Origin of the sequence: Janthinobacterium sp. Mn2066, assembly GCF_049319705.1 — a bacterium.
Classification (GTDB): Bacteria; Pseudomonadota; Gammaproteobacteria; order Burkholderiales; family Burkholderiaceae_D; genus Janthinobacterium.
In genome coordinates this window covers 573126-630172 of sequence record NZ_JBMOUF010000002.1, presented here as the reverse complement: position 1 = coordinate 630172, position 57047 = coordinate 573126, and the positions used below count along the sequence as shown (strand labels likewise).

Genomic DNA, 57047 nt, shown 5'->3' with positions numbered 1-57047 from the left:
ACGGGCGACGGTACATTGCTGGAGGCAGAGATCACCCTGCATGGCGTGACGCGCACGGTGCAGGTGCCCACCGAGATCGTCGAGGCGGCCGATGGCGGCAGGCTGCAGGCCAGCGGCAAGCTGCTGTTGAAGCAAAGCGATTTCGGCATTACGCCGTTTGCCATATTGGGCGGCGCGATGGCCGTGCAAGACCAGATGGAACTGGCCTTCCAGATCACGGCCACCGCCGAAGATACGCTCAGCGCGCCAGGATCAGGCGCAAGCCCAGGCCGATGAAGATGGTGCCGGCCACGCGGTCCAGCCACAGGCCGGCGCCTGGATGGCGGTTGACCCATTTCCCGATGGCGCCGGAAAAATAGCCCAGCAGGCCGAACAGCAGGCAAGCCTGGGCCGTAAACACCAGGCCCAGCTGCGCCGTTTGCCAGGCCACGCTGCCGTGACCGGCAATCACGAACTGCGGCAGGAACGACAGGAAAAACAGCACGACTTTCGGATTGATACTGTTGGCGAACAATCCCTTGGCAAACAGGCGCAGCAGCGATTCATCGGGCAAGGCGCTGGCGCCATCGACGCGCGCACCGCCACGGCTGCGCAAGGCGCCGATGCCCAGCCATACCAGGTACAGCCCGCCCACCACTTTCAAGGCAGTAAAGGCAATCGGCGACGCGGCCAGCAGGGCCGACACGCCGATGGTCGCCAGCAGGGTGTGGGTGAGGCAGCCCAGGGCGCAGCCCAGGCCGAACGCCATGCCCTGGCGCCGGCCGCGCGACATGCCCACGCCCAGCACCATCAGGTTATCGGGGCCGGGACTGGCGGTAATCATCAGGGCCACGCCCAGGAAGGCGATCAATTGTTCGGGACTCAGCATGGTGCGTGCTCGCAAATAAAAAGCGCCATGATACTGGATGGACAGCGCGTGATGCGATGCCAGGACAGAATAGATGTGTTTATGACATTAACTTGCGCGCACCCGCCACTTGTCGATTAAAATGGCGTATCTCATGCACAGGGCTTGCCGCTTGCATTCCGAGCGCCACCACCGACCTGACCGATGCCAGCCCTTCCCTCCCCATTCCAGCATGACAGACCTGCCCCTCTGCGGCAGGCGATGTGGCTGATGGCGGTATTGTGCTCGCTTGTATTGCTCTGCCTGGCAAGCGCCGCCCGCGCGCAGGCGCTGCCGCAGCCACCGGTGCTGCCACTGACGGTGCAAGGCATCCATCATCTCGGCGATGGCGGCCAGCTGTTTTATGCCGACGATGTGCCTCCGGCAGGCGAAACCACCACGCCGCCCACGACGGCCGCCTTGCCGGCCTGGCTGGCCAGCCTGCGGCCGGCCAAGGACATCAATCTGTTCGGCGGCGCCTACTGGCTGTATGCGCAGGTGCGCAACGACAGCGGAGAACAGCACTGGGTGATCGATCCGAACGACACCCTGATCGACCAGGTGGCGATCCACGTGTATGAACCCGACGAGCCCGGCATCCCGCTGACCCTGCTGTCGGGCTACCAGCAACAGCACGATTACCTGCTCCATTACGGCAAGAACGTACTGCTGGAACCGGGCGTAACGTACCAGGTGCTGATCCGTTTTTCCAGTCCCTATTATGCGCGTGCGCCGCTGTTTGCCGTGACCCCGCAACAGACTTACCGCCAGCTGGTCGGCCGCGAAAACTTCCTGATGGTGGCCTCGCTTGGCGCCCTGCTGGCGCTGGGCCTGTTCAACTTCTTCATCTTTTCCATCACCCTGGAAAAAGCGTCGTTCTACTATGCGCTGTACGTGCTGACCTATGGCGTGGCCTGGGCCATGACCTTCCACGTCTTCGCCGACCTGTTCGACTGGCACATGCTGGAACTGCATTATGTGCCGTTCTTCCTGCTGCCCGTCCTGAGCACCCTGTTCTATACGCACTTCCTGCGCCTGCGTGAATATTCGCCGCGCCTGGCCCGCATCAGCAAAATCAACCTGATACTGCCGCTGCTGCTGCTGCCCAGCTGTTTTTTCGCGCTGCACTATGCACACGCGCTGGCCACCATCGCCATTACCATCTGGATGGTGCTGGCGCTGACCTGCGGCATCGTCGTCTGGCGGCGCGGCTACCAGCCGGCGCGTTTTTTCGTGTTTGCCTTCATCTCCCTGATACTGCCCGGCTTCATCATCCTGCCGGCCAACCTGGGCCTGATCCCGGCCGTGGTCAGCAATGCCCAGTTGTGGACCCTGCTGGGCGGCACCCTCGACGGCCTGCTGCTGGCGTTTGCGCTGGCCGACCAGATCCGCGTGCTGCGCAACAACCTGGAGCAGCGGGTGCAGGAACGCACCCAGGCCCTCACCCTCAGCAATGAGGCGCTGCTGGTGGCCAAGGAGCACGCGGAAGTGGTCAGCCGCCACCGCATCGATTTTCTGTCGGCCATGAGCCATGACATCCGCACCCCGCTGGCCGGCGTGATCGGCATGCTCAAGTTCGCCCTGCGCGACCAGTCGGTACGCGGCCGCACGCAGGAATACCTGCGCATCGGCCTGCACAACGGCGTGTCGCTGCTGACCATCCTCAACGACATCCTCGACTTTTCCAAGATCGACGCGGGCAAGCTGACACTGGAAACGGTCGATTTCGACCTGCTGGCCCTGATCGGCGACGCGGCCGGCATCGTGCAGGGCCAGGCCGACGCCAAGAGCCTGCTGCTGCGCCGCGAACTGGCGCTGGACCTGCCCCGCTATGTGCGCGCCGACCCCACGCGATTGCGCCAGATCCTGATCAACCTGCTGGGCAATGCGATCAAGTTCACGGCCAATGGCGAAGTGCTGCTGGAAGTGCGGCGCTGCCGCGGCGGCCAGCGCGGGCAGACCCACGACATCGAATTCGTCATCAGCGACACGGGCGCGGGCATCGACGCCGACACCCTGCCCCGCCTGTTCCAGAAGTTCGAGCAGGCCGACCACTCCACCACGCGCCGCTATGGCGGCACGGGACTGGGCCTGGCCATCTGCAAGGAGCTGGTCGAACTGATGCAAGGCACGATAGGCGTGGAAAGCCGGGTCGGCATCGGCTCGCGCTTCCATTTCAGCCTGCCGCTGGCCGAAGGCAGCGCGCCGCCGCCGGACGCCCGCCAGGCGCCGCGCCATGCGCACCATGCCTGCCGCCTGCGCATCCTGTGCGCGGAAGACGTGCGCACCAACCAGATCATCATCGGCACGCTGCTGGAGGGCATGGGCCACGATGTGACCATCGTGGAAAATGGCGTCGAAGCGCTGGGCGCACTGGCCGGCGCAAGCTACGACTGCGTGTTGATGGATGGCCGCATGCCCCTGATGGACGGCGAACAGGCCACGCATCTGATACGGGCCGGCGGCAGCGCAGAACTGCCCATTGCCGATGCACGGATCCCCATCATCGCGCTGACGGCCAACGCCAGCGAACATGACCGCCAGCGCTACCTCGAGGCGGGCATGGACGACTTCCTCAGCAAACCGGTCGATGAAGCGCTGCTGTTCCAGAAAATCGACGCCGTGATCGACCTGCTGCTGGCGCGCGGCCATGCGCTGCCGCCAGCCAGGCCAGCGCCGCCATCCGAGCCGGCGCTGGAAGATGATGCGCTGGCGCGCCAGTTTGGCTTGTCCGGGACGGAAGACGGCGCAGCCGCCAGCGACGGGCTGGCGCTTGATCCCTTGACGCTGCCGGTGCACATCCTGCCGCTGGCCGGCCTGTCGCCGCAGCATTTGCAGCGCATCGCGCAAGCGTTTTTAGATGAAGCGCCGCGCCGCTTCGACCTGGCCCGCCATGCCGTCCGTGACGGCAACGCCAGCGCGGCAGCGGCCGCCTTCCATGCCCTGAAAGGCAGCGCCGGCTACCTGAGCCACCCGACCCTGCATAGCCTGTGCCATCAACTGGAAACCCTGGCCTCGGAAGGGCAGCTCGATGAGGCGGAAGAACGGCTGCCGCAAGTGCAGGCGGCGCTGGACGCGGCGCGCCGCGATTTGAGCCGGCCAGATGCCTAGGCCTTGCACATTGAACGTTCAGTCAAGGTAAAAAACCTTCGCCGCGCACCCAGCTCAGGAACAATTGCGGCCAGGCGGCCGGCTCGCTGCCAGGCTTGCCCAAGCCCCAGCCATGGCCACCCTGCCGGAACATCTGCAGCTTGACGGGCACGCCCGCCTTGCGCAGGGCCTGGTCCATCAGCCGGCTATTTTCAGGCGGCGAAATCGGGTCATCCTCGGCCTGCGCCAGAAAAACCGGCGGCATCTGCGGCGTCACCTGCAGCTCCACCGACATGGCGTCGCGCTCGGCCTTCGTGGGGTGCGCGCCCAGCAACGATTTCTTCGCGTGCGTGGTGTCATACGGCTGCTGCATGGTCAGCACGGGATACAGCAGCACGGCGAAATCGGGCCGCGCCGAGACCGTATCGGCAGCATCGACCGGCGCATACCAGGGCGCCGCCGGCCGGGCCGCCGTCATGCCGGCCAGGTGGCCGCCGGCGGAAAAGCCCAGGATGCCGATGCGGGCAGGATCGATCTTCCATTCGCTGGCGTGCGCGCGGATCAGCCGCATGGCGCGCTGGCCATCCTGGAACGGCGCCGCCACGCCGCCCCCCTCTTGCGGCAAGCGGTACACCAGCTCGAATGCACTGATGCCCTGCGATTGCAGCCAGGCCGCCGTCGGCCCGCTTTCCTTGCCCGCTTCGATATGCGCATAACCGCCGCCGCTGATCAGGAGCACGGCCGTCCCGTTGGGTTGCTCGGCGCGGTGCACGATCAGATAAGGCTGGGCCACCTGCGTGATCGAGCCTTTGCCGGTTTCACGCTGCGGCCCGGGCGCGGCGCCACCCGGCGGCGAACCTGGCCACAGAGGAATGGTGGCCGCCTGCTGCGCGGCGGCGCTGCCGGCAAGCGCAGCCAAAAGAACAGATAAAGACAGGCATTTCATAGACGCTCCAAAAGAGACCGGGGACCACGCCATCATAGCAAGCCCGAACCCTGAAATACGCCAGCAAACTGTAACGGGCCGGCACTTTTTTCAAGGCCGCCTAAAAATCCTTCTCGCCCTGGATCACGGCCGGATAGCCTGTCATGGCGCGCGCAGTCTGCATGCCCGCCATCACGGCCGCTTCCACGCAGCCTGCATTCAAGCCCGTTTTGATCCAGTCGCCCGTCAGGAACAGGTTAGCAAAGCCTGACTGCTCCGTCGCCAGCCGGTACTGCGTGCTGCCCACCACCGACATCACGTAGCGCTCGGATGGATCGACGTTGGCGCGCCAGTACTGGCTGTCGAAACGCGCCGGGCCGCTGCCTTCCTTGGCGTCGATCAGCCATTGCCACGGGAAGACGGCGCCCGCCCCCGCTTCCGGCCACAAGGCGCCGATCTGCGTACTTAACTGATGCACGGCGCCCTGCTTCGCCCTTTGCGCGCAGCGGGCCGGGAAATCCGTGTCCGTCACGGGCGGATAGCGGTCGACCGGGAACGCGCTGCAGAAATAGGACACGTTCTTCGGCTCCAGGCCGGCCGGCCAGTCCTCGTGCGCCAGCAGCTGGTCCATCGGCGCCCAGGTATCGTACGGTTCCGTAAAGGCCGACAGAACCGGCTGCTGGCCTTGCGGCTGATAAGTCCAGCCCATCTGCCTCAAATCCTTGTTCAGCCAGACCTGGTAGGCTTGCGTGGCCACCGTTTTGACCTTGTCGACGGCCAGTTGCAGGGCCGGGCTCGACGCCAGCAATTGCGGGCACAGGGCAGGCAGCGAGCCGATGGAAATGCCGAACACCACCTTGTCGAAGTCGACGCCCTTCTGCAGCACCGTGACGGGCAGCGGCTGGCCGAACGCCTGCTGGTATTGCTGCGGCCAGTCGCTCCAGTACGACTCCAGGTTGATGTCTTTTGCCTGCAGCAGGGCCGCCTGCGCAGGGTCGATCTGTGCGTAATCGGGTCCGCTGGGCCAGCAGGCCAGGCCCTTGACATCGACCAGCGGCGCATAGCCGGCAGCCGAATCCGCCAGCTGCACCTGCTCGGTGATGCGGATGCTGCCGATCTCGCCGTGCAGCGGCACCAGTTCTTCCACGCGCTGGAAGAACTTGAACTGGACGCCGCGCCGTTGCAGCACTTCGTACAACGGCGTGAATATGGTGTCGCCCATGCCGGCCTGCATCTTGAACATGATGCCGCCCTTGTAGGCCAGGCCGATGCGCGCCATCGCCCGCAGCAGGGTGCCCGCCTCGATATTGGGCTTGCCGAAATCGCCGCCCTCGTAGGCAAACACCAGGTCGTAAAAGCCGCGCACGGGCGCCGAATTGACGCTGAACTGTTCATCGCCGCCATGCTTGCGCAGCCAGGCGCGGAAATCGATATCGTTGATGACATCGAAACCATGCTTGAACACGCCGTCTTCAAACATGCCCTTCATGACCGTGATGCCCAGGTCCAGGCAGGTAAACAAACGGCGCAAGCGATCGTCGCCATCGATCTTGCTGCGGTAGCGCAAACGCAGCCAGGCGCGGATGCCGCTCAGGCTACTGGCCAGCAGCTGGTGGCGGGCCGCGTCGTGCTTGCGCGAATCGGGCGCCAGGTCGGCCACCAGCGCCACCAGCGCGCCCACCGACAAGCCCACGTCCAGCCCCAGTTCATCGGCCTTGCCCACGGCTTCATCGGCCAGGCGCCGCAGCCAGCCTGGCCACGCGCCACTCCCCTCGGCGGCCGTGACGATGCGCGCATCGGCCGCAGCCACCTTGCGGATATCGCCGATCCACTGTTCGATCCAGCCCACCATCGCCACCGCCATCTGCCACAGGGTGATGTCTTCGCCGCCCTCGCCCGGCTCGCCTGGCAAGGTAGGGAACACGATGGACCAGTTGCGCCAGCCGCCCTTGACGTCTTCCGACAAGGCCACGTAATCGTGCTGCTTGAAGGCGTCGCGCCAGGTAGCCAGCGGTGAGCCGGCCGGCCTGTCCAGGCTGGCGTAGGCTTCCTTGATCATCTTGAAGGCGTTGGCATAAAAGCCGAACCAGATATGCAGGCCGTGTTCCTCGATGCGCTGGCCCATGGCCGCATTGCGTCCGCTGGCGCCCTTGCCGCCCAGCCGCCAGCCCAACTGGTACACCGTGATCTCGCGCTCGTTTTGCCAGCCAGGCTGGTTGCTCAGGTAATACGCCGCCGTCATCGACGCCACGCCGCCGCCCAGGATGGCGATCTTTTCCGGCGCGACCCGCGAGTTGTCGACCAGCTCTTCGCCCGGCATGGCCGTGAAGTCGAAATTCACATTGAAGGGCAGGATGGCTTGCTGCGGCCCCAGCTTCAGGCCCAGCGTGTCATTGAGCGGAAAACTGTCGAAGGCGTGCAAGGTGCATTCGTATTCATGGCCGAGCAGGCGCGCGCTGTGCAGGCGGTTGATGGTGGCCGGCGCCGCGACCAGCGCCTGGTACACGGCTTTCACGCCTGCGCTGTCGGGGAACTGCTTGAGGAAGATCTGGTCGATGCGGGGATTGCGCAGCAGCGACAGGATATCCTGCCAGCCGGCCGCATCCATATCGAAGAAGTCCGGGATGGACAAGAAGATCTTGAACGCCTGCTCGATCAGTTCCAGGAAACTGTTGACGGGCTGGTGCGGCCCCTTTTGCACGGTGGCGTTGACTTCCAGCAACGGGTGCAGCGCCAGCTTCGTTTCCGGTGAAAAATGCTGGAAACCCTTGGCCGCCACGGAACAGCGCAGCGGCTCGCTGCCGGCGGCGGGAATCTCGTATTCGCACAGGTATTTGGGATAGCCGAACAGCTCGCGCCCGTTGATCAGGGCCATCGCATCGTCGACAAAAATATGGCAGGGGTACCAATAGATATGCGCCAGCTTGCCCTGGGCATCCATCTGGCCCACCATGATCCAGGTGACGATATCGACTTCCGTGATCCAGCCCTTGGCCTGGTCGACCGGGTTGGCCGAATCGGCGTGGTTGACCCGCGTAAAGGTCAGCATCACATACGGCGACAAGGCCTTCAAGGTCATGCGCTTGCCCGCCACCTGGTTCAAGGTGGTGTTGACAGTCGCCTGCAGTTTCGCCAGGTCGCCCTTGACGAAATAACCGTACATTTCAGACTGTTTCAATTGCAGCGGCGAGTGCATCATCACCGAACCGCCCTGGTAAATATAAGAAGGTCTTGCCGTCATCTTGTCACCCCAGATTTGATTTCAATCAAACAATATTCTCTTAGTGTGCCAGAGAATGAAAGATTAATGATATGAAATAAATTAAACAATTTGCCAATATGCATAGGCTGGACAGCAGGAAGGGGAACGGCAAGCGCAGGGCCTAGGGTGTAGCATGGACACCTGGCCACTTTCACTACGCAATCATGATGAAGACCACGGAGATGATCACCACCGACTATGTCTCCACGTATTCGGGCAACCGTTTTTATCCGCTGCGGCCGCACATCGACAAGGTGGCCATCGAAGATATCGCGCACGGGCTGGCGTACCAGTGCCGCTTCAATGGGCAGACGCAAGTGTTTTACTCGGTCGCCCAGCACAGCCTGATCGTGGCGCAGCTGGTGCCGCCACGACTCAAGCTGGCGGCCTTGCTGCACGACGCAGCCGAAGCCTATCTGGGCGACATGGTGAAACCGTTGAAGGTACTGCTGCCGGAGTTTGCCGCACTGGAAGACAAGGTCAGCGCCATCATCGCCGCCACCTACGAGCTCGATTTTTCAGATTACGGCCCCATCAAGCACGCCGACCTGATTGCGCTGGCGACCGAAAAACGCGACCTGATGCCGCATTCCGTCGAGCGCTGGGCTTACCTTGACGGCATCACGCCCTTGCCCGGTATAATCGTGGCCATGGATCCCAGTGTCGCAAAGCAACGTTTTTTGCAATGCTTTGCGCAATTGCAGGACCGTGGCGCCGATAGCCGGCTAGCCTGAAGACCCATGTCACTCATCAGCACGCCGAGCTAAGTCCGCGTTTTTACAGGACTTTTCCAGATATCCACAGCAACTGTGGATAAAGTTGTTGATAAGCCCCTATTGACAAGCCGCAAAGCCAGTATTGATGCGGGTTTCAACAATTTGCCGTTTTCACAGGCAATATTTTTACTGAATAAAATCAATGACTTGTACGGCGGAGTTTGCACGAAAACAAAGTTACTTGGTTTCATGAAAAATATATTTTGCTGTGCATAAGCAATCGATCTGCAGACCAGTCGCGCGGCGTCCCCGTACGCTTGCATGCAGCCTTTTGACAAAGCGTGCACACTGACATGGTGTGGCTCTCTCGCCGCATGATTACCGCAGGGGAAAGCATGAACTCCAAGACAGCAAGCGACAGCGCCGCCACGGCGGCTGACGATCCCGACTGGCTAGTGGACGACCCGCACACTGCCAGCGAGGCCGCCGACCTTGCCCAGGCAGCGGCGCCATGGCGCGTCCTGATCGTCGACGATGATGTCGACGTGCACGTAGTCACCAAGTTCGCTCTCAGCCAGGCCAGTTTCCAGGGCAGGCGCCTGAGCTTCCTGCATGCCTACTCGGGCCTCGAAGCGCTTGCCGTGCTGCGCAGCACGCCCGACGTGGCAGTGGTGCTGCTGGACGTCATCATGGAGAGCCAGGATGCAGGCTTGCAAGTGGCGCGCCAGATCCGGGAAGAATTGCACAACAGCGCCGTGCGCATCATCTTGCGCACCGGCCAGCCGGGGCAGGCGCTGGAACACCGCATCATCGTCGACTATGACATCAACGATTTCTGGTGCAAGACAGACTTAACGACGCGCAAACTATTTACGACCGTCATCTCGTCGCTGCGCACTTACGCCAGCTTGCGCGAAGCACAGCAGCAAGTGGCCGAGCTGGCGGCGGCACTGGAACACCAGGGCGGCAGGCACTGAGTGCAAGCGGGCACAACTGCGTGCAACCGAGCGACTTCTGGTTAAAAAACACGCACACTGGATGGGCATACAGTTCCACTTCGCATGCCATCTGCGCGCAGCGCATAAGCGGCCTGGCGCGCCGTTTTGATCCAAATCATCTAAGTAGCGGATTGTTAAGCCATTTTTCAGATATCCACACGGACTGTGGATATCTTTGTGGATAAGGACCTATTGACAGTCTTCAAAGCCACAGCCCGTGCGGGTTTCAATAAAATGCTCAATCAAACAGCAAAAATAAATCCATTAAAAATCAATCACTTACAAAATCACACATACTCACGGGAAAATTATTTCACGAATTTCGCTAACCCATCATTTGTGCATAACTGAACCACAGTGAACAATTCGACAACGGCTGATTATGATCTACAGCAACATCTGTTGTCAGTGCAGCCAAGGGCGGCGACGCTCCGGCTGCAACAGCACGCGTTCGATCAATTCAGGGTCGATATTGTATGACTTCAGGTATTCCAGGGCGCACAAGGTACTGAACGCCGCCTGCACGGCAATGCCCGTATTGATGATGTCGCACATCTTTTGATTGGTGCGTGCATGGGGCATCAACTTGCTAACCGGCATATGCAGTGTTTGAGAAGAACTAGGCATGATGGGCTTGCTCCTGCAGAAGGGAAGGCGGAAGGGATACGCTATCGCCATGGCATGCATGGACCAGCGCGTGGGAAGACAGCCAAAGTATGGCCGATAAATTCTCGATGTCAATGACAGGCAAACATGAAGCCCGACTTTTTCCACCCGGACTCTTCAGGAAGCCGCGCGCTGGAAAAACCGTGGACAAGCGAGCGCTGGCGCAGCGATAATCGGACATGTCCCCTCCCCTGCCATCGCCCCCACCCAGCGCGGCCGCCAGCGACACTGCGCCGCCCTTGCGTCCCCGGCCCGCCTCGCTTGCCGACCTGTTTTTCTCCTTTACCCTACTAGCCTTGCAGGGGTTTGGCGGCGTGCTGGCCGTGGTGCAGCGCGAACTGGTCGAACGCAAGCGCTGGCTGACCCAGGAAGAATTCCTGGAAGACTGGGCAGTTGCGCAAATCATGCCCGGCCCCAACGTTGCCAACCTGTCACTGATGGTGGGCGGCCGCTATTTCGGCTTGAAAGGCGCGCTGACGGCGCTGGCCGGCATGCTGGCCGCGCCCCTCGTCGTCGTGCTGATCCTGGGCGTACTGTACACGCGGTTTGGCGAGCACCCGCAAGTGATCGGCGCGTTGCGCGGCATGGCCGCCGTCTCGGCCGGCATGATAGGCGCCACCGGCCTGAAACTGGCCGCCGCGCTGGGCAAGCATCCGCTGCCGTTGTGGCTGACCGTGCCGATCAGCGTGCTGGGAGTGCTGATGGTGGCCATTTTGCACTGGCCCCTGCTCTACATCCTGCTGGGCCTGGGCGGCCTGGGTTGCGTCATGACTTATAGAAAGCTGGGACCATGAACCCGCCGATCCACCTGGTGCTGAGCGCGGCAGACTGGCTGAACCTGTTCGGCCACTATCTGATGCTGTCCCTGATGTCGATCGGCGGCGCCATTTCCACCACCTCTGAAATGCACCGCTTCCTGGTGGAACAGCAAGGCTGGCTGACGCAGGCCCAATTCAATGAATCGGTCGCCATCGCCCAGGCCGCGCCCGGCCCCAACGTATTGTTCGTCGCCCTGATGGGCTGGAACGTGGGGCTGAACGCGGGCAGCTACACGGCTGCTTACCTGGGCGTGTTCGTCACCATGCTGGGCATCATGTTGCCCAGTACTACCCTGACCTATGTGGCGGCTCAATGGGGCTACCGCAACCGCGACCTGCGCGCCGTGCGTGCGTTCAAGCAAGGCATGGTGCCGATTGTCATTTCCCTCCTGATTTCCACCGGCATGATCCTGGGCGGCGCCAACCACAACCTGCGCACCGACTGGCCGTTGTGGACCTTATCGATAGCTGCCGGCCTGATCCTCTGGCGCACGCGCATCCATTTGCTGTGGCTGCTGGCCGCGGGCGCCGTGCTGGGGTGCTTGCAACTGGTGTAAGGATTGACACCACGCACGCACGATGCGCTTATCGGTTTGCATTTTTTGCTGAAAATGTTTACCAAAAGAATAATTGAACATTATCAACAACTACATTAAGATTGAATGACAACATGCTATTTTTTAGATGGCATGCAAAAAGACGCAGCCTCCTCTTTTCAATAAGGTTAGATCTCGTTCATGAAAAAAATGCTCCTGAGTTTGTCCGCGCTTACCCTGCTGAGTGCTTGCGCATCCTCCCCCATGCCAGCGGGAAGTTCAGGCAATCGCTACGCCCAAGAAAATGACGAAGTAGTTACCGGCAGTAATATCAAAAAACGCGGGAAACAAGCTAGCAATGTATCGTCCATCTCTGAAAAAGATGAAATCAGTGATTATCGCCAGCAAATGCCGGAACAACCTGCTCCAAGAGGCATTTAAAGAGCAGCGTTTTCAAGGATCAAGTTATTAAGAACGGGCCATGAACGGCCCGTTCAAACACAGCCTGCCGACGTTTCAGTACGCGGCAGGCTTTTTTGCTTACACTGCCAGGTGGCGCCTGACGTCTTCGCCATCCATCTGCGCCGCCGTGCCGCTGGCCACCACGCTGCCGCGCGACAGGACAAGGAAATTGTCCGCCAGTTCGCGGGCAAAATCGAAATACTGTTCGCACAGCACGATGGCCATGTCGCCGCGCTGCTTCAACAGGTTGATGACGCGTCCGATATCCTTGATCACGGAGGGCTGGATGCCTTCCGTCGGCTCATCGAAAATAATCAGTTGCGGTTCGGCCAGCAAGGCGCGCGCAATCGCCAGTTGCTGCTGCTGGCCGCCCGACAGGTCGCCGCCGCGCCGCTGCAGCATTTCCTTTAGCACCGGAAACAATTCATACACCTGGGTATCGATACGCGAGGCTGCCCGTCCCCGCTTGACGGCCATCCCCATCAACAGGTTTTCCTCGACCGTCAGGCGGGCAAAGATGTCGCGCCCCTGCGGCACATAAGCCATCCCCAGCCTGGCGCGGGCGTGCGGCGTGAGTTTTGTCACCGGCTGGCCATTCAGGACCACCGCGCCCTTGGCTACCGGCAGCACACCCATCAGGCATTTGAGCAAGGTGGTCTTGCCGACGCCATTGCGCCCCAGCAAAGCCAGGCACTCGCCTTTCCTGGCCGACAGGGAAATACCGCGCAAGGTGTGCGAGGAACCATAGTATTGATGCAACTGTTCGACTTCCAGCATGGCAGCTTCCCTACCTTCCCAAATAGACTTCGATCACGCGTTCGTCGGCCTGCACCTCGCTCATGCGGCCCTGCGCCAGCACGGAACCTTCGTGCAGCACGGTCACGATGCCCTGCCCGGCAATCTCCGTGACAAAACCCATGTCATGTTCGACCACCATGATGGAATGCTTGCCGCGCAATTCGTTCAGCAGTTCCGCCGTACGCGCCGTTTCCGCGTCCGACATGCCGGCCACGGGTTCGTCGAGCAGGATCAGCTGCGGTTCCTGCATCAGCAGCATGCCGATCTCCAGCCACTGTTTTTGCCCGTGCGACAGCAGCCCCGCCAGGCGCGCTTCCTGGCCATTGAGGCGTATCAGCTGCAAGATGGCCTCGATCTTGCCTGCCTGCCCGGAATTCAGGCGGGCAAACAGGGTGGACGCCACGCGCTTGTCCATCTTCATCGCCAGTTCCAGGTTCTCGAACACCGTATGCTGCTCGAATACGGTAGGACGCTGGAACTTGCGGCCGATGCCGGCGTGGGCAATCTGGGCTTCCGTCATGCTGGCCAGGTTCATGGTTTGCCCGAACCAGGCCGTGCCGGAACTGGGGCGGGTCTTGCCGGTGATCACGTCCATCATGGTGGTCTTGCCCGCCCCATTCGGACCGATGATGCAGCGTAGTTCTCCCACGGAAATATCGAGGCTCAGTTGATTGAGCGCCTTGAAACCGTCGAACGAGACGCTGATGTCTTCCAGATACAGGATCGCGCCATGCGTGGTATCGAGGCCCTCGCCCTTGACCCTGGCGTACGATGGCCCCGCTTCAGCGCTGGCCATGCCGGGCACCATGCGGATACTCATGCCGCCTCCTTGTCGACGCCAGCGCTTTTGCCGCGTTTCCACTGTTTCAATAGACCCAGCATGCCTTGCTGCATGAACAGCGTGACCACGATAAACAGCAGGCCCAGCGCAAACAACCACAGTTCAGGCAAGGCGGCCGTAAACCAGCTTTTCAAGCCATTCACCGTGAATGCGCCCAGGATGGGGCCGATCAGGGTGCCGCGCCCGCCCACCGCCACCCAGACCACCATTTCGATCGAGTTGGCGGGCGACATTTCAGACGGGTTGATGATGCCTACCTGCGGCACGTACAGGGCGCCGGCGATGCCGCACAGCACCGCAGACAGGGTCCAGACGAATAGCTTGAACCATAGCGGGTTGTAACCAAGGAACATCAGGCGTGCCTCGCTGCCGCGCACGCCCTGCAAGACGCGGCCCAGTTTGGAGCGCACGATGGCACGCGCCCCCACCAGGGCGGCCAGCAGGAGAGCCAGGGTCAGCAGGAACAGCACGGCCCTGGTGGCAGGCGCCGTGACGCTGTAGCCAAGGATGGTCTTGAAGTCCGTAAAGCCGTTATTGCCGCCAAAGCCGGTGTCATTGCGGAAGAACAAGAGCATGAAGGCATACGTCATCGCCTGCGTGATGATGGAAAAATACACGCCCTTGATGCGTGAACGAAATGCAAAATAGCCGAATACAAAGGCCAGTACCCCGGGCACCAGCACCACCAGCGCCATGCAGTACCAGAAATGCTCGGTGAACGCCCAGTACCAGGGATAGGTTTTCCAATCGAGAAACACCATGAAGTCGGGCAGGCTGCTGTGATACTGGCCCTGGTCGCCGATGGCGCGCATCAGGTACATGCCATGCGCATACGCGCCCAGCGCAAAGAACACGCCATGGCCCAGCGACAAGATGCCCGTATAACCCCAGACCAGGTCCAGCGCCAGCGCGGCCAGCGCATAACACATGAACTTGCCCACCAGCGCCACCGTATAGGCGGACACATGCAAGATATGCCCGTCAGGAAACACCAGATTGCAGATGGGCAGCAGCGCCGCCAGCACGGCGAAGGCGGCAATCGCCAGCCACGTGGGCCGCGAAAACAGGCCAGTATTGAGAGTGTATGAGTTCATCATTCGACGCTGCGTCCCTTCATGGCAAACAGGCCCTGCGGCCGGCGCTGGATGAAAATAATGATGAACACCAAAATGGCGATCTTGGCCAGCACGGCGCCCGCCACCGGTTCCAGGAATTTATTGACTTCGCCCAGACCCAGCGCGGCAATCACCGTGCCCGCCAGTTGCCCCACGCCGCCCAGCACCACCACCATGAAGGAGTCGACGATATAGCTTTGCCCCAGGTCCGGTCCCACATTGCCCAGCTGCGACAAGGCCACGCCGCCCAGGCCGGCGATGCCGGAACCCAGGCCAAAGGTCAGCATGTCGATCTTGCCGGTGGCCACGCCCACGCAATCGGCCATGCGGCGGTTTTGCGTGACGGCGCGCAGGAACAGGCCCAGCCGCGTTTTATTGAGGATCAGCCAGACGGCGACCACCACCACGGCCGCAAAGCCGATGATGGCCAGCCGGTTGTAGGGCAGTACCAGGCCACCCAGCACGGTGACGCCACCCGACATCCAGGCCGGGTTGGCCACTTCCACGTTTTGCGCGCCGAAGATCGTGCGCACGGCCTGCATCAAAATCAGGCTGATGCCCCAGGTAGCCAGCAGGGTTTCCAGCGGCCGGCCATACAGCCAGCGGATCACTGTGCGTTCCAGTACCACGCCCACCAGGCCGGCAACAAAAAAGGCCGCCGGCAAGGCGGCAAACAGATAGGCGTCCTGCATGCCTGGCAAAAACTTGCGGAAAAACAGCTGGCACAGATAGGTGGTGTAAGCGCCTATCATCAGCAGTTCGCCATGCGCCATATTGATGATGCCCATCAAGCCAAAGGTAATCGCCAGGCCCAGCGCTGCCAGCAGCAGCACGCTGCCCAGCGAAATGCCGTAAAACACATTGCCGGCAAACTCCATGCGCCACACTCTTCCCTTGATCTGGCGCATGGTTTCAATTGCGGCCAGCTGCACGCTTTCATCCGGTTCATTGGCCTTGCCATCGGCCCCCTTCTCCAGCATGGCTTGCAAGACTGGCAGCAGACGTGCATCGCTGCTGCCGGCCAGCGCCTGCACGGCCAGCTTGCGCGTGGCCGCATCGGGCGCGTGCAGGTTGGCGCTGGCGATCAGCACCTGCAATATCTGTTTGATGCCGGCATCGCTCTCCTGCGCCAGCGCCTTGCGGATCAAGGGGATTTGCGATGGATCGACTGCCTGCTGCAACTCTTGCGCGGCCGCCAGGCGCTGGGCGCGGTCCGGCGCCAGCAGTTTCAGGCCCGACAAAGCCCCCTCCACTGCTGAGCGCAAGCGGTTATTGACCATCACCCCGTCGATGCCATCGGGCATGGCCACCTTTTGTCCCGTGAGCGCATCTGTGGCTTGCTCGCCGTCAACGATAAACAGCTTGCCATCGGGTGTGGCCGACAGGGTCTCGGCCTGCAAGGCTTGCAGCACGCGCATGGCGTCCGGTGTGGCCAGCGCGGCGATAGAGGAGACGGCGGCGATGCGGGCGTCGGGATCGTCGCCCGTCAACGGTTTGAGCAAGCCGGGGTCCATCGCTGCCTGGGCCAGCGATGACAGGCACAGGCCAGCCAACACCAGCCATTGTGAAATAAGCCGCATGTCAATTCCAAAGAAAGATTGCGCGCAGGAGTACGCTTAAGATGTAAACTTAAAAGCACAGCTCAAAAGCTCAACTTACAGCCCCTGCTTGCCTTCATTGCCCTTGATATACGGGCTCCACGGCTGAGCGCGTATCGGTTCCCTGGTTTTCCACACCACGTTGAACTGGCCATCGGCCTTGATCTCGCCGATCATCACGGGCTTGTGCAGATGGTGGTTGCTGGCGTCCATGCTCAGGGTAAAGCCGGACGGCGCCTTGAAGCTCTGGCCCGCCATGGCGGCGATCACCTTGTCGGTATCGGTCGACTTGGCTTTCTCGACGGCTTGCGCCCACAGGTGGATGCCGACATAGGTCGCTTCCATCGGATCGTTGGTCACGACCGAGCCTGCATTGGGCAGCTTTTGCGCGACCGCATACGCCTTCCACTGCTTGATGAAGGCCGCGTTGACGGGGTTCTTGAGAGACTCGAAATAATTCCAGGCCGCCAGATGGCCCAGCAAGGGCTTGGTATCGATGCCGCGCAATTCTTCCTCGCCCACCGAAAACGCCACCACGGGCACATCGGTCGCCTTCAAGCCTGCATTGCCCAGCTCCTTGTAGAACGGCACGTTGGAATCGCCATTGATGGTGGAAATCACGGCCGTCTTGCCGCCGGCGGCAAACTTCTTGATATTGGCGACGATGGTTTGATAATCGGCGTGGCCGAATGGGGTGTAGACCTCGCTGATATCGCTATCCTTGACACCCTTGCTTTTCAAATAAGCGCGCAGGATCTTGTTGGTGGTGCGCGGATACACATAATCCGTGCCCAGCAACACAAAACGCTTGGCGCCGCCGCCATCCTTGCTCATCAGGTATTCGACGGCCGGGATCGCCTGCTGGTTCGGCGCGGCGCCCGTATAAAACACGTTTTTCTCCAGCTCTTCGCCCTCGTATTGCACCGGATAAAACAGCAGGCTGTTGAGTTCCTTAAAAACGGGCAAGACCGATTTGCGCGACACCGAAGTCCAGCAGCCAAACACCACGGCTACCTTATCTTGCGCCACCAGCTGGCGCGCCTTTTCCGCAAACAGCGGCCAGTTAGACGCAGGATCGACCACCACCGGTTCCAGCTTCCGGCCCAACACGCCACCCTTGGCATTGATCTCGGCGATCGTCATCAGGGCCACGTCTTTCAGCGACGTTTCGGAAATCGCCATGGTGCCCGACAAGGAGTGCAAGATGCCCACCTTGATCGTCTCGGCAGCCCAGGCCGACTGCATGAATGTGGACGTGGACAAGGCCAGTGCGCCTGCTGCTACCGCTTTCAGGATGATGCGTCGTGACATGTGAACCCCTTTTTATTGGAACCGCGAGTGTCGAGTAAGGCATACATCCTTGCTAAAGCAGAATGCATGCCAGCACCGCCATCCCTGGGACAAGGTGAACAACGCCACTGTTTGGTGCGATGGCAAGCCGCGCGCACGAAAAAAAACCTGGCTGCACAAGGACTGTGCAGACAGGTTTTTATGCAGCCATGGCAGGCTGATTACTTGCGCGGACTCCCCCGCAACCTGCGCCAGCCCTTGCGTCCCAGCGGAAACAGCAGCACGAACGCGATCAGCCACGGCAGCATATAGGCCAGCGCCGTGATGGCGTTGGCCATGCCTTCCGACAGGTTATCGGTGAAATTGCCCAGCGCGCGCCTGACGGGCGTCCAGAACGATTGCTTGCCTTCTGCGCTGATGGCCACGTTCAGCAAGTCCGTATCGATGCGCTGCATCAACAGCGCATCGGCCGCCGTGGCCTGCTCCAGTTCCGCCTGCACGGTGGCCAGCTCTTTCGTCACCTTGATCAGGGCGTCCACATCCTTGCCCGATCGCTGTTCCAGCTCCTGCAGCTGGGCCTGGTACTGGCGCAGCATCTCCAGGCGCTTGCGGCTGTCGAGCACGGGACGGCCCAGGTCTTCCACCTTGGTGCCCTGGCTGGTGACTTCGCCCTCCTTGCCGAGCAGCGCCATCATCTTTTTGACGCCGGCCGGCCTGGCCCGCATGCTGAGGCGTGCATGCACATAGCGCCCGCTGGCGATGCTGGAATCGAGCAGCAGACAGCCGTTTTCCGTATCGGCCTTGCAGGCAGCGATGACTTTTTGATACAAAGGCGATATCTGCGCTTCACTCGTCGCCACCTCGATACTGTGCTCATAGGCAAGGAATGCATTGTCCTTGCGCTCATCGATCACCCGCGTTTCCACCGCCTGATACGGGCCGGACTTGCTGCTGCAAGCCGACAATAACAAGGTGACGGCGACCGCTAAAACAATTTTCCGCATTTCCACTCTCTTTGATTTTTATAAAGGCAATATGTGCATGGCAAACATATGGAAATGCCAAGCACCGATTTTAGTCGAAACAATAGAAAACCCATCGTTTCCTTGCGAAAAAACAAAAAGAATGAACGCCAGGCCAGGGTTACCCGAGGGGCGGCGACTTTGGCGCCAGCGCTGTAGCTGGTATCATGCGGGCAACGCCAGCCGGCCAACACGGTCCGGCCCATGCAAGACCTTGCGAAGCGGCCCCGCCCCAGGCGCGCCGCCGACGCCTCCCTACAGATCAGAGAAACGAGTATCCCATGAACGCATCATCGTCCCATCCGTCATTCTGGCGCCGAGTCCCGCTGGCCTTCGGCGCCTTCTTCAGCACCCTGTCCGACGCCGCCTATGCGGCCCGCGTGGAAAAACTGGCACTGCCTGAAGTTGCCCCAGTTGCGCCAGTTGCTCCGGTAACGCCGGCACCTGCCCCAGTCGCAGCGCCCGTCATATTAAAAGAAGCCACGCCGGACGCCGCCCTGCAATTGCTGGCCCTGCTGCAACGCGAAGCGCGCCTGATCGACTTTACGCAAGAAAACCTGGGCAGCCATGCCGACGCCGACATCGGCGCGGCGGCCCGCGTGGTGCACGAAGGCTGCGCCAAGGTCATGCGCGAATACTTCACCATCGAAGCCGTGCGCCAGGAAGCCGAGGGCAGCCGCATCGTCCTGAACGAAGGTTTTGACTCGGCCAGCGTGCGCCTGACGGGCAACGTAGTCGGTTCGGCCCCGTTCAAGGGGACATTGAGCCATCGCGGCTGGCGCGCGTCCAGCGTGCGCCTGCCAAAACTGAGCGAGCAGCACGATGCAGCCATTTTGGCGCCAGCCGAGGTGGAACTGTGAGCGAGTCCGTGAACACCAACAACGCCCGTTATGCCATCGGCATCGACCTGGGCACCACCCACAGCGCCCTGTCGTATGTGAATTTACAAGAGAGCGATGGCGAAAAGTCCAGTCACGGCGTGCTGAAAGTGCCACAACTGTCGGCGCCAGGCACGGTAGAAGAACTGCCGCTGCTGCCATCGTTCGTCTACCTGCCGCACGCCGATGAAGTGGCCGCTGGCGACCTGGCCCTGCCGTGGGTTACGCAAGAAGCGGACGCGCCTTTCGTGGTCGGTGAAATGGCCCGCAGCCGTGGCGCTACCACGCCGATCCGCCTGGTATCGAGCGCCAAGAGCTGGCTGTGCCACCCTGGCGTGGACCGCCGCGCAGCCATTTTGCCCAGCGATGCGCCGGCAGAAGTGGCCCGCATTTCGCCGATCACGGCCGCCACGCGCTACCTGACGCACTTGCGCCAGGCCTGGGACAACGCCCACCCGCAAGCGCCGTTTGCCGAGCAGGAAATCACCGTCACGATACCCGCCTCGTTCGACCCTGCCGCGCGCGAACTGACCATGGAGGCGGCGCAAGCGGCTGGCTACACCGGCTTGACCCTGCTGGAAGAGCCGCAAGCGGCCCTGTACAGCTGGATCCAGACCAGCGAAGGCCGCTGGCGCAAGGACGTCAAGCCGGGCGACATCATTCTGGTGGTCGACGTGGGCGGCGGCACCAGCGACTTTTCGCTGATCGCCGTGCTCGAGCGCGACGGCGTGCTGGAACCGCATCGCGTGGCCGTGGGCGAACATATCCTGCTGGGCGGCGACAATATGGACCTGGCGCTGGCCCACCTGGTGGCCCGCAAGCTGGCGGCCAATGGCACCCAGCTCGACGCCTGGCAAATGCGCGCGCTCACTTATGGCTGCCGCAGCGCCAAGGAAAGCCTGCTGGCCGACAGCGGCCTGGAAACGGCGCCCATCGTCGTGCCGAGCCGTGGTTCTAAACTGATCGGCGGCTCGATCCGCACCGAACTGACGCGGACCGAAGTATCGACCTTTATCCTCGACGGCTTCTTCCCGCAGGTGGAAGCATCGAGCCGCCCTGCCGTGCGCACGCGCGCCGGCCTGACGCAACTGGGCTTGCCGTACGCGCAGGACGCGGCCATCACGCGCCACCTGGCCGCCTTTTTGGGCCGGCAAGTGGCGGCAACCAGTGAGCTGGAAGGCTTCGCAGGACGCCAGGCGCAAGACGCCACCTTCTTGCATCCGACGGCCGTGCTGTTCAACGGCGGCGTCTTCAAGTCCGACCTGCTGGTGCAGCGCATCATGTCCACCGTCAATGACTGGCTGTACATGGAAGGCGCAGAACCGGCCCGCATGCTGGCTGGCGCCGACCTGGACCTGGCGGTGGCGCGCGGCGCAGCCTATTACAGCTACGTGCGTCGTGGCCATGGCGTGCGCATCCGCGGCGGCACGGCCAGCTCCTTCTATGTGGCGATCGAATCGGCCATGCCGGCCATCCCCGGCATGGAACCGCCGATCCAGGCCCTGTGCGTGGCGCCGTTCGGCATGGAAGAAGGCAGCGAACTGGAACTGCCGGGCCAGCAATTCGGCCTGGTGGTCGGTGAACCCGTGCACTTCCGCTTCTTCGCCTCGTCCACCCGCCGCAACGACCAGATCGGTGACTTGCTGGACTTCTGGGGCCCGGACGAACTGCAGGAATTGAGCGAAATCCAGGCGACGTTATCAGCCGAAGGCCGCCAGGCCGGCGACGTGGTGCAAGTCAAGCTGCATGCGCGCGTGACCGAAGCGGGCACGCTGGAACTGCTGGCCGTGTCCATCGATGGCGCCGAGCGCTGGAAAGTGGAATTCGACGTGCGCGGCACGCCGCAGCAATAAGCATGGGTGGCGCAAAGGGACAGCCGGCCTGGCTGGTCGGCATCGACCTGGGCACTACCAATACGGTGGTGGCCTATGCCGACGCCAGCGATCCCGCTGCCGGCATCCGCCTGTTCGAGATCGAGCAGCTGGTGGCGCCCGGCGAAGTGGCGCCACGCACCCTGCTGCCCTCCTTGCGCTACCACCCAGCCGCCGGCGAGCTGGCGGCTGGCGACGTCCCCCTGCCATGGCCGCAGCAAGAGCAGGCAGTATTGGGGGCTTTGGCGCGGCAACTGGGCGCGCAAGTACCCGGCCGCCTGGTGGCCAGCGCCAAGAGCTGGCTGTCGCATGCGAATGTCGACCGCCAGGCGCCTATCCTGCCGTGGGGCGCCGAAACCGATGTGCAAAAAGTGTCGCCGGTGGCGGCCAGCGCCAGCTACCTGGCCCATGTGCGCGCCGCCTGGAATCACCGCTTTCCGCAAGCGCCGCTGGAAGCGCAGGAACTGGTGCTGACCATCCCCGCTTCTTTTGACGAAGGCGCCCGCGCGCTGACATTGGCGGCGGCGCGCATGGCCGGCTTGCCCAGCTTGCGGCTGGTGGAAGAACCGCAGGCCGCATTTTATGATTTCCTGCACCGCCGGCGCGCTACCTTGCGCGCAGACCTGGCCTACACGCGCCGTATTTTAGTGTGCGACGTGGGCGGCGGCACCACCGATTTCAGCCTGATCGATGTCGCATTCGACGGTGAAGAACCGCAGCTGGCCCGCACCGGCGTGGGCAACCATTTGATACTCGGCGGCGACAATATGGACCTGGCGCTGGCCCATCTGGTGGAAACACGCATGGCAGCAGGTGTCGAAGGCGGCATGCGCCTGTCCGCCGCGCGCCTGTCGCAGCTGATGGAGCGCTGCCGCGCCGCCAAGGAGCTGCTGCTGTCCAGCGACGCGCCTGAAAAAACCACCGTCACCCTGCTGGGCGGCGGATCGCGCCTGATCGGCGGCAGCCGCTCCGCCGACCTCACGCGCGACGAAGTGGCGGCGATGGTGGTCGATGGCTTTTTCCCGCTGGTGGAACAAGACGACATCGCAAAAAAGGGACGCGCCGGCATCGTCGAATTCGGCCTGCCCTACGCGCAGGATGCGGCCATCACGCGCCACCTGGCCAGCTTCTTGCAACAACACGGAGGCGAAGTGCCGGACACCGTGCTGCTCAATGGCGGCGTGTTCCGCGCCGATGCGCTGGCCCGCCGCCTGGCCGATACCCTGGCCCGCTGGCGCGGCGCACCGCTCACTATTCTGCACAACGACAATCCCGACGTGGCCGTGGCGCGCGGCGCTGTCGCCTACGCGCTGGCCCGCCGTGGCCAGGCGCCCCGTATCGCCGGCGGCTCGGCGCGCAGCTATTTCCTGGTGCTGGGCGAGGCGGGCAAGGACAACCGCGCCGTCTGCATCCTGCCACGCGGCAGCGCCAGCGGCGAAGAAATCCGTTTGACGGAACGCGTCTTTGCGCTGCGCCTGGGCCGGCCCGTGCGCTTCCACCTGGCGTCCTCAAACTCCGCAGCGCATAAACTGGGTGACATCGTCGACCTGAGCGCGGGCGACTACGTGCGCCTGCCGCCGATGGCCAGCGTGCTGCATGGCCAAAGTGGGGACAAAGACAAACAGCGCGACATCGCCGTGCAGCTGGCTACCGTGATGACGGAAGTGGGCACCCTGGAAATGCATTGCGTGGCGCAGGACGATAACAGCCAGCGCTGGCTGCTGGAATTTCAATTACGCGCAGAGCAGCAAGAGGCGGCCGGCGAGACGGAAGCACCGTCGCCGCGCCTGGCGCAAGCGCTGGAAAAGATAGACCGCATCTTTGGCGGCAAGGCGCAAAAAGTCGAGACCAGGGAAGTGCGCCAGCTGCGCCAGCATCTGGAACAGGGCCTGGGCGCGCGCGAACAGTGGCCGGCGCCGCTGCTGCGCCAGCTGTTCGACGCCCTGATGTCACGGGCCAAGGGCCGGCGCCGTACACTGGAACATGAGAAAGTGTGGCTGAACCTGGCCGGCTACTGCCTGCGCCCCGGTTATGGCGAACCGCTCGACGACTGGCGCATGGAACAATTATGGGCACTGTTCGACACGGGCGTGCAGCAGCACAAGGATCACCAGGTCTGCAGCGAATGGTGGACCCTGTGGCGCCGCGTGGCCGGTGGCCTGAACGCGGAACAGCAACTGCGCCTGCTCGATGATTTCGCCTTCAACCTGCAGGCCGATGCGGCGCAGCGCAGCAGCCGCCCCGTCACCCTCGTCAATGGCAGCGACGACGACATGCTGCGCCTGGGCGCTTCGCTCGAACGCATCCCCGGCGCCTACAAGGCCGAAGTGGGCGCCTGGTTATTAACACGGCTGGAAAAGTCGGCCAGCAAGACGGAACCGGCCGATGCGCACAGCCTGTGGGCGCTGGCCCGGGTCGGCACGCGCCAGCCCTTCCACGGCAGCGCGCACGAAGTGGTTGATGTGGAGACTGTCGCGCAATGGCTGGACATGCTGCTGGCGCTGGACTGGAAAAAAGTGGAGCCGGCCGCCTTCGCCGCCGCCCACCTGGCCCGCATGACGGGCGACCGCTCGCGCGACATCGGCGACGCACTGCGCAGCACCGTCATCACGCGCTTGAAAGCCGTGGGCGCACCCGCCGCCTGGGTCACCATGGTGCAGGAAGTAGCGCAACTGGACGAAGCGGCGACCAAACGCATATTGGGCGAGGCGCTGCCGCCAGGCTTGAAGCTGATCAGCTAATCAACCCGCTTCGAACTCCCCCACATACCGCGCACGCGGCCGTATCAAACTGCCCGATGCCGCCTGCTCCATCGCGTGCGCGATCCAGCCCGCGCTGCGGCCCAATACGAATAGCGACTGCGCCGCGCCACGCGGTAAATCCAGGGCATATTCGATGGCGGCCAGACCGAAATCCACGTTTGCGGACTGGCCCGTCAAGGCGCTGCCGGTGGCGGCAATCGCCAGCAGCGGCTGCAGCTTTTCCAGCGCTGGTGCGTGCTGCCGCAGCAGATCGAGCATCAGCCGGCCACGCGGATCGCCGGCCGGTTCCGGGTACAGTGGATGGCCAAAGCCGGGCAGGATAGCGGCAAAACCCAGGTGATCGGCTTGCGCGATGCGTTCATTCAGGCAGCCAGCGATATCGCCGCTGTCCATCACAAACTCGATCAGCTCGCGCACGCGCAAGGTGTCGCCACTGTGGCGCGGACCGCTCACGGCGGCCAGTCCGGCGGTCAGGGCGCCGGACAAACCCACGCCTGCCGATGTCACGCAGCGCACAGTAAAGGCCGACACATTCAACTCATGGTCGGCGCAGGCCACCAGCGCGGCGCGCAGCACAGTATCAAAGCGCGCATCCAGGCCCCACGCCGCGCGGCACTGTTCGTGCAACGGCTGGCGGCCGATATCGGTATCGAGCAGCGCGGCGGCCAGGATGCGCATCCACTGCGCCCCTGTTTGACCGGGTGCTGCCGGCCATGCAGCCAGCAGCGCCATCGCCCGCTCCAGCGGCAGGCGAGCGCGCATGGTCTCCCGCAAGACAGGCCAATGCGCCGGCGCGGCGATATCGGCGGCATGAAAGAAGGGATCGGTATCTGCCGTTTCCCACAGCACGCACGCCGTCTCTTCCAGCGTGGCATGGCGCGCCAGCGCCATCGCATCGCGTCCCCGGTAGCGCATCACGCCATCTTCGATCTGGGTGATGCGCGATTCGAGCACCGGCGTGCCCCAGTCTATCGCCTGCTCGGCCACATGGCCGGCGCGGCGGCCATCCTTGCGGCGCGCGGCCAGGCGCATGACTTCATCGCGTGCGTAATGCTTGCTGCGCTCGCCATCCCTGGCGCGCGACGTCAGCAAACCCCGGCTGACATAGGAATACAGGGTGGCTGGCGTCACGCCCAGCAATTGGCAAGCCTCGCTTGCGCTCAAAGTCTGCTCGCTCATGGATTTTTCTTTATATCGATTTCGGCAATCAAGATTGACGCTCCGCTTGCGCAATTTTAGACTGAATCATCACTTGAGGAGCCCATCATGACTTTGAATACCATGCTGCATACGCTGTGGACAATCGCCGGGAACGACACCGCGCCGTTAAACCGCCTGCGCTTTTCCAGCACCGGCCTGTCCCTGCCTTCCACCTTCCATGTCGGCCCGATCGCTTCCGCCACGATCGGTGCGCAGGCGCTGATGGCCGCTGAAATCTGGCGTTGGCGCACAGGCCGCGAGCAGGAGGTACGGGTCGACCAGCGCCATGCGCTGGCCCAGTTCCGCAGCGAGCGCTACCTGCAAGTCGACGGCAAGCCGGCGCCCGATCCATGGAGCCCGATCGCCGGCTACTACCAGGCAGGCGACGGACGCTGGATACAGCTGCACACCAATTTCCCCCATCACCACAACGGCGTGCTGAACGTCTTGCAATGCGCCGACAGCCGAGAAGCCGTGGCAGCCGCCATCAAGGGCTGGAAGGCCGAGGAACTCGACGCGCGGCTGGCGCAGGAAGGCTTGTGCGCGGCGATGATACGCAGCCCGCAGGAATGGCAGGCCCACCCGCAGGCGGCAGCGATTGCCGCCCTGCCCCTGTTTGAGATTGAACGGATCAGCGACACGGCGCCATTGCCCTTGCCGGCCGATCACCAGGGCCGCCCGCTGGGTGGCGTGCGCGTGCTCGACCTGTCGCGCGTGATCGCCGCCCCCGTCGGCGCACGCACCCTGGCGCAGCACGGCGCCGATGTGCTGGCCATCAGCGCCGCCCATTTGCCGAACATTCCCGCACTGGTGATCGATACGGGACGCGGCAAGCGTCCGGCCCAGATGGACCTGCGCCAGGAAACGGAGCGCGAGCGCCTGCGCGAACTGATACGGGGCGCCGATATCTTTATCCACGCCTACCGGCCCGGTTCACTGGCAGCACGCGGCTTTTCCAGCGCCGAATTGCAGGCCTTGAAACCTGGCCTGGTCGAAGTCTGCCTGTCCGCCTACAGCCATGCAGGACCGTGGGCGCAGCGGCGCGGTTTCGACAGCCTGGTGCAATCGGCCAGCGGCATCGCCTGGGCCGAAGGGCAAGCCCAGGGGCTGGCGCAACCGGGCAAACTGCCTTGCCAGGCGCTCGATCACGCCAGCGGCTATATCGCTGCGCTGGGTGCAATGGCCGCCTTGAAACGGCGCGCCGTGGCAGGCGGCGGCTGGAGAGTGCGGCTGTCGCTGGCGCAGACAGGCGCCTGGCTGCAAGCGATGGGCACGGTGGAAGGCGGCCTGGCGCAGCCCGAGCTGAGCGCCGGGGAAATAGCCGCCTGGAGCACCGGGAGCGACTCGCCATTCGGCCGCATCAGCGCGATTACCCCGGCAGAGCAAATGACGGATACGCCGCCCTACTTTGCCCTGCCGCCCTCGCCGCTGGATGCTTACCAGGCCAGCTGGCTCTAGCCCTGACTTTACTTCGGCTGGGCCAGCAGCAAGCGGCCCAGCGCCTCGAACGCAGGGATGGTGACCGGGTCGTTGGCCGCATTGGCGGCCGTCGGCGTGGAAGCGTAGCGCACGATGACCATTTCCGCTTTCGGATCGATGTAGATACGCTGGCCATACACGCCACGCGCCATATAGGCGCCGTGGTCGTTGTGCGTGACCCACCACATGTCGCGGTAGCTCCAGCCTTGCAGCAAATCGTAACCAGCTTTTGCGAACAACTGCCTGTCGCCGCCACGACGGATATCGTCGACGGCCGCTTTCGGTACGATCTGCCGGCCCCGGTAGCGGCCGTCGTTGCGCAGCATCTCGCCAAAACGCGCCAGGTCGCGCAAGCCCGTATTCAAGCCGCCGCCGGAAAACGGCGTGCCCGTCGAATCGACGGTCATATAGGCATCCTGCTCGGCTCCCAGGCGGCTCCAGATACGCTCGGACAGGTAATCGTTGACGCTCTTGCCCGTCGCCCTGGCGATGATCCAGCCCAGCACATCGGAATTGACGGTCTTGTAGCCAAAGGCCCCGCCATGCCTGCCCTGGTGAGCCACCGTTTGCAGGTACTCGAAATAACTGCGCGGGCCCGTGTAATCGGCAGGTTTCGGCAACGGACTGCCAGCCGCCGCATGCTGCCACACTTCGGCCTTGGGGTCGGCGTAGTCTTCACTGAATTTCAAGCCGGTGGTCATGTCCAGCACCTGGCGCACGGTGGCGTCACCGAAGGCCGATTGCGCCAGTTCAGGCACATAGTCGGCCACCTTGCGGTTCGCATCGAGCTTGCCCTCGGCCACCAGGGTCGCCCCCAACACCCCGATCACGGATTTCGTCACCGACATGGCGCCATGCTGGCCACTCTCATTCAATACACCGAAATAGCGCTCATAGACGATGCGGCCACGGTGCAGCACCAGGATGCCGTCCGTGTAGTTGGCGCCCAGCGACTGCTCCCAGCTCATCGTGTCTTGCGCGCCCAGCGGCGTAAAGCGCAGGCTGTCGATATCGCTGCGCAGTGCGCGCGCCAGCGGCACGGGCGCATCCAGCCCGCGCGGCACGTTCACCGTCGGCATCAGCTGGCGAAAATGCGACACGCTCCAGCGCAGTTGCGGGAAATGAAAATAACTGCCATCGTCGAAGCGGATGATTTTATCGGCTGGCGGCGGCGCGCCCAGCATCCAGCGCAAGCTGGCCGGATCGCTGGCGGCGGCCGATAAGGGCGGTGCTGACGTTTCAGCCGCCTGCGCGGTACAAAACGCGAGCAGCAGTGTAGCGGCCACGCCTTGCAGGCCAGGAAAATGCGTCATGCCATACCCTCCCTTTAATACATCTACGTCGATTTACACTAGCCATCGCCGTGCTACAGCAAAGCCACGATCAGCAGGATCAGCGCCAGCGGCGCCTGCACCAGCACGATGCCTGGATGCGTGCGGCGCAGCTGCTGCCACACGTTCAGGCCCGGCGCTTCTTCGTGCGGGTGGTGTGCTTCGTCGCGCAGCGACATCGCGTGCAGGAACATGCCCGCGATCAGGGGGCCGGGATTGACCCACCAGCCCTGTTCCAGCAAACCGCGCGAGGCGTAAATCGCCAGCGCGGCGATGAGCAAGGGCGAAGCCCAGACGAATACCAGCATCACGCGGATGCCATAAAATTCAGCCAGGGTGCCCATGCGCTGCAAACGGCCGGCATCGTGGCTCGCCATGCGCTGGTCAATGGCCAGTTCCGCCCTGCCGTACAGGGTCCACAAGCCGCCGAACAGGCAGCCGAGCAGCACGCCGATGACGATATCTGCCACGAACACCACATATTTGTTCACGTCCGCCGTGCCGATGCCCAGCGACGTATAGGCAGCAGCGTGCAGGTGCAGGCCCGCCTGTTCGCCCTCGGCGGTCGTATAGCGGTCGCGCAGGTCATGCGTGGCGCCGATGAAAACCACCTGCTTGCGCGGCGCATCTGCCGCCACGCCGGCGCGGCCATCAATCAAATGCACCCTGGTCCGCGCAGGCTCCAGGAAGGCAGGCGCCATGGCCGATGGATGAAACGGTGCCGTGACGGCATTCTGTTCGGCAGCGTCCTTGGCGTCGCCATGGATGACAGGCTCGAAGGCCCAGCGCGCCAGCTCCTTTTCACTGTCCGTGCGCCCGGCCAGCTGGCAGACGCGGTTGGCCAGGCCAGCCACTTCCTTTTGTTCGGACAGCGCGGCCGGCATCGGCTGCTTCTGCTCCTGGCCTTGCGCACCATGCGCCAGCTCGAAAGCTACGGCCGCCAGCACCGGGCTTTTTACTTCGATGCGCGTGACTGCGCCCATGCGCTCGCGGATCTGCGGGCTGGCAAAGTGGATGCCGGCCGCGCAGCGCGTCCGTATCCAGCGCAGGTTCACGTTCCGGTCCGACTGTTCGGGCAAAATCAGCACCAGTTGATGGCCGCCCCTGGCCAGCGAGTCCAGCACACGGTCCAGCGGACGCCCGCCAGGCAGTTGCTGCTCATACACCGCAGGCGCAAGATCCAGATCGATCGCCAGCACCTGGCTGCCGCGCTGGGCCACGCTTGCCAGCAATTGTTCCAGGCGCGTGCGCTCCAGCGGTTCGCGTTCCTCGAACACCTGTTCAAATGCGGGCGGATCGATTTCGACGATGCCGGGCCGGTACGCACGGCCCGGGTCGGCCCCCTTGCGCAGCAGTTGCCCCTGTTCGGCACTGGTGCGCAGCATGGCTGCGTCCAGCCATTCGAGTACATGAAAACCTTCCAGCGCCAGCATCAGCGCGGCGATCAGGCTCGCACCGATCACGTGGTGCAGCAAATGCGTGCCCGTCAGCTTGAATGCCGCCCCCAGCTGAGTGACAGGCCATAGCAAACGCCGCGCCAGGGAAAGCTGCGCTTGGCCGTGCCGGTCAGGATAGTCTGGACTCACTGTGCCCCCCCCTTGCGCCTTGATGGGGCCGATGTTATCAGAGAAGCCAGATGTGGCCGGGCACGCTTGGCAAGTCTCCTGCCTGAGACGATCGTCTCAGCGTGGGCACATGCTGCAACGCAGAATGCAGTGTCCCGTACTTCATGCTACAAACAGGAACACCATAACAACACCAGAGACACGAGACCAAGGAGAGCGCCATGCCCTACGTCCGCCCAACCAGCCATATCGACCGGGTGCGCGACCTGATCGCCGGCCGCATCGTTAACCCCGGCGCCGATGCGGCCAGGCTGGCCTCGTCCTACCGCCGTTCGCTGAACGATTACCGGCTCGACCCCGCCTGCACCACCGGGCCACGCATCCTCAGCGGCGCCGAACTGCGGGCCATCCAGCAAGCGGAAGAAGGCTTTTTACGGTCGACGGGAGACTGCCTGCCGCGCCTGCACGCCATGGTGCGCGAAGCCGGTTATTGCGTCATCCTGGCCAATGCGCATGGCGTGACCATCGATTACGCGGTCGACCAGGACCAGCGCAAGCAGTTCAGGAAAGCGGGCCTGTACCTGGGTTCCTGCTGGTCCGAAGACGAAGAAGGCACGTGCGGCGTCGCCTCGGTGCTGCTCGACCATGAAGCGATCACCGTGCATAAAACCGACCATTTCCGCGCCGCCTTCACGGGCCTGACCTGCAGCGCAGCACCCATCTTTTCACCGCACGGCGACCTGATCGGCGTGCTCGACGCCTCCGCGCTGGCGTCGCCCGATGCACGCGACAGCCAGCGCCTGGTCAAGCAGCTGGTGCGGCAGAGCGCCACCTTGATCGAAGACGGCTATTTTCTCCAGTCCTACAGCCATTGCTGCATTTTGCTGGCGCACCGCAACCGCCATTTCGCCGAGGTGCAGCCGGAAATGCTGGTCGCCGTCGATGAACATGGCTGCATCGTGGCCGCCAACCGCTGCGCGCGGCTGGCTATCGAAGGCCTGGCCAGCCTGCCCCGCCCTGTCGCCGAGGTGTTCGACCTGCGGCCAGAGCGCCTGTTCGATGCGCGCGCCAGCCACCACCTGCTGTCCCTGCGCCTGCTCGCCAGCGGCGCCTGGCTGCATGCGCGCGTGCGCGCACCGATCCGCCACGCGCAAGAGAGAAGCAGTGCGCGCCCCATGCCCGCCGCCGGTGTGAAATATGACTACAGCGAACAGGAACTGGCCGAACGCACGCGCATCATCAACGCCATGAGCGCCGCCAAGTGGCGCCCTTTGCCGGCAGCGGCCATGCTGGGCATCTCGCGGGCGACCTTGTACCGTCGCATGAAACAGCTGCACATCGTGCCGCCGCACAGGCAATAGGCATCAAAACTGGCTGAGACTTCCGTCTCATCGCCAGCCATGCTGCAACGCAGGATGCGACGCCAGAACGGCAGTGATACAACATCGTCAGCGGTAATAAAACCGCATCCCGACAGACATGGAGGAGACACGATGACAAACGATAATCACACAGTGGCCAGCGTGCTGGAGCAGCTCGAAGGCGCGCTGCGCGCCAGCGACGCCACCGGCGCGGCGCAGCTTTTTGAAGAAAGCGGTTTCTGGCGCGACCTGGTGCTATTTACCTGGAATTTGAAAACCCTGGAAGGCCGCGTACAGATCGCCGACATGCTGAGCGCGCAACTGGGCGCCGTGCAGCCGGTCACCGTGCGCATCGCCGAGGGCGAACAGGCCGTTGAAGCCGGTGGCGTGACGCAATGCTGGATCACGGTGGAAACCAGGGTCGGACGCGGCACCGGTTTTATCCGCATCCGCGATGGCCAGATCTGGACCTTGCTGACCACCATGGCCGAATTGAAGGGCCATGAAGAACCCAAAGGCCCACGGCGGCCGATGGGCGCCGAACACGGGGCGCGCACCAACCGCAGCAGCTGGCTGGAACACCGCGAACAGGAAGCGCGCGAACTCGGTTATACGCGCCAGCCGTATTGCGTGATCATCGGCGGCGGCCAGGGCGGCATCGCGCTCGGCGCGCGGCTGCGCCAGTTGAACGTCCCCACCATCATCGTCGAGAAAAACGCCCGCCCAGGCGACAGCTGGCGCAAGCGCTATAAATCGCTATGCCTGCACGACCCGGTCTGGTACGACCACATGCCCTACATCCCCTTCCCAGACAACTGGCCCGTCTTCACGCCCAAGGACAAGGTGGGCGACTGGCTGGAAATGTACACCAAGGTGATGGAACTGAATTACTGGGGCTCGACCACGTGCGAATCGGCCAGCTATGACGAAGTTTCCGGCGAATGGACGGTCAACGTGGTGCGCGACGGCCAGCCCGTCACCCTGAAGCCACAACAGCTGGTACTGGCCACCGGCATGTCGGGCAAGGCCAACCTGCCCAGGTTCAAGGGCATGGAAGTGTTCCAGGGCGAGCAGCAGCACTCGTCCCGGCATCCAGGGCCGGACGGCTATGTGGGCAAGAAGGTAGTGGTGGTCGGGGCCAACAATTCGGCGCACGATATCTGCGCCGCGCTGTGGGAAGCGGGCGTGGACGTGACCATGGTGCAGCGCTCGTCGACGCATATCGTCAAGTCCGATTCGCTGATGGACCTGGCCCTGGGCGACCTGTATTCGGAACGCGCACTGGCGGCCGGCATGACCACTGCCAAGGCCGACCTGACCTTTGCCTCGATCCCGTACAAGATACTGGCGGACTTCCAGAAACCCATCTTCAAGGCCATCCGCGAGCGCGACGCCGACTTTTATGCGCGCCTCGAAGAACGGGGCTTCATGCTGGACTTTGGCGATGACGACTCGGGCCTGTTCATGAAATACCTGCGGCGCGGCTCCGGCTATTACATCGACGTGGGCGCCTCCGAGCTGGTCGCCGAGGGCAAGATCAAGCTGAAAAGCGGCGTCGGCGTGCAGGAATTGAAAGCCCATTCCATCGTGCTCTCGGACGGCACGGAACTGCCGGCCGACCTGGTGGTGTATGCCACCGGCTACGGCTCCATGAATGGCTGGGCCGCCGACCTGATCTCGCCGGAAGTGGCGAACAAGGTGGGCAAGGTGTGGGGACTGGGTTCAAGCACGACAAAAGATCCGGGACCATGGGAAGGCGAGCAGCGCAATATGTGGAAACCCACGCAGCAGCCAGCGCTGTGGTTCCATGGCGGTAACCTGCACCAGTCGCGCCATTACTCGCAATACCTGTCGCTGCAACTGAAAGCGCGCATGGAAGGCATCGCCACGCCCGTGTATGGACAGCAGGAAGTGCATCATTTGTCGTGATGCCTGAAAACCGGCCCGCAAAGCAGAAGCCGGGGTCGGACCCGCCAGGTCCGACCCCAGTCCTTGCCGTTGGGATATAAAAAAACGGCAGACCGAAGTCTGCCGCCATTTTTATCCTGATCTGCAGTAAATATTAACCGCCACCAGATAATAAACGTCTGACAAAATCGTAGCGAGCGGCGATGATTTGTGGCTAAGAAGCGCAACCGTGCTTAAGCACGGTGAGCATCGCAGGCCGCAAAGCGCGACGCGCAGTAGATTTTGTCACACGTTTTACTGCTTGATCGCTTCGATCGCAAAGGTCAGCGTGACGTCATCGCTCACTGCAGGTGCATATTTACCAGCGTTGAATTCCGAACGCTTGATGTGGGCCGTGGCATTGGCGCCGCAAGCATCTGACTTCACCATCGGATGTGGCGCGCAGGTGAACGACGTGACGGTCAGGGTCACTGGCTTGGTCACGCCTTTCAGGGTCAGGGTGCCATCGACGCTTGCCAGCTTGTCGCCATCGAAATTGAACTTGGTCGACTTGTAGGTCGCGACCGGGAATTTGGCCGTGTCCAGGAAGTCTTCGCCCTGGATGTGGGTGTTGAACACGGTCGAACCGGTGTCTACCGATTTGGTATCGATCAGTACTTCAACGGAGCCGGTCTTGGCAGCGCGGTCCAGGGTGATTTTACCGGTGGTGTTATTGAAACGGCTTTGCTGCGTCGAGAAACCCAAGTGAGTGTATTCAAAACGTGGGAAGGTGTGGCTACCATCGATGACATAGACTTCAGGAGCGGCAACGGCGGACAGCGAGATACCAGCAGCGACGGCAAAGGCGAGCAGTTTTTTCATTGTAAATTCCCTGATTCAAATGTGAAGGTTTAAAAACCGCGACCAATCCGCCCTTGAGCAGATGGTTATGGCTTGGTTGCAACGATTATGCATGCCATGAAGATCGATGTAAAATGGAAAATATACCTAGTTAGCATCGAAAAATTCGATAATAGGTACATCCCTGTCCACCACAGCGTCTCCTGTTGTCGATTATTCACCGCACGCTTGAAAATATCCAGCAATTTAAATGAGAATGATTCTTGTTATTCATCTCATGGATTGTTATCATGCCTGCCTTCCGCGCGACCGTGATTAACACTGTGTTTTAAAACCCGGCCGCGCCAACCATACGCCAGCCCGCCGGCCACCGCGCCTACGCCAGCCATCAGGCCATATCGCCACGCCGATCCAGCCCAGCCATCACTGCGCGCCCTGCTCTTCACGCCCTACCCGGCCAGCAGGCGCACTTGATCGTTACTTGATAGAGTAGGAAAATACATGAACGCAAATACCCTGAACCACGCCTCAAACAGCTCCACCGACACTGCCCTGCCCCGTAGCCAGCGCCTGAAAGCCGACACCATGGAAACGCACGACGTGCTGGACCAGCGCATCATGGCCAGCAAGCCTTTCGACAATACGCAAAACTACACGCGCTTCCTGCAGGCGCAATACGCTTTTTTGCGCGACGTCGATGCGCTGTATGAGCATGCGGGCCTGGCTGCCCTGCTGCCCGACCTGGCGCAGCGCCGCCGCTACGACAGCATCGCCGCCGACCTGCGCGACCTGGGCTCGCCCGTGCCAGCCGATGCGGCCGTAGCACCGTTCGGCCCCCAGCTGGACCTGGCCACCGCGCTGGGCTGGCTGTACGTCAGCGAAGGCTCGAAACTGGGCGCCGCCATCCTGTACAAGCTGGCGGGCAAGATCGGCCTCGATGAACAGCATGGCGCGCGTCACCTGGCCGGCCACCCCGATGGCCGCGCGCGCCACTGGCGCGATTTCACGGCCGTACTCGATGCCGCGCCGCTGGACCTTGACGGAGAAGCGCGCGTGATCGACGGCGCACGCGCCGCCTTCATGCGCATGCACGGCCACGTCGAGGCTTACGCATAATGAAGGAAAGGCGGAAGGAAAGGCGGAAGGAAGCGCAGACTGACATGCAGCCGGCCAGCGTGCCATTGCCGGAGACCCATGGCGCACGCCTGCGCCGCTGGGCCTGGACGGCCACCGGCGCGCTGATGGTTTTACTGGGCATCATCGGCGCCATGCTGCCCGTGATGCCGACCACGATTTTCCTGATCCTGGCGCTGGCCTGCTTCAGCCGCGCTTCGCCGCGCCTGGAACACTGGCTGCTGCAGCATCCGCGGTTCGGCCCATCGCTGCGCCAGTGGCGTCAACACCGCGCCGTCTCGCGGCGCGGCAAGGCCATGGCCTGCCTGGGCATGGCGATCGGCTTCGTCGCCATGTGCCTCGGCCATCCACCGACGTGGGTCATTATCCTGGTCGGCGTGATGGAAGTCGCCGTCATCATCTATCTGCTGCGCCGCCCAAATGGCCCGCCGCCAGCGGCGGCTATCAACATTGAGGCAGAATCTGCTCAGGATAGTGCAAATAGCGGTCGATAATCGCTCCCCCTTCTGCCACAAAAAACACCAGAACCGCTGCATCCCGCAAAAGATCGCCTTTTGCGGATGCCCTGTCCATCGAATTTTCCACCGCCCCGCCTCTCTTCTGCGCTGTACGGCACGATTTAATTCGGCAATATGAACTATTTTCAGTTTTTTTCACTTGAAAACAGCTGCATAGACATTATTCGCATATTCAAAGCAAGATTCTATCGTAGGGGGTATATGGCGATCGGAGGTATACTACGCAACCGACGTCCCAGGCCGGCCTGTCCGGCCGCCGCTGCAAGTGATCCATGCTGACGATGATGAGCAACATGGCAGTACGGGACGCGAATAATAAAAGGAATAGTGCATGACCATAAACCGTACACCGGTGATACGCATAGCTGACGCGAACAAGACCTTCGCGCTGCCCAAGGGCGAACAATTTCACGCGGTCAAATCGGTCTCGCTGGATGTTTATCCCGGCGATATTTTCGGCCTGATCGGCAAGAGCGGCGCCGGCAAATCGACCTTGCTGCGCCTGATTAACCTGCTCGAGCGCCCCGATAGCGGCAGCATCACCGTTGCTGGCCGCGAATTGACCAGCCTGGGCAAGAGCGCGCTGCGCGATGCGCGCCAGAATATCGGCATGATTTTCCAGCAGTTCAACCTGCTGCAAAACGCCAGCGTCTACGACAACGTGGCCTTCCCCCTGAAAATCCATGGCACCACCAAGGGCGAGCAGATCGCCGCCCGCGTCGAGGAATGCCTGGCGCTGGTGGGCCTGTCGGACAAGCTGCACAGCTATCCGGCGCAGCTGTCGGGCGGCCAGAAACAGCGCGTGGCGATTGCCCGCGCACTGGCCAGCCACCCTGACGTGCTGCTGTGCGACGAACCGACTTCCGCGCTGGATGCGGAAACCACGCGCGCCCTGCTCGATACCCTGCGCGACATCAATGCGCGCCTCGGCGTGACCATCGTCATCGTCAGCCATGAGCTGTCGGTGCTGGGCGCCATCTGCAACCGCGTCGCCGTGGTGGAAGCGGGCGCGATCGCCGAGCAATTCGACTTGAGCGACACCACCACCCCGCGCAAGACCGCGCTGGGACGCGAACTGGCTTATTACGGCACCGAAGCATTCGAAGCCACCGCATGGAAGGATGCCACACATGTTTGAAGAATCATTCAATAACGTCGTCGCGCTGCTGCCGGAAATCTGGGTCGCGCTGGGCCAGACCATGACCATGCTCGGCATCGGCCTGACGGCCGCCATCTTGATCGGCGGACCGCTGGGCATTTTGCTGTTCCTCGTCTCGGAAGGCCAGTCGCTGCAAAACCGCCCCCTGTCGATGATACTGGGCTGGCTGGTCAATACCGTGCGCAGCTTCCCCTTCATCATTTTGCTGGTGGCGCTGACGCCGTTTACCCGCATCATCGCCGGTACCTCGATCGGCCCGCTGGCCGCCGCGGTGCCGCTGTCGTTCGCCGCGATTCCCTACCTGGCGCGCCTGGTGGAGCAAAACCTGCGCGAAGTGCCGCGCGGCGTGATCGAGGCAGCGCACGCCATGGGCGCCTCAGAAATGCAGATCATTTTCCGCGTGCTGCTGGTCGAGGCGCGCTCCGGCCTGGTGCTGGCGCTGACCGTGCTGTCGATCAGCTTCCTGTCCTATTCGGCCGTGGCCGGCGTGGTGGGCGGCGGCGGCATCGGCGACCTGGCCATCCGCTACGGCTACTACCGCTTCGAGACCGACATCATGGTCGTCACCGTCGCCATCCTGATCGTGCTGGTGCAAACCATCCAGTTCGCAGGCACGCGCATCGCCAAGCGTCTCGACAAACGTTAATCTTTTCGAATCAAGGAAAAAACATGAATACATTCCGCCGCAAGCTGCTGCTGGCCGCCGTCAGCCTGACCCTGTCCGTTTCGGCCTACGCCAAGGACCCGAAGGAACTGGTGATCGGCACCAGCGCCGGCCCTTACGCCGACCAGCTGAAACTGGGCATCAAGCCGATCCTGGAAAAACAGGGCTACAAGGTCAAGATCGTCGAATTCAACGACTACGTGCAGCCGAACTACGCACTGGCCGAAGGCTCGCTGGACGCCAACGTGTTCCAGCACATCGTCTACCTGAACAAGTTCGCCACCGATAACAAGCTGGCGCTGAGCCCCCTAATCACCGTGCCGACCACGCCGATCGCCCTGTACAGCACCAAGCACAAGTCGCTGGCCGAGATCAAGCCCGGCGCCACCGTCGCCATGCCGAACGATCCGACCAACCAGGCGCGCGCGCTGGTGGTGCTCGACAAAATGGGCTGGATCAAGCTCAAACCGCATGTCGATCCGCTGCGCGCTTCCGAGCGTGACGTGGCCGACAATCCGAAGAAACTGAAACTGGTGCCGCTGGAAGCGGCGCAGTTGCCACGCTCGCTGGCCGACACCGACTACGCTTTCATTAACGGCAACTACGCGCAAGCGGCCGGCATCAAGCTGACCAGCGCCCTGATCGCCGAAAAAATCTCGGACAGCTATGTCAACCTGGTGGCCATCCGCACGGCCGACAAGGGCAAGCCATGGGTGAAAGACATCGAAGCGGCCTACCGCTCGCGCGCCTTCCTCGACATCACCAATAAATACTTCGCCGGCTACGAAAAAACGGATTACCAGCTGGCGATGGAAAAGGCTGACAAGAAATAAACTAGCCTGGGCAGGCGCGTCCATGAAGAATCGTGGACCTGCCTGCGCTACTGCCTGAAATAAAACTGCTCTGCCGTTACAATGGCTTCCAGCCCATCTTTTGCAAGGAAGCCATGTCCGCCCCGCTCTCGTCCTCGCCGTCACCCTACCTCGCATCCGCTTCCGCCACGATAGAACATGGCCGCTACCGCGCTTTTTTGTTCGACATGGATGGCACCATCATCAATTCCATCGCTGCGGCCGAACGTATCTGGGGCTCCTGGGCGCAACGCCAGGGCCTGGACGTCGCCAGCTTCCTGCCCACCATCCACGGCGCGCGCGCGCTCGACACCATCGCCAGGCTGGATTTACCGGGCGTGGACCCGCACCATGAATCGCGCGGCATCACGGCAGCGGAAATCATCGATGTGGATGGCATCGTCGAAATCGCCGGCGCGCGGCACTTTTTGCAAACACTGCCAGCAGCGCAATGGGCCATCGTGACGTCCGCCCCGCGTGCGCTGGCGCTGGCGCGCCTGGAGGCGGCCGGCATGCCGCTGCCGGAGGTGATGGTGACGGCCGAAGACGTGAAAGCGGGCAAACCCCGGCCTGAATGCTATCTGCTGGCGGCGCAAAAGCTGGGCGTGTCAGCCACCGATTGCCTGGTGTTTGAAGACGCGGCGGTCGGCATCGAGGCGGGAGAAGCGGCGGGCGCCCAGGTGATGGTGATCACGGCCACGCATCATCACGCCATGGCCACGCGCCACGCCAGCATCGCCAGCTATGTTGCGATGACGGCCACGCTGGACGATGATGGTTTTATCAGCTTGAGCGAGGCTGCAGCACGCGCGCCAGGATAGTCTGCTCCAGCGCCGCAAAGGCTGCGCTGCCGCGCTGGCGGGGACGCGGCAAATCGATCTGTTCGTCGAGCGTGATCTGGCCATCTTCGATCAGCAGCACGCGGTCGGCCAGCGCTACCGCCTCGGCCACGTCATGCGTCACCAGCACGGCCGTAAAGCCACGCGCCAGCCACAACGATTCAATCAGCTGCTGCATTTCGATGCGGGTCAGGGCGTCGAGTGCGCCCAGCGGTTCATCGAGCAGCAGCAGTTGCGGCTCATGCACCAGCGCCCGCGCCAGCGCCACCCTCTGCTTCTGCCCACCCGAGAGCGCAGCCGGCCACTCGTCGGCGCGGTCGGCCAGGCCCACCGTCCACAGGGAAGCGGCGGCCGCCCCCACCGAACGGGGCAAACCCAGGGCGACGTTTTCCAGCACGGTTTTCCAGGGCAGCAGCCGCGCTTCCTGGAACATGATGCGGATGTCCGGGGCGTCGAATTGCTTGCCTGAGCCAACAGTCACCTGGCCTTGATCCACGCTTTCCAGGCCCGCGATCGAACGCAGCAAGGTACTCTTGCCGCAGCCGCTGCGTCCCACGATGGCGACGAATTCACCGGCACGCAATGCCAGATCGATGTTGTTGAGCACCCGGCGCCCGCCATAGGCCTTGCTCAGCTTATCCAATGCCAGCGGCACGCCGCACCGCTCGAACCTGCCGCGCGGGCCAGTCCTGGCCTTCGCTTGTTCGGCGACGGGATCGTACTGCACGAAGTGGGACAAAAAGTCCGATTCGATCTGGATGGGCGCGAGCAGCATGGTGTGTTCTTTCGTGATTAGCGGTAAGCGGGATTCCAGCGCAAACAATGGCGTTCCAGCCGGCGCGAGAACAGGTCGGCCAGCTTGCCCAGCAAGGCGTACAGCAAAATACCGACCAGCACCACGTCCGTTTGCAGGAATTCGCGTGCATTCATGGTCATGTAGCCGATGCCGGCCTGCGCCGAGATGGTTTCGGCCACGATCAGCAGCACCCATACCAGGCCCAGCGAAAAACGCACGCCCACCAGGATGGACGGCATGGCGGCCGGCAGGATCACGTCGCGGTACAGGGGCCAGCCGGACAAGCCGTAGCTTTTCGCCATCTCGATCAGGCCCTGGTCGGCCGAACGGATGCCGTGGAAGGTGTTCAGGTAGACGGGAAAGAAGACGCCCACGGCCAGCAAAAACAGCTTGGCCGTCTCGTCGATGCCGAACCACAGGATCACCAGCGGGATCAGCGCCAGCGCCGGGATGTTGCGCACCATTTGCAGGGTCGTATCCAACAGGGTTTCCGCATGGCGGAAGCTGCCCGTCAGCAGGCCCAGCAGCAATCCCAGTCCCCCGCCGATGGCAAAACCCAGGGTGGCCCGCCACAAACTCGTTTTCAGGTGCAGCCACAATTCACCGGACGCCGTCAGGCTCCAGAAGGCTTTTGCCACGGCCCACGGCTCGGGCAGGATGCGGCTCGATAGCCAGCCCCATTGCGACGCCAGCTGCCAGGCCAGCAGCAGCGCAAAGGGCAAGGCCCATGGCGCCAGCGTCTTGGGCGCTACGCCCCATGCCCGACTACGGCCGGCCGCCATCTCAGGCCGCTTTCTTCTGTGACGCCGCCGGCACGATATTGCTGGCCATGACTTCGCCAAAAGGTCCGCTCAGCGACTGCTCGCCCACGGCCTTGCCCTTGCCCAGCAAGGGGAATACCAGTTCGGCGAAGCGGTACGATTCTTCCAGGTGCGGGTAGCCAGAGAAGATAAAGGTATCGATGCCCAGCTCCGCGTATTCCTGGATGCGCGCCACCACCGTGGGAGCGTCGCCGACCAGCGCCGTGCCCGCGCCGCCGCGCACCAGGCCCACGCCGGCCCACAGATTGGGCGACACTTCCAGTTTGTCGCGCTTGCCGCCATGCAGGGCCGCCATGCGCTGCTGGCCGACCGAATCCATCTTGCCGAACGCTTCCTGCGCCTTGGCGATGATGTCGTCGTCCAGGTGGCTGATCAATTCATCGGCTGCGCGCCAGGCCGCTTCATTCGTTTCGCGCACGATCACGTGCAAACGGATGCCAAACCGGACTGTGCGCCCCCTTTTGGCCGCGCGCGCGCGGATATCGGCGATCTTTTCCGCCACGGCGGCCGGCGGCTCGCCCCAGGTCAGGTAGACGTCCATCTGTTCAGCCGCCAGTTCATGCGCAGGCTCGGACGAACCGCCAAAGTACAGCGGCGGATACGGCTTTTGCACGGGTGGATACAGGGTCTTGGACCCCTTCACCTGGATATGCTTGCCCTCGAAATCATAGCCCGCCGCACCACCCTCGCCGGCCAGGGTGGCGCGCCAGACGCGGATGAATTCATCGGAAATTTCATAGCGCCTGGCATGGTCGGCAAACAGGCCGTCCGCTTCCAGTTCGGCCTGGTCGCCACCGGTCACCACGTTGATCAGCAGCCGGCCATTCGACAGGCGGTCAAAGGTGGACGCCATGCGCACGGCCAGGCCAGGCGTGGACAAGCCCGGCCGCACGGCGACCAGGAACTTGAGCTTTTGCGTCACGCTGATCAGCGACGACGCCACTACCCACGCGTCTTCGCACGAGCGGCCGGTCGGCAATAGCACGCCATCGTAGCCCAGGGTGTCGGCGGCGACGGCCACCTGGCGCAGGTAATCGGCATCGACCGGGCGCGCGCCCTGCGAGGTGCCCAGGTAGCGGCTGTCGCCATGGGTGGGAATAAACCAGAAGATATTCAATGACATGGAACTCTTTCGCTTGATTATGGATCGATTACTTGCCACTGGTGGCCAGCTGTCTGGCCGGCAGCAGCGCATCCTTGACGACGATCGGTTTCGGGATCAGCTTCAGGCCGGAAAAGGCGTCGGCCACCTTTTGCTGCGAGGCGATCACATCGACCGACACGGGCTTGACGCCATACGCATAACGCGAGGCCGCCAGCGCCACCACGTCGCGGCCCAAGCCCGTCTGGGCCGACAGCACGGCCGCCACTTCATCGGGGTTGTTGCGGCCCCAGTCGTCGACCTTGGCGATTTCATCGAGCACGATGCGCAGGATCTCGGGATTTTTTTCCGCGTAATGGCGCGAAGCGAGGTAGAACTGGTAGTTCGCCACCAGGCCCTTGCCATCGGCCAGCACCCTCGCACCCAGCTGCTTTTCGGCGGCGGCCAGGAAGGGGTCCCAGATCGCCCAGGCATCCACGCTGCCCCGCTCGAAAGCGGCGCGCGCATCGGCCGGCGGCAGATACACGGGCTGGATGTCGCTGTAGGCGATGCCGGCTTTTTCCAGCGCCTTCAACAGCAGGTAATGCACGTTCGAGCCCTTGTTCAGGGCGATCTTCTTGCCCTTCAATTCAGACAAGCTACGTAGAGGTGAACCTTTGGGCACGACGATCGCTTCGCTGCCCGGCGAGGCCGGCTCATTGCCCACGTAGACCAGGTTGGCGCCGGCGGCCTGGGCAAAGATGGGCGGCGCTTCGCCCACGGTGCCGAAATCGATGCTGCCCACGTTCAAACCCTCGAGCAGCACGGGGCCGGCCGGAAACTCCGTCCACTTCACCGCCACGCCCTGCTCGGACAAGCGTTTTTCCAGCGTGCCGCGGCCCTTGAGCAAGGTCAGCGTGCCGTATTTCTGGTAGCCGATGCGCACTTCAGGCTGGGCCTGGGCCTCTGCCGTCATCGGCATGCTGGAGGCCAGCACGCCCGCAACGGCGGCGAACAGCAGGCCCACTGTGGTGCGGCGGGAAAGGCGGTTTTCGTGGCGGTTGCTCATGGCGGCTCCTTGTGGTTACGAACTCAGGCTGGTTGAAGGTCGGCGTGCGATGCCCGGACAGACGGCGCTACGGCACTCTGGCGGGCGCCCGCCAGCACGGACAAGCCGGCAGACAGCTCATCGATGCCGGCCTGCACACGTTTGGCAATTGGTTCGTCCAGATTCAGGCCACGCTCTTCATGCCAGCCCAGTTGCTGGGCATTCGCGTAAATGCTGGTGTAGACCTGTTTGGCGCCCAGCGCCTGCAGCACGGGGCGCAAGGCGTAGTCCAGCGCCAGCGTGTGCGCATGGCCGCCGCCCGTGGCCAGCGGCAGCACCAGCTTGCCGGCCAGGCCGTCTTGCGGCAGCAAGTCGAGGAAGGTTTTCAGCAGCCCCGTATAGGCGGCCTTGTAAATCGGCGTGGCGATCACGATGGCGTCGGCCGCAGCCACGGCTTGCACCGCCTGGGCGATCGCCGGATCGCTGTAATCGGCCAGCAGCAGCGCCTGCGCGGGCAGCTCGCGCACATCGAGCTTGCCCACGCCATGGCCCTGCAGGACCAGGCGTTCGCCGATAAACGCCAGCAAACGGCCCGAACTCGATGGCTGCTGGGGGCTGCCGCCCAATAAAAGTATGCTCATAGGATGTCTGTTGCGATGTCAACGATGGAGTGATTTGCTGCAGCCTATCGCCATCAGGGCTGCAGCAAAACGAATGCTTTCGCGCTTCGATATGTATTTTCCGGATATGGCCGGGCAACGCCCCGCAGCCTGCCACGCGCCGCCGTGATTGCATTTTTCCGCATATGCATGTGCGCTTTTCTTCGTGTACGGGCGTTGACAGCCGGTGCAATACTGGCCGCATCGTCCCACTGGAATCGCCGTCATGTCATCTGTTCTTCCCTTATCCCCCCACCATGCCGGGCAGGCAGCGCCAGACCCCATCGGCATCGCCACGGCGCTGGCGGCACGCCTGGCTGAAACGGCCAATGCCCGCGACCAGGCGGGCGGCCATGCGGCACAGGAGCGCGAATGGCTGCGCGAGTCCGGCTTGCTGACCTTGTCGATTCCGGTGCAATTTGGCGGCCAGGGTGCGCCCTGGACGCTGGTCTGCCAGGTGATACGCATCCTGGCCCGCGCCGACAGCGCGCTGGCGCACGTATTCGGTTTTCACCATTTGCAGCTGGCCGGCCTGCAGCTGTATGGCAATGCGCAGCAGCAGCGCCACTTGCTGACCCTGACCGTAGCCGAGCGCCTGTTCTGGGGCAATGCCCTCAATCCGCTCGACCGGCGCGTCACGGCGCAGGACACCAACGATGGCTATCTGCTCGACGGCATCAAGAGTTTTTCTTCCGGCTCCGTGGGGTCGGACTGGCTGACCGTCTCGGCCTGGCACGCACCGACCAAAACGGCGCTGATCGCCGCCCTGCCCACGCGCCAGGCCGGCGTACAGGTCAGGCCCGACTGGGATGCATTCGGCCAGCGCCAGACGGACAGCGGCAATGTACATTTCGAGCAGGTGTTCCTGCCATCCGACCTGGTGCTGCAGGCCCCCGCGCAGGTCGCCACGCCACAGGCGACCGTGCGTTCGCAGATCGCGCAGCTGATCATGACGAACCTCTACCTGGGCATCGCCGAAGGCGCTTTCGAAGCGGCCCGCCGCTATACGGAGGAGCAGGCAAAAGCCTGGTTTGCCTCCGGCGTGGACAAGGCCAGCGACGACCCGCTGGTGCAGCACCGCTACGGCCAGCTATGGCTGCTGCTGCGCCCCGCGCAAGTACTGGCCGACGCGGCGGCGCAGGAACTCGATACGGTCTACCGCAAGGGTTCCTTGATCACGGCGCAGGACCGGGGCCAGCTGGCCGTCGCCGTGGCTGAAGCGAAAGCCCTGGCGCACAAGGCAGGCCTGGAAGTCAGCAGCCAGATGTTCGAGCTGACGGGCGCCCGCTCCACCTCGGCCCAATATGGTTTTGACCGCTACTGGCGCAACGTGCGCGTGCATACCCTGCACGATCCCATCGACTACAAGCTGCGCGACCTGGGGCGCTATGCCCTGAGCGGCACCTTGCCGGAACCGACCGCGTACTCGTGATTGTCAGCTTCCACCCGGGGTCGGTCGCTTCGCGATCGGAATGCCCCCCATTGGGAGCATTCCCCCGGCGGGTCCGACCCCGGCATTGCTGTTGGGTTTTATTGAATCACCACTCAATCAAAAGGAACTGTCATGAACATCGCCCGCCGCCCCTTCATATTCAGCGCCCTTGCAATGACCCTGGCGCTCGCCACCAGCTTCGCCCACGCCAGGGATCCGAAGGAGATCGTGATCGGCACCAGCGCCGGCCCGTATGCGGACCAGATCAAGCTGGGCATCAAGCCCATCCTGGAAAAGCAGGGCTACAAGGTCAGGCTGGTGGAGTTCAATGACTATATCCAGCCGAACTTCGCGCTGGCCGAGGGGTCGCTGGACGCCAACGTCTTCCAGCACATCGTTTACCTGAAAAAATTCGCGACCGAGCACAAGCTGGCGCTGACGGACCTGGTCACCGTGCCCACCGCGCCCATCGCCATCTACAGCAGGAAGCACACCACGCTGAACGATGTGAAGGAAGACACGACGGTGGGCTTGCCGAACGATCCGACCAACCAGGCACGCGCACTGGTGCTGCTCGACCAGCTGGGCTGGATCAAGCTGCGCGCAGGCTTTGATGCCGTGCGCGCATCGGAAAAGGATATCGCCGTCAACCTCAAGAAAATCAAGCTGCTGCCACTGGAAGCGGCGCAGCTGCCACGTTCGCTGGGCGACACCGATTACTCTTTCATCAACGGTAACTATGCGCTGGCCTCGGGCCTGAAGCTGACGGATGCCTTGATCGCCGAAAAGATCTCGCCCAACTACATCAACCTGGTGGCCGTGCGCACGGCCGACAAGGACAAGCAGTTCGCCAGGGATATCGCGGCAGCCTACCGCTCGCGTGAATTCCTCGACGTGACCAACAAATACTTTGCCGGCTATTCGAAGACCGAATACCAGCAAGCCTTGCAAACGGCAGCAAAATAAACCATGGCCAAGACGATACGCTTCAACGCTTTCCAGATGAATACCGTGGGCCACCAGTCACCCGGACTGTGGACCCATCCGCGCGACCAGAGCCACCGCTATACCGATCCTGCGCACTGGACCGAACTGGCGCGGCTGCTGGAAGCGGGCCTGTTCGACGCCATCTTCCTGGCCGATGTGCTGGGCGTGTATGACGTGTACCAGGGCGGCGTAGCAGCGGCCTTGAAGCATGGCGTGCAAGTGCCGCTGAACGACCCGCTGGCGCTGGTGCCCATCATGGCGCAGGCAACCACACACCTGGGTTTCGGCGTCACCTGCGCCCTCACCTATGAACATCCATACACGTTTGCGCGGCGCATTTCCACGCTCGATCATTTGACGGGCGGACGCATCGGCTGGAATATCGTCACCGGCTACCTCGACAGCGCGGCGCGCAACCTGGGCCTGAACCAGCAGCTGGGCCACGATGAACGCTACGACCTGGCCGATGAATACCTGGACGTGGTCTACAAGCTATGGGAAAAAAGCTGGGAGGACGACGCCGTGGTCAACGACAAGGCACGCGGCGTGTACACCGATCCAGCCAGGGTTCACCCGATTAATCATCACGGCCGCCATTACCAGGTGCCCGGCATCCACCTGTGCGAACCGTCGCCGCAGCGCACGCCGCTGCTGTACCAGGCCGGTACTTCGCCGCGCGGCACGCGCTTTGCAGCACGCCATGCGGAAGCGACGTTTGTCAGTGGGCCCAGCAAGACGGTGGTGAAACGCCATGCGGACGACTTGCGCGCGGCCGTAGCCCAGGCCGGCCGCAATGGCGACGCCCTGGTCATCTACGCGCAGGCGCTGATCATCACGGGCGAAACGCAAGCCGAGGCGCGCGCCAAGTACGAAGATTACCGCAGCCATATCGATATCGAGGCGGCGCTGGCGCTGCTGTCCGGCTGGACGGGCGTGGACTTCAGCCGCTATCCGCTCGACGCCACCATCGATTACATCGACCTGGACGCAGGCCGCTCGGCGCTGGCCTCCTTCAGCCAGGCTGACCCCGACCGCAAATGGACGGTGCGCGAAGCGGCCGAATATATCGGCCTGGGCGGACGCGGCCCCGTGATCGTCGGCGATGCCAGCCAGGTGGCCGACCAGCTGGAAAGCTGGATAGACGACACCGGCATCGACGGTTTTAACCTGGCTTTCGCCGTGGCCCACGACAGCATGGCCGATGTGGTGAGCCACATCGTGCCGGAACTGCAGCGGCGCGGCCGCTACCGCCACAGCTACGCAGAGGGCAGCTTGCGCCATAAGGTATTCGGCCAGGGCCCGCGCCTGCCGGACAGCCATGCCGGACGCCAGGTCAGCATCGCTCCCGCAGCATCGGCCACCCTCGCCGCCGCGTAAACCCGCCATCAAGGACACCATGAAACGCAGAACCCTGTTACAGCTGGCCGCCAGTGGCGCAGCAATCGCCGCCCTGCCCTCGCTGGCTCGCGCCGCAGCTCCAGCCACTAATCCTGATACTAAGCCCTTAAAAGAACTGCGGCTGGACTACGCCTATTATTCGCCGGTCAGCCTGGTCTTGCGCCGTTTCGGCTGGCTGGAAGAAGCCTTCAAGCCGGAAGGCACCAATATAAAATGGATCTTCAGCGCGGGCAGCAACCGGGCGCTCGAATACCTGAACGCGAACAGCATCGATATCGGTTCGAGCGCCGGCCTGGCTGCCCTGCTGGCCCGCGCCAATGGCAACCCTGTCCGCGCACCGTATATTTTTTCGCGGCCCGAATGGACGGCGCTGGTGGTGCGCAAGGATAGCCCTATCCGCACTATCGCCGACTTGAAGGGCAAGAAGGTGGCCGCCACCAAGGGCACCGATCCGTATCTGTTCCTGCTGCGCGCGCTGAAAACGGCGGGCCTGAAACGCAGCGACATCGAACACGTGAGCCTGCAGCACGCCGATGGCCGCGCCGCGCTGGAACAGGGCAAGGTCGATGCCTGGGCCGGCCTCGACCCGCATATGGCGGCCAGCGAACTGGAAGCGGGTTCGCGCCTGATCTACCGCAACGTGGCCTTCAATACCTATGGTTTCTTGAACGTGCGCGAGGACTTCCTGGCCAGCCGGCCCGCCGAAACGGCCAAGGTGATACAGGCGTATGAACGGGCGCGCGCCTGGGTGATTGCCAACCCGGCCGAAGCGTCGAAAATCCTCGCGGAAGAAGCCAGGGTCAGCCTGCCGGTGGCGCTGCTGCAAGTCAAGCTGCGCAGCGATTTCAGCAATCCGCAACCATCGACCGAACACGTCAAGGCGCTGCAGCTGGCCGCGCCCATCCTGGTCGAAGAAGCCCTGGTCAAACCGGGCACGGACGTTAACCGCGCCATTGCGGAACTGGTCGATACGCGCTTCGCCCGCCCCTATATCAAGGCATAAAGCACGTCATGAACAAGCAGACACTGGCCGTTGACAAGGCAACCGCTTCCCATTCATTCAAACTGCGCCTGCCGCGCGCCGCCTGGGGCTTGCTCCTGCCGGTCCTGGCGTTGCTGGCCGCCGAAGTGGGCGTGCGCAGCGGCGCCATTCCCGACAACCTGCTGCCCGCGCCCAGCGAGATTGCGGCCACCATCGCCGAGCTGGCGCGCCATGGCCTGACCGGCCACGTGCTGGCCAGCACCGTGCGGGTGGCCATCGGTTTTGCGGGCGGCGCCTTGCTGGCCATCGTGCTCGGTGCGGCAGTCGGCTTGAACCGCACGGCGGAAGCCTTGCTCGACCCGACCTTCCAGGCGCTGCGCGCGATACCGTCGCTGGCCTGGGTGCCCTTGCTGCTGCTATGGCTAGGCATCGATGAAGCGCCCAAGCTAGTGTTGATCGGCATCGGCGCGTTTTTCCCCGTCTACATGGGCGTGGCCTCGGGCATCCGCGACGTGGACCGCAAGCTGATCGACGCGGCCCGGCTGTACCGTTTGAGCCGTTTCGCACTGGCGCGCCGCGTGCTGCTGCCGGCTGCCTTGCCGGCGATTTTTACGGGGCTGCGCAATGGCCTGAGCCTGGCCTGGATGTTCATGGTGGCGGCCGAACTGATCGCCGCCAGCCAGGGCCTGGGCTATCTGCTCAGCGATGGCCGCGAAACCAGCCGCGCCGACATCGTGCTGGCCGCCATCGTGCTGCTGGCCTTACTGGGCAAGGCCAGCGACAGCCTGATGCGCCGCCTGGAAAACCGTTTGCTGGCATGGCGCGACAGCTATGCCCCAGCCTGAAAAACCATGACGACATTATTAGACATCAGCGTCCATGAAAAAAGCTACGGCACCCGCCGCGTGCTGCACAACCTGCAGCTGCAGCTGCGCCAGGGTGAAATCGTCAGCCTGATCGGCGCCAGCGGCTGCGGCAAGAGCAGCCTGCTATCGATCGTGGCGGGGCTGGACGGCGACTTTCGCGGCAAAATCCAACTTGATGGCCTGCCGCTGGAAGGCGTACATGCCGGGGTTCAAGCTGAAATCGGCCTGATCTTCCAGGAACCGCGCCTGTTTCCCTGGCTGACGGTGGCGCAAAATATCGCCTTTGGCCTGGGCGCCGGCGGCGAGCACGATCCCCGCGTGGCCGTGCTGCTGGACGAAGTGGGTTTGCAAGGCCATGCCGCCAGCCTGCCCAAGCAATTATCTGGCGGCCAGGCGCAGCGGGCGGCAATCGCCCGTGGCTTGTTTGGCCAGCCCCGCATCTTGCTGCTGGACGAACCGTTTTCCGCCGTCGACGCGTTTACCCGCATGAAGCTGCAAGACCTGCTGGCAAGCGTCGCTGACCGCCACGGCTTGACGGTGCTGCTGGTGACCCACGATATCGACGAAGCGCTGTACCTGAGCGACAGCATCGTCATGCTCGACACGCGCGCCGGCCCGCCGCGTGCCCATTACGACGTAGCGCAGCCCCGGCCACGCACGCGCGCCCCAGCCGCGCAAGCCGCCTTGAAAGACACCATCCTGGCCGAACTGCACGCAGCGCACGCGATCTGACCTCCATCGCAGGCAGCACCGATGTTTGCATACCGGTGCAATCCATGTCAGCATATGCCACCTGGCACACCTGACAAGGATAGCAATGCCCTTCACACTGACACGCGCCCTGCTTCTTCCGACACTATTCGCAAGCTCCGCGGCATTTGCCCAAACGCCCGATGCCGCCGCCCTGAATGCGGACCAGGCGCCGTTCCGCATCTATGCCAACACGTATTATGTGGGCGTCAAGGGCGTCAGTTCCGTGCTGGTCACCTCGCCCGAAGGCCACGTGCTGATCGATGGCGGCTTGCCTGAATCGGCGGCAAAGATCATCGCCAATATCGCCACCCTGGGCTTTCGCATCGAAGACGTGAAGATGATCCTCAATTCGCACGGCCACTACGACCAGGCGGGCGGCCTGGCCGAACTGCAGCAGCGCAGCGATGCGCTGGTCGTCGCCAGCCCGTCTTCTGCGCTGGACCTGGCGGCCGGTGAAGTGGGTCCGGACGATCCCCAATACAAGGCGCAGCCCAACTATCCGCCCGTGACCGATATGCGCCTGGCGCGCGACGGCAACCATTTTTATGTCGGCCCCATCAAGCTGACGGCCCACACCACGCCCGGCCACACGCCCGGTGGCCTCAGCTGGACCTGGCAGTCGTGCGAGGGCAAGCGCTGCCTGAACATGGTGTATGCCGACGACCTCGATCCCGTCTCGCGGCCCGGCTTCAAGTTCAGCGCCAGCAGCGAATATCCGAACGCGCTCGACGATTTCCAGCATAGCTTTGAAACGCTGGAACACCTGCCCTGCGACGTGCTGGTCTCCGCCCGTCCGGAAGCGTCGAAACTGTGGCAAAGGCTGGAACTGAGTGCAACAAAAGGCAGCGCGGCCTTTATCGACCCGCAGGCCTGCCACGCTTATGTGGCCGAAGCGCGCAATCTGCTGGACACCCGCCTGCGCAGCGAAAAGGAATAAAACGTCAACCGTGCGCGCCCTCGCGGCGCAGGTCTGCTAGTGTGCGGATTTTATGATCTTGCCAAGAACAGGAGTTTTCGCATGTTGACCTTCTCCCGCCTGATCCCCCTCGGCTTGATAGCCTTGCTTGCCGGCTGCACGCAAACCGCACCAGCCACCAGCACCACAGGCAGCAGTCCGATTGCCGCCACCGCGCCATTGCAGCCACCGCTACCGCTGGTGGGCACCCCATGGAAACTGAAGGAACTGGCCGGCCAGACCATCACGCGCACGCCACCGCAGCAGCAGGACATTACCCTGCTGCTTGATGGCGGCCGTGTCAGCGGCCATAGCGGCTGCAACCGGATGATGGGCGCTTACGGCACGAATGGCAGCAGTACGCTGACGTTCTCGCAATTTGCCGGCACCATGATGGCTTGCCAGCCGGCCGACATGGCGCTGGAACGTGACCTGCTCAAGCGCCTGTCCACCGTCAACGGCTACCGCTACGACGGCCAGGATTTGCTGCTGACCAGCGATGGCGTCGTGGTGGCGCGGTATGAGGCCACGACCAGACACTTCTAATCGCTGCGTGTCTGCGCCTGCGACACGTTACTGCCGGCTGGCACGCTATGTGTCAGCCACACATTGCCCCCGACGGTCGATCCTGCGCCGATGATGATGCGTCCTAACACAGTGGCGCCGGCGTAGATCACCACGTCGTCCTCGACGATGGGGTGGCGCGGCGTGCCCTTGATCAGGGCGCCCGTATCGTCGGCCGGAAAACGCTTGGCGCCGAGGGTCACGGCCTGGTACAGGCGCACCCGCTGGCCGATGATGGCCGTCTCGCCGATCACCACGCCCGTGCCATGGTCGATAAAGAAGCTGGCGCCGATCTGTGCGCCAGGGTGGATATCGATGCCCGTCAGCGTATGCGCGATATCGGCGATCAGGCGCGCCAGGAACGGTGAGCCGAGGATGTGCAGCTGGTGCGCCAGGCGGTGGTACAAAATGGCGATGGTGCCCGGATAGCACAGCATGATTTCGGCCACCGAAGTGGCGGCCGGGTCGCCCGCATACGCAGCCTGCACGTCGGACACCAGCAGCGCGCGTATCGCAGGCAGGCTGGCGGCAAATGCACGCGTGATGTCGCGCGCCCGCTGCGCCAGCGCGGCATCATCGTTCCCCGCATGGCCTTCGTCATCGGCGCGCACGGAAAACAGCAGCCCGCGCCGCACTTGCTCGCTCAGGCGGTTCAGGGTGGTGTTGAGGGTATCGCCGACAAAGTAATCGATGCTTTCATCGGTCAGGTTCGGCCGCCCGTAATGGGTGGGGAACAGCGCCGCCGACAGGCCGTTGACGATGGCCGTCAATGCCTCGCGCGACGGCAGTTCGCGCACCCGTCCATTGTGGCGGATCTTGTGCTTTTCTTCGCGCGAAACGCGCAGCGCCTGGATCACAGGCTCCAGATTCCATTGTGCCGATTCGTCGGCAGGCGCCGTAGGGTAGCTGCTAGTCATGCGGGGTCACTTCCAGGAAAACGGCGCACACGCCGGGTCGCGCCAGCTTAGCCCCCACACCTCCAAAACAGAACGAAGAATTTTACTCCTGCATATGCGAAAAATGCATATGCATCCTTGCCACCTTGTCATCAGCCTGCCCGGCGCCTCACCCGATTGTATGGACTCGCGTAAAATGATGGCCTAACGAAAACACTTTCAACATGACTAAATTATTAACATGGATTTTGGCGGGCCTGGCGATGGTCGGACCGCTTGCAATTGATACCTATCTGCCGTCTTTCCCCGCCATCGTGCACGATTTCAATGCCAGCCCCCTGCTGGTGCAGCAAACCCTGAGCTTTTTCCTGTTCACGTTTGCCTTCATGATGCTGTTTTATGGCACCGTGTCCGATTCCTTCGGCCGCCGCCCCGTGATCCTCGTCTCGCTGGTGCTGTACGTGATCGCTTCCGTGGGCGCCGCGCTGGCTCCGTCGCTGGGCTGGCTGCTGGCCTGGCGCGTGCTGCAGGGCTTGTCGGCAGGCGCCGGCTCGGTGATCGGCCGCGCCATCGTGCAAGACCGCTATGCGGGCGCCGAAGCGCAAAAAATCCTCTCGCATATCATGATGGTATTCGCGCTGGCGCCGGCGATCGCCCCCGTGCTGGGCGGCTGGCTGCAAGTGGCGCTGGGCTGGCGCTGGATCTTCTGGTTCCTGAGCGCTTTCGGCGTGCTGATGTTTGTCGTCGTGTACCGCGCCTTGCCGGAAAGCCTGCCGAAAGAGCAGCGCCACGCCTTCCACGCGGGCAGCATCGCCGTCAATTACTGGAAAGTGCTGTGCCACCGCCAGTTTTTGCTGCTGTCGACGGCCATCGGCGCGGCCTTTGGCGGCTTCGCGCTGTACATCGGTTCGGCCGCCTACTTCATCATCGATATCCTGCATCTGCCGGAAACGGCGTTTGCCTGGCTGTTCATTCCATTAATCAGCGGCATGGTGATCGGCTCGGCCCTGTCGGCCCGCGTCGCGCACCGCTACAGCCAGCGCCAGCTGATCTGGACCGGCTTCGCGCTGATGCTGGTGGCCGCGCTGGCCAATATCGGCTACAACTACTTCTTTGCCGCCGAAGTGCCCTGGGCCGTGCTGCCCCTGTTCTTCTATTCGTTCGCCCTATCGATCGCCATGCCGCCGATGACCCTGATGGCGCTGAACCACTTCCCCAACAACAGCGGCCTGGCGTCGTCGATGCAATCGTTCATCCAGATGCTGCTGTTCGCCCTCGTCTCGGGCCTGGTGGCGCCGCTGCTGTTCGACAGCGCCCTGAACCTGGCGTATGGCGTGATGGGTGGCTTGATCGTGAGCCTGGTGTGCTGGGCGCTGGCGCAAACCGGTACGACATCGACCAGGAACGCCTGAAAAAAAAGCGCCTGAGAAACGTTCAGGGCCAGGGCGCAGGAGTCGTATCCAGATACTGCGCCCCGCCGTCTTCCGGCTTCGGCTCGGCAGCATCCTGTTTTTCAGGCTGATTCAAGGACCCAGCCGGCGAGCGCAGGCTGAGGATTTCCTTGCGCGCTTCGACAAAATCGGCTGAACTCAAGGGGTTTTTCTGGTCGGGCCAGTGGCTGACGGCCCATTCCTGCAAGCCTTCGAAGCGGCGCCACAGTTCGGCGATAAACGCGCGGCGCGCGGCTTCCCGGGCTTCTTCCAGTTGCTGGGGCGTCTTCGCAACGCCTTCGTTCAAAGATTCATCTACATTCGCTTGCATGATCGCTCCCTGACTGTGATGGCATGGCCTAGGATACGCGACAATCGAAAAATGCTCCGTACGCAAGCGAACTTTAGTCTTGCTCTGACCTATAACGCCGAATACCTATACCGGCGCGCAGCAGGTTTTATAGGCGTTCTTACTCAGGCATCTTGCGGAAACCTACCGCCAGGCGGTTCCAGGTATTGATGCTGCCAATGGCCAGGGTCACGTTGACCATTTCGGCCGGCGTCAACTCGGCTTCCAGCGCCGCGTAGTCTGCATCGGCCGCATGGTTTTGCGGCAGCAGGGTCAGCGCTTCCGTCCAGGCCAGCACGGCCCGTTCGCGCGGCGTAAAGAAGGGCGTTTCACGCCAGACGGCAACCGCGTACAGCCGGCGTTCCGTTTCACCGGCCTTGCGCGCATCGCTGGTATGCATGTCCACGCAAAAGGCGCAGCCATTGATTTGCGAAGCGCGCAGGCGGATCAGTTCGAGCAGCGAGTGTTCCAGGCCCAGTTTGGCGATCGCCGCTTCCAGCGCGTACATGGCCTTGACGGCGTCGGGCGAGGCGGCGGTGAAATCGAGTCTTTGCTGTGTCATGATACATTCCTTGTTAAGAGAGATGCATGATTGTAGAAGCGCAACACCGCTGCGCAGCAGGCCAATCCGGTCAAAAAACAGCAGACCACCAGCAGACAGTTCATGGAATTACACATCACGATCGACGGCGCGCGCGACCTGGGCGGCCAGCTATACCGCCAGCTCAGCGAGGCGATCCGCAGCGGGCGCCTGGCCGACGGCCAGCAATTGCCGCCCACGCGCCTGTTGGCAAGCCAGCTGGGGCTGTCGCGCAAGACGGTGTCCGATGTGTATGAAAGGCTGGGCTATGAACAGTTGCTGGTCGGAAAAATCGGCATAGGCAGCTTCGTGCAAGCGCCCACTACCGTGCTGCAGCGCCATACTAGCAGCACGCAACTGGCCAGCGCAGCAAGGATTGCACGCTGGCAAGCGACGCCGGTGCCGCTGCGCCACTCGGCGCAGGAAACGCCCAGCCGCTATGCCTTCATCGGCGGACGGACCACGCCCTCGCACTTTCCCCAGGATGAATGGCGTGCCTGCGTACAACACGCGGTGCGCCAGGATGTACAGGTCCGGGGCCGTTATGGGCCCGTGGAGGGCCTGGAAAGCTTGCGCACGGCGATCATGCACCATGCGGCTTTCAGCCGTGGTATCCATTGCACTCTGGAACAGGTGCTGGTGTGCAGCGGCGCGCAACAGGCCTTGAGCCTGCTGGCGCAAACCCTGCTCGGGCCCGGTGATACGGTCGTCGTGGAAGAGCCGGGCTACCCGGTGGCGCGCCAGGTGTTTTCCGCCCAGGGCGCGCGCGTGGTGGGCGTGGCAGTGGACGAAGATGGACTCATCGTCGAGCAGATACCCGACGACACGCGGCTGATTTATGTGACGCCAGCGCATCAATTTCCGCTCGGCATGCCGATGAGCATGACACGCAGGCAGGCACTGCTGGAACGCGCGCGCTACCTGGGCGCCATCGTCATCGAAGACGATTACGACAGCGCCTTCCGCTATGAAGGGCGGCCCACGGACTCGCTGCAAAGCATGGACCGCCATGGGCTGGTGGCCCACGTGGGCAGCTTTTCCAAGATCATGCTGCCGGAATTGCGCCTGGGCTACGTGGTGCTGCCGCTGGCCATCGTGCAAGCCGTACAGACGGCGAAGTACCTGAACGATTGCCATACGGCCAGCCTGGGACAGCATGCGCTGGCCAAGTTTATCCAGGATGGCCATCTGCTGCGCCATATACGCCGCTGCCACGATATCTATGCGGGGCGCCGCGAGCGGCTGCAGCACTGGTTTGACGGCCCATTGTCGCCATGGTTCCGCCTGGTGCCGGCCAGCGCCGGCTTCCACCTGGCCGCGCTGGCCGTGGTGCCGCTTGATATAACGCAATTGCTGCGCCGGGCGCGCCTGGCCGAGATCAGCCTGTACGCGCTATCCGGCTTTTACCATGGCCCGGCGCGCCACGAAGGCCTGTTCCTCGGTTATGGCGCCATCGACAAACTCGACATCGATACGGCGCTGGCCATCGTGCATGCCATCTTGCAGGAGATGGCGCCAGTACGCTGAGTTAGCGCCCTCTTGCCCAGGCAATAATGCTGTTGGCGTCCATCGCCCCCGGCTGGCGCGCCACTTCCCGGCCACCACGGAACAATGCCAACGTGGGAATGCTGCGGATATTGAAGCGGGCGCCCAGGTCTTGCGACGCTTCCGTATCGACCTTGACGACGCGGAAATCCGGTTCCAGCACCTTGGCCGCCTGCGCATACCAGGGCGCCATGGTGCGGCAAGGGCCACACCAGGGCGCCCAGAAATCGACCAGCACGGGGATGTCCGTGCGCTCGATATGCTTGAGGAAACGGGCGCTGGCCAGGTCCACGGGCTGGCCCGTAAACAAGGCTTTCTGGCACTTGCCGCAGGTGGGCTGCTCGCGCAAACGCGCTGGCGGCAAACGGTTGACGGCGTCGCAATGGGGGCAAACGATATGCAGGGCATCGGGCGTGGTGGTAGTCATGTAATCCTCTGATAAAGCAATGCGCTGTATTTTAAGATGGATTGCCGATTCCTGAGCTCACCGCTAGCGCCGGGTTTGCTGTAACCTCTGATGGA

General features: G+C 62.9%; 52 protein-coding genes (1 of these 52 only partly in view). 29 read left to right on the top strand and 23 right to left on the bottom strand.

The window, feature by feature from the left end; all coding sequences use genetic code 11:
• Positions 1–276 carry the final stretch of a YceI family protein gene (locus ACL9RI_RS06130; RefSeq protein WP_422725687.1) on the top strand. 471 nt of this gene lie to the left of the window's left edge, so only the last 276 of its 747 coding nucleotides appear in the window; its start codon lies off the left edge, out of view; it ends in the stop codon at positions 274–276.
• Here the strand turns inward: ACL9RI_RS06130 and ACL9RI_RS06125 are convergent.
• Entirely contained in the window at positions 239–868 is a 630-nt protein-coding gene (locus ACL9RI_RS06125; protein WP_422725686.1) for a LysE family translocator, read from the bottom strand. The genes ACL9RI_RS06130 and ACL9RI_RS06125 overlap by 38 nt on opposite strands.
• Before the next feature lie 249 nt (positions 869–1117).
• Between ACL9RI_RS06125 and ACL9RI_RS06120 the strand changes: the two genes are divergently transcribed.
• Positions 1118–3997 (top strand): ATP-binding protein, encoded by a 2880-nt coding sequence (locus ACL9RI_RS06120; protein ID WP_422725685.1) that lies wholly within the window; start codon positions 1118–1120, stop codon positions 3995–3997.
• Between the two features lie 22 nt (positions 3998–4019).
• On the opposite strand, the gene ACL9RI_RS06115 is transcribed toward ACL9RI_RS06120, so the two are convergent.
• Together ACL9RI_RS06115 and ACL9RI_RS06110 are read right to left on the bottom strand one after the other, a co-directional pair.
• Positions 4020–4922, bottom strand: coding sequence for an alpha/beta hydrolase (locus tag ACL9RI_RS06115; RefSeq protein ID WP_422725684.1), 903 nt, complete (start codon positions 4920–4922; stop codon positions 4020–4022).
• Positions 4923–5022: 100 nt separating this feature from the next.
• The gene (locus ACL9RI_RS06110; protein ID WP_422725683.1) at positions 5023–8142 is read right to left on the bottom strand and encodes an NAD(P)-binding protein; all 3120 of its coding nucleotides are present in this window, start codon (positions 8140–8142) and stop codon (positions 5023–5025) included.
• A gap of 185 nt (positions 8143–8327) precedes the next feature.
• On the opposite strand from ACL9RI_RS06110, the gene ACL9RI_RS06105 reads away from it, so the two are divergent.
• Together ACL9RI_RS06105 and ACL9RI_RS06100 are read left to right on the top strand one after the other, a co-directional pair.
• Positions 8328–8897 (top strand): phosphohydrolase, encoded by a 570-nt coding sequence (locus ACL9RI_RS06105; protein ID WP_422725682.1) that lies wholly within the window; start codon positions 8328–8330, stop codon positions 8895–8897.
• A gap of 377 nt (positions 8898–9274) precedes the next feature.
• The gene (locus ACL9RI_RS06100; protein ID WP_422725681.1) at positions 9275–9856 is read left to right on the top strand and encodes a response regulator; all 582 of its coding nucleotides are present in this window, start codon (positions 9275–9277) and stop codon (positions 9854–9856) included.
• A gap of 426 nt (positions 9857–10282) precedes the next feature.
• Here ACL9RI_RS06100 and ACL9RI_RS06095 read toward each other — a convergent pair whose 3' ends face one another.
• Complete coding sequence (locus ACL9RI_RS06095; RefSeq protein WP_422725680.1) at positions 10283–10504, bottom strand: hypothetical protein; 222 nt, start codon at positions 10502–10504, stop codon at positions 10283–10285.
• 218 nt (positions 10505–10722) lie between these two features.
• Between ACL9RI_RS06095 and ACL9RI_RS06090 the strand changes: the two genes are divergently transcribed.
• The 3 genes from ACL9RI_RS06090 (at position 10723) to ACL9RI_RS06080 (ending at position 12338) form a co-directional block, all read left to right on the top strand.
• Complete coding sequence (locus ACL9RI_RS06090; protein WP_422725679.1) at positions 10723–11337, top strand: chromate transporter; 615 nt, start codon at positions 10723–10725, stop codon at positions 11335–11337.
• Positions 11334–11918 carry a chromate transporter gene (locus ACL9RI_RS06085; RefSeq protein ID WP_422725678.1) on the top strand — a complete coding sequence of 195 codons (585 nt, stop codon included), beginning with the start codon at positions 11334–11336 and terminating at the stop codon, positions 11916–11918. The genes ACL9RI_RS06090 and ACL9RI_RS06085 overlap by 4 nt, the downstream gene beginning before the upstream one ends.
• A gap of 180 nt (positions 11919–12098) precedes the next feature.
• The gene (locus ACL9RI_RS06080) at positions 12099–12338 is read left to right on the top strand and encodes a hypothetical protein (protein ID WP_422725677.1); all 240 of its coding nucleotides are present in this window, start codon (positions 12099–12101) and stop codon (positions 12336–12338) included.
• A 99-nt stretch (positions 12339–12437) separates the two neighbouring features.
• Here ACL9RI_RS06080 and urtE read toward each other — a convergent pair whose 3' ends face one another.
• The 6 genes from urtE to ACL9RI_RS06050 form a co-directional block, all read right to left on the bottom strand.
• Positions 12438–13136: an urea ABC transporter ATP-binding subunit UrtE gene (gene urtE, locus ACL9RI_RS06075; RefSeq protein WP_422725676.1), complete on the bottom strand. Its 699-nt coding sequence runs from the start codon at positions 13134–13136 to the stop codon at positions 12438–12440.
• 10 nt (positions 13137–13146) lie between these two features.
• Complete coding sequence (gene urtD / locus ACL9RI_RS06070; RefSeq protein ID WP_422725675.1) at positions 13147–13977, bottom strand: urea ABC transporter ATP-binding protein UrtD; 831 nt, start codon at positions 13975–13977, stop codon at positions 13147–13149.
• Positions 13974–15092 (bottom strand): urea ABC transporter permease subunit UrtC, encoded by a 1119-nt coding sequence (gene urtC / locus ACL9RI_RS06065; protein WP_422725674.1) that lies wholly within the window; start codon positions 15090–15092, stop codon positions 13974–13976. Before urtC ends, urtD begins: the two co-directional genes overlap by 4 nt.
• Positions 15092–16693, bottom strand: a complete 1602-nt coding sequence (gene urtB / locus ACL9RI_RS06060) for an urea ABC transporter permease subunit UrtB (protein WP_422725673.1) — start codon at positions 16691–16693, stop codon at positions 15092–15094. Before urtB ends, urtC begins: the two co-directional genes overlap by 1 nt.
• 75 nt (positions 16694–16768) lie before the next feature.
• Positions 16769–18022, bottom strand: a complete 1254-nt coding sequence (urtA, locus tag ACL9RI_RS06055) for an urea ABC transporter substrate-binding protein (RefSeq protein ID WP_422725672.1) — start codon at positions 18020–18022, stop codon at positions 16769–16771.
• Positions 18023–18222: 200 nt separating this feature from the next.
• Positions 18223–19005, bottom strand: coding sequence for a DUF4349 domain-containing protein (locus tag ACL9RI_RS06050; protein WP_422725671.1), 783 nt, complete (start codon positions 19003–19005; stop codon positions 18223–18225).
• A gap of 299 nt (positions 19006–19304) precedes the next feature.
• On the opposite strand from ACL9RI_RS06050, the gene ACL9RI_RS06045 reads away from it, so the two are divergent.
• The 3 genes from ACL9RI_RS06045 to ACL9RI_RS06035 are packed head-to-tail and all read left to right on the top strand — an operon-like array spanning position 19305 to position 24513.
• Positions 19305–19883, top strand: coding sequence for a DUF2760 domain-containing protein (locus ACL9RI_RS06045; protein WP_422725670.1), 579 nt, complete (start codon positions 19305–19307; stop codon positions 19881–19883).
• An 8-nt stretch (positions 19884–19891) separates the two neighbouring features.
• Positions 19892–21754 (top strand): Hsp70 family protein, encoded by a 1863-nt coding sequence (locus ACL9RI_RS06040; RefSeq protein WP_422725669.1) that lies wholly within the window; start codon positions 19892–19894, stop codon positions 21752–21754.
• Between the two features lie 2 nt (positions 21755–21756).
• Positions 21757–24513: an Hsp70 family protein gene (locus ACL9RI_RS06035; protein ID WP_422725668.1), complete on the top strand. Its 2757-nt coding sequence runs from the start codon at positions 21757–21759 to the stop codon at positions 24511–24513.
• Here ACL9RI_RS06035 and ACL9RI_RS06030 read toward each other — a convergent pair whose 3' ends face one another.
• Entirely contained in the window at positions 24514–25713 is a 1200-nt protein-coding gene (locus tag ACL9RI_RS06030; protein ID WP_422725667.1) for a citrate/2-methylcitrate synthase, read from the bottom strand.
• 87 nt (positions 25714–25800) lie between these two features.
• Between ACL9RI_RS06030 and ACL9RI_RS06025 the strand changes: the two genes are divergently transcribed.
• Positions 25801–27192: a CoA transferase gene (locus ACL9RI_RS06025; protein ID WP_422725666.1), complete on the top strand. Its 1392-nt coding sequence runs from the start codon at positions 25801–25803 to the stop codon at positions 27190–27192.
• An 8-nt stretch (positions 27193–27200) separates the two neighbouring features.
• Here the strand turns inward: ACL9RI_RS06025 and ACL9RI_RS06020 are convergent, their stop codons facing one another.
• The gene (locus tag ACL9RI_RS06020) at positions 27201–28526 is read right to left on the bottom strand and encodes a serine hydrolase domain-containing protein (RefSeq protein WP_422725665.1); all 1326 of its coding nucleotides are present in this window, start codon (positions 28524–28526) and stop codon (positions 27201–27203) included.
• 53 nt (positions 28527–28579) lie between these two features.
• Positions 28580–30073 (bottom strand): CHASE2 domain-containing protein, encoded by a 1494-nt coding sequence (locus tag ACL9RI_RS06015; RefSeq protein WP_422725664.1) that lies wholly within the window; start codon positions 30071–30073, stop codon positions 28580–28582.
• A gap of 257 nt (positions 30074–30330) precedes the next feature.
• Here ACL9RI_RS06015 and ACL9RI_RS06010 point away from each other — a divergent pair, with 257 nt between their 5' ends.
• A complete protein-coding gene (locus ACL9RI_RS06010) occupies positions 30331–31470 on the top strand; it encodes a helix-turn-helix domain-containing protein (RefSeq protein ID WP_422725663.1) in 1140 nt (379 codons plus the stop codon).
• Between the two features lie 132 nt (positions 31471–31602).
• Positions 31603–33399 (top strand): NAD(P)-binding domain-containing protein, encoded by a 1797-nt coding sequence (locus tag ACL9RI_RS06005; RefSeq protein ID WP_422725662.1) that lies wholly within the window; start codon positions 31603–31605, stop codon positions 33397–33399.
• A gap of 273 nt (positions 33400–33672) precedes the next feature.
• Here the strand turns inward: ACL9RI_RS06005 and ACL9RI_RS06000 are convergent, their stop codons facing one another.
• A complete protein-coding gene (locus ACL9RI_RS06000; protein ID WP_422725661.1) occupies positions 33673–34239 on the bottom strand; it encodes a YceI family protein in 567 nt (188 codons plus the stop codon).
• Positions 34240–34719: 480 nt separating this feature from the next.
• Between ACL9RI_RS06000 and ACL9RI_RS05995 the strand changes: the two genes are divergently transcribed.
• The 6 genes from ACL9RI_RS05995 to ACL9RI_RS05970 all read left to right on the top strand — a co-directional run bounded on the left by ACL9RI_RS05995 (position 34720) and on the right by ACL9RI_RS05970 (position 39365).
• Positions 34720–35334, top strand: coding sequence for a biliverdin-producing heme oxygenase (locus tag ACL9RI_RS05995; protein ID WP_422725660.1), 615 nt, complete (start codon positions 34720–34722; stop codon positions 35332–35334).
• A 44-nt stretch (positions 35335–35378) separates the two neighbouring features.
• Positions 35379–35846: a YbaN family protein gene (locus ACL9RI_RS05990; protein WP_422725659.1), complete on the top strand. Its 468-nt coding sequence runs from the start codon at positions 35379–35381 to the stop codon at positions 35844–35846.
• Positions 35847–36201: 355 nt separating this feature from the next.
• The gene (locus ACL9RI_RS05985; RefSeq protein WP_422725658.1) at positions 36202–37008 is read left to right on the top strand and encodes a methionine ABC transporter ATP-binding protein; all 807 of its coding nucleotides are present in this window, start codon (positions 36202–36204) and stop codon (positions 37006–37008) included.
• Entirely contained in the window at positions 37001–37675 is a 675-nt protein-coding gene (locus ACL9RI_RS05980; RefSeq protein WP_422725657.1) for a methionine ABC transporter permease, read from the top strand. The genes ACL9RI_RS05985 and ACL9RI_RS05980 overlap by 8 nt, the downstream gene beginning before the upstream one ends.
• Positions 37676–37698: 23 nt before the next feature.
• Positions 37699–38526, top strand: coding sequence for a MetQ/NlpA family ABC transporter substrate-binding protein (locus ACL9RI_RS05975; RefSeq protein ID WP_422725656.1), 828 nt, complete (start codon positions 37699–37701; stop codon positions 38524–38526).
• A 113-nt stretch (positions 38527–38639) separates the two neighbouring features.
• Positions 38640–39365 (top strand): HAD-IA family hydrolase, encoded by a 726-nt coding sequence (locus ACL9RI_RS05970; RefSeq protein WP_422725655.1) that lies wholly within the window; start codon positions 38640–38642, stop codon positions 39363–39365.
• Here the strand turns inward: ACL9RI_RS05970 and ACL9RI_RS05965 are convergent.
• From ACL9RI_RS05965 to ssuE, 5 genes are all read right to left on the bottom strand, one after another.
• Positions 39328–40110 carry an ATP-binding cassette domain-containing protein gene (locus tag ACL9RI_RS05965; RefSeq protein ID WP_422725734.1) on the bottom strand — a complete coding sequence of 261 codons (783 nt, stop codon included), beginning with the start codon at positions 40108–40110 and terminating at the stop codon, positions 39328–39330. The genes ACL9RI_RS05970 and ACL9RI_RS05965 overlap by 38 nt on opposite strands.
• Before the next feature lie 65 nt (positions 40111–40175).
• Positions 40176–40961, bottom strand: coding sequence for an aliphatic sulfonate ABC transporter permease SsuC (gene ssuC / locus ACL9RI_RS05960; RefSeq protein WP_422725654.1), 786 nt, complete (start codon positions 40959–40961; stop codon positions 40176–40178).
• Position 40962: 1 nt separating this feature from the next.
• Positions 40963–42123, bottom strand: coding sequence for an FMNH2-dependent alkanesulfonate monooxygenase (ssuD, locus tag ACL9RI_RS05955; RefSeq protein ID WP_422725653.1), 1161 nt, complete (start codon positions 42121–42123; stop codon positions 40963–40965).
• A 28-nt stretch (positions 42124–42151) separates the two neighbouring features.
• Positions 42152–43150 carry a sulfonate ABC transporter substrate-binding protein gene (locus ACL9RI_RS05950; protein ID WP_422725652.1) on the bottom strand — a complete coding sequence of 333 codons (999 nt, stop codon included), beginning with the start codon at positions 43148–43150 and terminating at the stop codon, positions 42152–42154.
• 23 nt (positions 43151–43173) lie between these two features.
• Positions 43174–43770: an NADPH-dependent FMN reductase gene (gene ssuE / locus ACL9RI_RS05945; protein WP_422725651.1), complete on the bottom strand. Its 597-nt coding sequence runs from the start codon at positions 43768–43770 to the stop codon at positions 43174–43176.
• A gap of 244 nt (positions 43771–44014) precedes the next feature.
• Here ssuE and ACL9RI_RS05940 point away from each other — a divergent pair, with 244 nt between their 5' ends.
• From ACL9RI_RS05940 to ACL9RI_RS05905, 8 genes are all read left to right on the top strand, one after another.
• Complete coding sequence (locus ACL9RI_RS05940; protein WP_422725650.1) at positions 44015–45220, top strand: acyl-CoA dehydrogenase family protein; 1206 nt, start codon at positions 44015–44017, stop codon at positions 45218–45220.
• A 132-nt stretch (positions 45221–45352) separates the two neighbouring features.
• Complete coding sequence (locus tag ACL9RI_RS05935) at positions 45353–46186, top strand: MetQ/NlpA family ABC transporter substrate-binding protein (protein ID WP_422725649.1); 834 nt, start codon at positions 45353–45355, stop codon at positions 46184–46186.
• A 3-nt stretch (positions 46187–46189) separates the two neighbouring features.
• The gene (locus tag ACL9RI_RS05930; RefSeq protein WP_422725648.1) at positions 46190–47584 is read left to right on the top strand and encodes an LLM class flavin-dependent oxidoreductase; all 1395 of its coding nucleotides are present in this window, start codon (positions 46190–46192) and stop codon (positions 47582–47584) included.
• 19 nt (positions 47585–47603) lie between these two features.
• On the top strand, positions 47604–48608 hold the full coding sequence (locus ACL9RI_RS05925; protein WP_422725647.1) for an aliphatic sulfonate ABC transporter substrate-binding protein: 1005 nt from the start codon (positions 47604–47606) through the stop codon (positions 48606–48608).
• Between the two features lie 8 nt (positions 48609–48616).
• Complete coding sequence (locus tag ACL9RI_RS05920) at positions 48617–49432, top strand: ABC transporter permease (protein WP_422725646.1); 816 nt, start codon at positions 48617–48619, stop codon at positions 49430–49432.
• A 6-nt stretch (positions 49433–49438) separates the two neighbouring features.
• Entirely contained in the window at positions 49439–50185 is a 747-nt protein-coding gene (locus tag ACL9RI_RS05915; protein ID WP_422725645.1) for an ABC transporter ATP-binding protein, read from the top strand.
• An 85-nt stretch (positions 50186–50270) separates the two neighbouring features.
• Positions 50271–51143: a subclass B3 metallo-beta-lactamase gene (gene bla, locus ACL9RI_RS05910; RefSeq protein ID WP_422725644.1), complete on the top strand. Its 873-nt coding sequence runs from the start codon at positions 50271–50273 to the stop codon at positions 51141–51143.
• A gap of 81 nt (positions 51144–51224) precedes the next feature.
• Entirely contained in the window at positions 51225–51707 is a 483-nt protein-coding gene (locus ACL9RI_RS05905; protein WP_422725643.1) for an META domain-containing protein, read from the top strand.
• Here the strand turns inward: ACL9RI_RS05905 and epsC are convergent.
• On the bottom strand, positions 51704–52642 hold the full coding sequence (gene epsC / locus ACL9RI_RS05900; protein ID WP_422725642.1) for a serine O-acetyltransferase EpsC: 939 nt from the start codon (positions 52640–52642) through the stop codon (positions 51704–51706). The two genes, ACL9RI_RS05905 and epsC, sit on opposite strands and share 4 nt — an antisense overlap.
• 203 nt (positions 52643–52845) lie before the next feature.
• On the opposite strand from epsC, the gene ACL9RI_RS05895 reads away from it, so the two are divergent.
• Positions 52846–54033 carry a multidrug effflux MFS transporter gene (locus ACL9RI_RS05895; RefSeq protein WP_422725641.1) on the top strand — a complete coding sequence of 396 codons (1188 nt, stop codon included), beginning with the start codon at positions 52846–52848 and terminating at the stop codon, positions 54031–54033.
• Positions 54034–54055: 22 nt separating this feature from the next.
• Here ACL9RI_RS05895 and ACL9RI_RS05890 read toward each other — a convergent pair whose 3' ends face one another.
• Both ACL9RI_RS05890 and ACL9RI_RS05885 read right to left on the bottom strand, forming a co-directional pair.
• Positions 54056–54382, bottom strand: coding sequence for a hypothetical protein (locus ACL9RI_RS05890; protein ID WP_422725640.1), 327 nt, complete (start codon positions 54380–54382; stop codon positions 54056–54058).
• Positions 54383–54521: 139 nt separating this feature from the next.
• Positions 54522–54962 (bottom strand): carboxymuconolactone decarboxylase family protein, encoded by a 441-nt coding sequence (locus ACL9RI_RS05885; RefSeq protein WP_422725639.1) that lies wholly within the window; start codon positions 54960–54962, stop codon positions 54522–54524.
• A gap of 102 nt (positions 54963–55064) precedes the next feature.
• On the opposite strand from ACL9RI_RS05885, the gene ACL9RI_RS05880 reads away from it, so the two are divergent.
• Complete coding sequence (locus ACL9RI_RS05880; RefSeq protein WP_422725638.1) at positions 55065–56507, top strand: PLP-dependent aminotransferase family protein; 1443 nt, start codon at positions 55065–55067, stop codon at positions 56505–56507.
• 1 nt (position 56508) lies between these two features.
• Here the strand turns inward: ACL9RI_RS05880 and trxC are convergent, their stop codons facing one another.
• A complete protein-coding gene (gene trxC / locus ACL9RI_RS05875; protein ID WP_422725637.1) occupies positions 56509–56952 on the bottom strand; it encodes a thioredoxin TrxC in 444 nt (147 codons plus the stop codon).
• Positions 56953–57047 lie beyond the last annotated feature (95 nt).

Coding starts and splice junctions, on each gene's coding strand:
- ACL9RI_RS06125 (WP_422725686.1), bottom strand. CDS start 868: ATGCTGAGTCCCGAACAATTGATCGCCTTCCTGGGCGTGGCCCTGATG.
- ACL9RI_RS06120 (WP_422725685.1), top strand. CDS start 1,118: ATGGCGGTATTGTGCTCGCTTGTATTGCTCTGCCTGGCAAGCGCCGCC.
- ACL9RI_RS06115 (WP_422725684.1), bottom strand. CDS start 4,922: ATGAAATGCCTGTCTTTATCTGTTCTTTTGGCTGCGCTTGCCGGCAGC.
- ACL9RI_RS06110 (WP_422725683.1), bottom strand. CDS start 8,142: ATGACGGCAAGACCTTCTTATATTTACCAGGGCGGTTCGGTGATGATG.
- ACL9RI_RS06105 (WP_422725682.1), top strand. CDS start 8,328: ATGATGAAGACCACGGAGATGATCACCACCGACTATGTCTCCACGTAT.
- ACL9RI_RS06100 (WP_422725681.1), top strand. CDS start 9,275: ATGAACTCCAAGACAGCAAGCGACAGCGCCGCCACGGCGGCTGACGAT.
- ACL9RI_RS06095 (WP_422725680.1), bottom strand. CDS start 10,504: ATGCCTAGTTCTTCTCAAACACTGCATATGCCGGTTAGCAAGTTGATG.
- ACL9RI_RS06090 (WP_422725679.1), top strand. CDS start 10,723: ATGTCCCCTCCCCTGCCATCGCCCCCACCCAGCGCGGCCGCCAGCGAC.
- ACL9RI_RS06085 (WP_422725678.1), top strand. CDS start 11,334: ATGAACCCGCCGATCCACCTGGTGCTGAGCGCGGCAGACTGGCTGAAC.
- ACL9RI_RS06080 (WP_422725677.1), top strand. CDS start 12,099: ATGAAAAAAATGCTCCTGAGTTTGTCCGCGCTTACCCTGCTGAGTGCT.
- urtE (WP_422725676.1), bottom strand. CDS start 13,136: ATGCTGGAAGTCGAACAGTTGCATCAATACTATGGTTCCTCGCACACC.
- urtD (WP_422725675.1), bottom strand. CDS start 13,977: ATGAGTATCCGCATGGTGCCCGGCATGGCCAGCGCTGAAGCGGGGCCA.
- urtC (WP_422725674.1), bottom strand. CDS start 15,092: ATGAACTCATACACTCTCAATACTGGCCTGTTTTCGCGGCCCACGTGG.
- urtB (WP_422725673.1), bottom strand. CDS start 16,693: ATGCGGCTTATTTCACAATGGCTGGTGTTGGCTGGCCTGTGCCTGTCA.
- urtA (WP_422725672.1), bottom strand. CDS start 18,022: ATGTCACGACGCATCATCCTGAAAGCGGTAGCAGCAGGCGCACTGGCC.
- ACL9RI_RS06050 (WP_422725671.1), bottom strand. CDS start 19,005: ATGCGGAAAATTGTTTTAGCGGTCGCCGTCACCTTGTTATTGTCGGCT.
- ACL9RI_RS06045 (WP_422725670.1), top strand. CDS start 19,305: ATGAACGCATCATCGTCCCATCCGTCATTCTGGCGCCGAGTCCCGCTG.
- ACL9RI_RS06035 (WP_422725668.1), top strand. CDS start 21,757: ATGGGTGGCGCAAAGGGACAGCCGGCCTGGCTGGTCGGCATCGACCTG.
- ACL9RI_RS06030 (WP_422725667.1), bottom strand. CDS start 25,713: ATGAGCGAGCAGACTTTGAGCGCAAGCGAGGCTTGCCAATTGCTGGGC.
- ACL9RI_RS06025 (WP_422725666.1), top strand. CDS start 25,801: ATGACTTTGAATACCATGCTGCATACGCTGTGGACAATCGCCGGGAAC.
- ACL9RI_RS06020 (WP_422725665.1), bottom strand. CDS start 28,526: ATGACGCATTTTCCTGGCCTGCAAGGCGTGGCCGCTACACTGCTGCTC.
- ACL9RI_RS06010 (WP_422725663.1), top strand. CDS start 30,331: ATGCCCTACGTCCGCCCAACCAGCCATATCGACCGGGTGCGCGACCTG.
- ACL9RI_RS06005 (WP_422725662.1), top strand. CDS start 31,603: ATGACAAACGATAATCACACAGTGGCCAGCGTGCTGGAGCAGCTCGAA.
- ACL9RI_RS06000 (WP_422725661.1), bottom strand. CDS start 34,239: ATGAAAAAACTGCTCGCCTTTGCCGTCGCTGCTGGTATCTCGCTGTCC.
- ACL9RI_RS05995 (WP_422725660.1), top strand. CDS start 34,720: ATGAACGCAAATACCCTGAACCACGCCTCAAACAGCTCCACCGACACT.
- ACL9RI_RS05990 (WP_422725659.1), top strand. CDS start 35,379: ATGCAGCCGGCCAGCGTGCCATTGCCGGAGACCCATGGCGCACGCCTG.
- ACL9RI_RS05985 (WP_422725658.1), top strand. CDS start 36,202: ATGACCATAAACCGTACACCGGTGATACGCATAGCTGACGCGAACAAG.
- ACL9RI_RS05980 (WP_422725657.1), top strand. CDS start 37,001: ATGTTTGAAGAATCATTCAATAACGTCGTCGCGCTGCTGCCGGAAATC.
- ACL9RI_RS05975 (WP_422725656.1), top strand. CDS start 37,699: ATGAATACATTCCGCCGCAAGCTGCTGCTGGCCGCCGTCAGCCTGACC.
- ACL9RI_RS05970 (WP_422725655.1), top strand. CDS start 38,640: ATGTCCGCCCCGCTCTCGTCCTCGCCGTCACCCTACCTCGCATCCGCT.
- ssuC (WP_422725654.1), bottom strand. CDS start 40,961: ATGGCGGCCGGCCGTAGTCGGGCATGGGGCGTAGCGCCCAAGACGCTG.
- ssuD (WP_422725653.1), bottom strand. CDS start 42,123: ATGTCATTGAATATCTTCTGGTTTATTCCCACCCATGGCGACAGCCGC.
- ACL9RI_RS05950 (WP_422725652.1), bottom strand. CDS start 43,150: ATGAGCAACCGCCACGAAAACCGCCTTTCCCGCCGCACCACAGTGGGC.
- ssuE (WP_422725651.1), bottom strand. CDS start 43,770: ATGAGCATACTTTTATTGGGCGGCAGCCCCCAGCAGCCATCGAGTTCG.
- ACL9RI_RS05940 (WP_422725650.1), top strand. CDS start 44,015: ATGTCATCTGTTCTTCCCTTATCCCCCCACCATGCCGGGCAGGCAGCG.
- ACL9RI_RS05935 (WP_422725649.1), top strand. CDS start 45,353: ATGAACATCGCCCGCCGCCCCTTCATATTCAGCGCCCTTGCAATGACC.
- ACL9RI_RS05930 (WP_422725648.1), top strand. CDS start 46,190: ATGGCCAAGACGATACGCTTCAACGCTTTCCAGATGAATACCGTGGGC.
- ACL9RI_RS05925 (WP_422725647.1), top strand. CDS start 47,604: ATGAAACGCAGAACCCTGTTACAGCTGGCCGCCAGTGGCGCAGCAATC.
- ACL9RI_RS05920 (WP_422725646.1), top strand. CDS start 48,617: ATGAACAAGCAGACACTGGCCGTTGACAAGGCAACCGCTTCCCATTCA.
- ACL9RI_RS05915 (WP_422725645.1), top strand. CDS start 49,439: ATGACGACATTATTAGACATCAGCGTCCATGAAAAAAGCTACGGCACC.
- bla (WP_422725644.1), top strand. CDS start 50,271: ATGCCCTTCACACTGACACGCGCCCTGCTTCTTCCGACACTATTCGCA.
- ACL9RI_RS05905 (WP_422725643.1), top strand. CDS start 51,225: ATGTTGACCTTCTCCCGCCTGATCCCCCTCGGCTTGATAGCCTTGCTT.
- epsC (WP_422725642.1), bottom strand. CDS start 52,642: ATGACTAGCAGCTACCCTACGGCGCCTGCCGACGAATCGGCACAATGG.
- ACL9RI_RS05895 (WP_422725641.1), top strand. CDS start 52,846: ATGACTAAATTATTAACATGGATTTTGGCGGGCCTGGCGATGGTCGGA.
- ACL9RI_RS05890 (WP_422725640.1), bottom strand. CDS start 54,382: ATGCAAGCGAATGTAGATGAATCTTTGAACGAAGGCGTTGCGAAGACG.
- ACL9RI_RS05885 (WP_422725639.1), bottom strand. CDS start 54,962: ATGACACAGCAAAGACTCGATTTCACCGCCGCCTCGCCCGACGCCGTC.
- ACL9RI_RS05880 (WP_422725638.1), top strand. CDS start 55,065: ATGGAATTACACATCACGATCGACGGCGCGCGCGACCTGGGCGGCCAG.
- trxC (WP_422725637.1), bottom strand. CDS start 56,952: ATGACTACCACCACGCCCGATGCCCTGCATATCGTTTGCCCCCATTGC.